Genomic DNA, 57671 nt, shown 5'->3' on the forward strand with positions numbered 1-57671 from the left:
GGCCAGGGGACAGCCGTACGATGTCTCCATCTGCGGCGGCATCAAGGACACGTTGAACGGTTGCTGCATCCGCCGCCGCAAGCTGGAATTCTGCGGCGCGAACATGGGCCGGAATGGCGGTCGTTGCGACCGCCATTCCGAGGAGTGCTATTTTGCCAAGCGGCGGCATCATGCTGCCTTTGGTTCAACGAGCATGCGACCCTGCATCTCCATATGCATTGCATGGCAGAACCACGAGCAATAGTACCAATAGACGCCTGGCTTATCGGCGGTGAATGTCACCGACGCGGTCGCCTGCGGCGCGACCTCCATCTGGATACCGTAGTTTACGATCGAGAAGCCGTGAGTAAGATCCTCCACGTCATCGATATTGGTAACGTAGACGGTCACCTCGTCGCCCTGCCTGACATTGAATGATTCAAGGCCAAACGCCGGGGCCGCCGACGTCATATAGACCCGCACCTTGTTTCCATCCCGGATAACTTGGGAGTCCGACAGGAGGTCGATGTTGTCCTTCTTGGCCTGAGCGACTGCATCGGCGAAGAAGACGTCGTCCCTTTTCCAGACACTTACGGGATTGATCTTCGACGAATGAACGATGGTCGCGTCGTGTGGTTCGGCGAAGGTGGGATTGTCGTGAACGAGAACCATCTTGTCGCCGGAAATGTCGATCAACTGATCATTCTCCGGCTTCAGGGGGCCGACGTTAAGATAGCGATCCTTCGAGAACTTGTTCAGCGAAATGAGCCACTTTCCGTCCGCGTCTTTGGTCTGGCCCATCGATGTGTGGTTGTGACCCGGCTGATATTGAACGTCGAGCTTCTGACGGATCGGGTCGACCTTCTCGCCCTTGAAGGCGCGGATAGCGTCTTCAATATTCCACTTGCAGATCTGGCTGTCGATGAACAGGGTGGTGTAGGCATTGCCGCGCCCGTCAAAGGCCGTATGGAGCGGCCCGAGGCCAAGCTGAGGCTCGGCGACGACCGTGTCGCGCGGTTGAATCTTGTCCTCGAACAGGTCATCGAACTTGCGAACGTCGAACACTGTGACGGTAGGAGACAGCTTTCCGTTGGCGACGACATGTATTCCATCCGGAGCCGTGTTCATGCCATGCGGGCTGTTCGAGACCGGGATGTAACGCGTGTAGGCGGAACCGTGGCGGCCGTCGAGAACGGGAACGCCGCCGATCTCCTTGAAGTCGCCCCGCGCGACGGCATCTTCGATCCTCTTGAGATTGAAGACAACGACCCAGTCCTGGTCCTTTGCCATCATCTCCGGAAGATTGACACCTTCTTCGGAGTTGTAGCAGGTCGCAAAGCAGTACTTCCCCTGATAGTCGGCATCGACATTGTCGAGATTGCCATCGACGATGAGCTGCCAGGCAACCTTCATTGTTTCGCCGTCGACGGCTGTGAAGACAGCATGGTACTGCTTGGTATCGTCGAGAATCTTGCCGTCGTTCGGGATCGGAACGCGATCTTCGCCGTTGCAGAACACATATCCGGTCTTGGGGTACTTCTGCACACGAAGTCCGTGGACCGTGTGCTGGTTCGGAAGTTCGATGATCTTGTCGCACTTCATGACGTCCAGACGGATTCTGCAGACGCGCGTGTTTGCCTTGTCGTTGGCAAACAGGTAGCGCCCATCGTAGGTCCCGTCGGTAAAGGAGGGATGCGGATGGTGCAGATCGCCGTTGTGGTAGACACCGCCGCGAGTGGACAAGAATTCGCGCGTTTGAGGAAGCAGACCGTCCGTGAGTACCTTGCGGCTTTCGTTGGTAAGACCCCAGCCGGTCGCGCTGCAGCGGTTGTAAACCGGGATACGCATGAGTTCTCTCATGGATGGGAGACCAACCACTCTGATTTCGCCCGATTGCCCTCCGGACACGAACACGTAGTATTCGTCGAGTTCGCCAGGCTTGACCTCATGGTTCAAGCCTTCCGCGCGCGCCGCCGTAGCCGTGGCTCCGGAAAGCGTCAGAGCGCCACCGACCCCGGCCGCGCCGGCTGCCGCCGCGAATGCAGTCGTCCCCAAAAGTTGCCGTCTGTTGAACAATGGATGCTTTTCTTGAGTTGTCATTTGCGTCTCCTTGGTGGGTGTGTTCACGCCGGCTGATCCGACGCGGAATCTGCTTTCTTGATTGGAGTACCCTTGTAGGTAACCTCGACCTTCTTCTTGGTGGTGACCTCTCCTCTGGATTCAGGTGTCGACAGCGCCATGAACTTCTCGCGCTTGAGGCGCACCTGGATCATGTGCGGGCAGCGGTGGTCGTCCTGGTACAGCTCCTGGCAGTGCATGCAGTAGATGCACTCGTTCACATTGATCTGACCTTCGGGATGAATGGCCTGAACCGGGCATTCCTTCGCGCAACGCTGGCACGGCGAGCCGCATTCAGGCCAACGCTTCAGCCACTCGAACATCCTGATCCGCCCAGGAATGGCGAGTGCTGCGCCCAGCGGGCACAGGTAACGGCAGTAAAAGCGCTCGATGAAGAGTCCGGCGACCAGAAGTGTGACCGCGAACAGCACGAACGGCCACTGGCGTGCAAACTTCAGGATGATCGCAGTCTTGAAGGGCTCCACCTCGGAGAACGTCTCGGCAAGAGCCATCGAATAGAAGGAAAGGCCGAAGAGACCGAGGAAAATGATGTACTTCAATGGCCAGAGACGCTCGTGCAGACCCCACGGCAGCTTGACCTGCGGCACCTTGAGCTTCTTGGCGACGTTACTGGTAAGCTCCTGCAGTGCACCGAACGGGCAAAGCCACCCGCAGAAGGGTCCGCGGCCCCAGAACAAGAGCGCCGCCGCAACCGCTGCCCAGAGCAAGAAAATGACCGGGGCTGCCAGGAAGAACTGCCAATTGAACCCCGTCACGAGAGCATTGGCAAAGGTGAACACATTGACGACCGAAAGCTGCGCGTTGGCGAACCACCCCAGCCAAACAAGGGTAAATAGCAGATAGCCGTTCCGGACGTAGGCGAACAGTTTCGGCCGGCGGACAAGCCAGTCCTGAAAGAAGAAGATTGCCGTCAGCGTCAAAAGCGCACCGATCGTTATCGCGATCTTGACGCGGCTTCCCTGCCATATCGATATCCAGAGCGGAGCTTCGCCCTCGTCGACGGTTGCTTCTGGCTGCGGCACGCGCGGCGCTGTGGAGACAGGGGCGGCAGCAGGCGTCTGGCTTGCTTTCTCGACCTTCACATAGGGTGTGGGGAGCGAGTAGCCGAGGTTATAGGGTAGCACGGCCTTCTGTGTGCCCTCGCCGGCGCGCTGTACCAGGAGCTGCAGCTCCCAGGGTTCGGTTACATCGAAGGTGAAATCCTTGGGAACGGCGAAGAGGGCGATTTCCCTCAGTCGGGGTGCGCCGGCTGCTGCGAGCGCCGGGATGCGGGTATGGTCGTGGTCGTGGAATCTGACACCTTGCCCGTCTTGAAGGAGTTCTATCCGATCGAAGATCCCGCCGCGCACATATCCTGACCCCTTGAAAGAGTAAGCACCATCGCCGGCAACGAGGATTGCTGCCTGATCCGGCTGCAGTTGCTTGCGAAGCCGTTCATACAGGGTGTCACCGAGCAGGCTGCGGCCAATGATTGGAACGCTGACCGGAGCAACGTAGAGATCAATGAATCGTTCGGTTTCGGGCGTCGCTTCCGGTCTTGCGGCAGCCGCGTCCTTATTCGATGTGCGGAAAGCCTCCGAGACCTCACCCACTGTCAGCCGCAGGCTGCGGATCGACCCGTCTCCAAGGAGCGTTTCCCAATCCTGCGTGCCTACCTTTGCCTCGTCGACACGCTTGACTTCCGTTGCGACCGGCGTTCCGGCGGTTTGCTGCTGACTGTCGAGCCGATGGGCACGAATAAGCTTCACGGCCGAGCGGACTACGCTATCCCCCATGACCAAGACGGTCACTGTCGCACCGCTGACGATGTCGACCTGCGGAGGACGATCGAGGCCAGCGGCGACACGTCCGAGATCTTTGCCGATGATCGAATTCAATGCCGCGACGACACGGGCCTGCGGAATGCCAATGAGGACGATCGGCTCCTTGTGATCGACGAGCTTGATACCGCGAATGACGCCATTGGCCGCAATGCCAACCACGATGTGGATTGGCTTTCCGGAATAGCCGGCGGACGCCGTGAAGTCCGAGTTCAGGTATGCGTAACCGAGAACCTCGCTCCCGCGGAACACCGGGGCGATCGGAGGCTCTCCCTGCGGCGGGCCGAAGCTGTCCGCTCCCTGGAAAAGTTCCGAGGGCTCTACCTTTTGGATGTAAGTCGCAAGCTGATCAGCGGCGCTGCAAGCAACGGCAGATAACCAGATTGCAGCAAGCACGAGTAGCGCTTGCAAGCAGGCTTGCAGCCAAGGTCTCGATTTCAAAAGCATTCTTCCCCGTACACCCACGTTGGCGGTTTACGGTGAAAGGTGTAGTCGCGACGCAGCAGCCCCTCTTTGACATGTATCAAACGGGAAAATCTTTCCTTCTGATAACCGTTTCCGCAAGACGGCGCGTCTCAGGAGCGAACCATGACAGAATTGCCAAGAGAACCGATGACCATCCGTTCGATGCCGGAGTTGCTGGCAACGGCGAAGGCTATGGAGACTGAAGCCATTGCTGGCTATGAGACGCTGGCGGACCATATGCGTCGATCGCGAAAGCCCGACCTGGTTGCCGTGTTCGAACGACTGGCTGCAGAGGAACGCGGCCATCTCGCTTCCGTAGAGGATTGGTCAGGTCAAATGGGAATGGCCAGCGTCGCTGCGGGCGCCGAACCGGAGGACGTCTTTGACGATGAAGGTATGAACCTCACGGACCCCGCGCTGCTTTCGGCCTATCGGGCCTTTTCGGTCGCTGTGCGAAACGAGGAACGGGCCTTCCTCTTCTGGACGTATGTTTCGGCCCACGCGCCAACACAGGAGATTGCCGAGGCGGCGGAACGTATGGCACGCGAAGAGCTCGGGCACGTCTCTGTTTTACGCCGCGAACGGCGTTTGGCCTTCCATCTTCAGAAGCACGCGCAGACTGAAACGATCCTCCTGCGCGAACTTGAAACCAGACTTGACGCTCACCTTCGAACACTCGTTCGAAATGATCATCCGCCCTCGCGAGAGCCGACGACACTGCGACAGAATGGCTGGGCGCAGCGCGTTGCAGCGTTCGGGGGACGCATATTGAAGTTTGAGAACTCGGTGGGGGTGGCAGATATCCCACCCACTGCGCTAGCAGAACTGCTTCTTGATTTTTATCTCGGCGAGGCGGAGCGATCCAGGGATGAGCAGACCCGTAACCTCGCTCAGCTTTACGCGGGTCAGCTCGTCGCGACCTTGGCATTGTTGCGACAATGATGCCGATATTTTCAAGGATGAACAGGCAAGGGTCGAAGAACTCCTAAGGGCTTCCAGCCTGCCTGCTCGCCGAAAGGAACGCCGAACACCTCCGCAGGATGCTCGATCGCTTCAAAAGGAAGCGCGCATCCTTCGACTATTCAGGTCGAGGAAAGAACCTCGTGTCGGCGCAGCCAACGCTCATCTCTGAAATCGAATATCGCGCCTGGACACACGACGGGAAACTCCGAGCCGTCTCGAGCAGGTCCTTTCGGTCTTCGTAGCGCGCTGCAGAAATCGTGACACGCGACGAATTTGCCAACGATATCGGTCAGCCTTGCACGTCGAGCCCGATATCCAGCGTCGGCGCGCTGTGCGTGCACCAGCCAACAGAGATGAGGTCGACGCCTGAGGCGGCGACCGCGGCAACGGTTGCAAGCGTTACACTTCCGGAGGCTTCGGTGATCGCGCGACCATCGACGATTGCGACGGCTTCGCGCAGCTGCGCCGGCGTCATATTGTCGAGCAAGACCGCATCAACACCCTCTCGCATCGCTTCACCGAGCTGCTCGAGCGTATCCACTTCGACCTCGATCTTGACCATGTGCCCAACGCCCGCGCGGGCACGACGGATCGCCTCGGCCACGCCGCCGGCAATCGCCACGTGATTGTCCTTGATCAGGACGGCATCATTAAGCGCAAACCGATGGTTCATGCCCCCGCCGGCGCGCACCGCGTATTTTTCCAGGGCCCGCAGCCCAGGTGTCGTCTTGCGGGTGCAGGCAATCGACGCCGTCGTGCCCCTGACCGCCTCAACCAAGCTTGCCGTCACCGTCGCGATGCCGGACAGATGTCCAAGAAAGTTCAGCGCCGTGCGCTCCCCCGTCAGCAACCCACGCGACGGTCCAGTGATCTCCGCGATGATGTCACCGGGCCTGACCGGGGATCCATCCTCCATAGTACGGGCCATGGTGATCGTTGGCTCGACCAGCTGGAAGGCGAGTTCAGCCGCATCCAGGCCGGCGACGACGCCGGGCTGCCGCGCCACCATAACCAGAGACGAGCGATGATCGGCGGGGATGACCGCCGCCGAGGTAATGTCGCCGGCAAGGCCGAGATCCTCAAAGAGGGCTGTGCGCACCATCGGTTCGATAATAAGGCGCGGCAACGGGGCAAGGGACATATCAGGCACTCCGGGCGAAAGAATGGGTGGCGGCATGTGCGACATCGAGCACATCGGCAAATGTCATGAAGCGGCGTTCGGCGACAGGCAGCTTCAGCGGAAAATCGGTGCGGGCATGCGCTCCGCGGCTTTCCTTGCGCAGCATTGCGAAGACGGCAATTGTCAATGCAACGATCGCCGGGTCAGCAGCGGGTCCGTCGGATTCCGCGAGCGGCAGCAGGGTGGCGATCGCACCCTGGAGAGCCCCAGCATTGCGCAGCACGCCGAGATGACGCGACACGATCGCGCGCACCGCAGACGCATCCGGTGCTGGCCCGGCTGAGACTGCCGGCGCCGACCGAACGGTGCCGGGCAATGTCGCTCCAATATCACGGGCGGCCCGAATACCAAGGGCTGCCGCCTCGAGCAGCGAATTGCTGGCCAGACGATTGGCGCCGTGCAGTCCGGTCGAGGCGGCTTCGCCGATGACCCAAAGACCGGGGACCGAACTGCGCCCCGTCAAATCGGTCGCAACACCGCCCATGTGGTAGTGGACGGCGGGGCGCACTGGAATGAGATCGATTGCCGGGTCGATTCCGGCGTCCTGACAGAGTGCATGGATCGTTGGAAAGCGGGAGGCAAAGCGATTGCCGAGCGCAGCACGGGCGTCGAGAAAGACACGCCGCCCCAGCGAGAGCTCGTCGCTGATGGCGCGCGCAACGACGTCGCGCGGAGCAAGCTCGGCGCCGTCGAAACCGGTCATGAAGCGCTCCCCCCTGTCGTTGACGAGAACAGCTCCTTCGCCGCGCACGGCCTCGCTGACAAGCGCCAAGGGCCGCCGCGCAGAGTCAAGGCCGGTCGGGTGAAACTGCACGAATTCCATATCGGCAAGCCTGGCCCCCGCCCTTGCCGCCAGCGCGATCCCCTGGCCGAAATTGCAAATGGGATTGGTCGTGGCATCGTAGAGTCCGCCGATCCCACCTGTGGCCAACACCACCCGGTTGGTCATGATGGCAGCGGTTTGCCCTCTCCGGATAATGACCACACCGGTGACAGATCCGTCATGGCTCAAAAGCGAGCGCACCTCGGTTGCATCGAGCGTGGTAATCGAGGGCGTGTTGGCGATTGCCTGCACCAGTGCGGCGATGATCGCAGCACCCGACCCGTCCCCGGATACATGCACGATGCGTCGACGCGAATGTGCCGCCTCAAGGCCAAGGACCAGGCGACCCTGACTGTCCTGATCAAAAGCAACGCCGGCGCGCTCCAGGGCGGCGATGACGGCCGGCCCCTCTTCGATGATCTCGGATGCGGCTTGCAGGTCGCACATGCCGTCGCCGGCAGCAAGTGTATCGGACAGATGCAACTCGGTGCTGTCATTCTCGCCAAGGCTTGCGGCAATCCCCCCTTGCGCCCAGGCGCTCGAGGTCTGCGCACCAATGGCGCCGCGGGTAATGAGCACAACCGGCTGCGGCGCCAGCGTCAGCGCCGTCATCATACCGGCGAGCCCGCTTCCCACGACGACGACCTGCCCGCTCAATGACCCGAGAAGCGCGGTCATATCGCAAGCATCCGCTCGACCGCACGCCTTGCAGAAACGGCAACTTTAGGGTCGACGGTGACCTCGTGGCGGTTTTCCTCGAGTGCAGCGCGGATGTTGGCGAGCGTGATCCGTTTCATGTGCGGGCAAAGGTTGCAGGGGCGGATGAACTCAACATCAGGATGGTGCACGGCGACGTTGTCGCTCATCGAGCATTCAGTGAGGAGCACGACACGGGCCGGACGCTGCTGCCCGACAAAATCCGACATGACTGCCGTCGACCCGGCAAAATCCGCCTCGGCAACGACATCCGGAGGACATTCTGGATGCGCCAGCACCGTCACCCCGGGATAATTCTCACGAAGCTGCCTGACATCATCCGCCGTGAACAGTTCATGGACCTCACAGTGACCATGCCAGGCAAGCACCTCGACCGACGTTTCGCGGGCGACGTTTCGGGCGAGATACTCGTCTGGAATCATCAGCACGCGCGGCACGCCGAGAGACTCGACAACCTGCCTGGCATTTCCCGATGTGCAGCAAATGTCCGATGCCGCCTTCACGGCCGCCGAGGTGTTCACATAGGTAATAATAGGCACGCCGGGGTGGGCTTGGCGTAGAAGCGCCACATCCTCGGGCGTGATCGAATCCGCCAGCGAGCAACCGGCCCCCATATCCGGGATGAGCACCGTCTTGTCGGGATTGAGGAGCTTGGCCGTTTCGGCCATGAAATGCACACCGGCAAGCACGATGATATCCGCCTCGACGTCAATTGCCTTGCGCGCCAGCGCCAAGCTGTCGCCGACGATATCGGCAACCCCGTGGAAGATTTCCGGCGTTTGATAGTTATGCGCAAGAATGACGGCGTTTCGCCGCCGCTTCAGCTCAAGGATCGCCTCGACGTCATCTTCGAACGACATCCACTCCGCCTTGGGGATGACGCGACGAACGCGCTCGTAGAGCGATGATGCGGAAACGCTGGGGTTCATGGCCGGCTCCTATTTATACTCAATCAGAGTATATCTGGAGCGCATAGATATTCTCGTTATGAGCATATGTCAATTGCGGGAGATTGGCAGCTTTGATCCGGCGAGCGCGCGTTCTTCCAGGACAGCATGGCGATAACGGAAAAGCTTTGCGGGGCGTCCGCCCGTTTCGCTCGTCGTCTCGCCGGTTTCCTCGACAAGTTCCTGCTGCTCGATCAGCCGGCGGAAATTCTGCTTGTGCAGCGTCAGCCCGGCAAGCGCTTCGACACTGCGCTGCAGCTGCAGCAGCGTAAAGCTCACCGGCATCAGCTCGAAAACCACCGGGCGATATTTGATCTTCGCACGCAATCTCGCAATGCCTGTCGCAAGGATACGCCGATGGTCCGCGAACATTGCCCGGCCCGGATTGGTCTCGGCCGCACAGCCCGACTCGTTCACAACGCCCGCTTCATAGAGGAGCTCGTAACGCTGCAATACAAGATCCTCGTTCCATGAGGCCTCGCCGAGCCCAAAGGCGAAATTTGCCCGTCGGATCCGATCCTCACGACGGGACGGATCACGCTCGGCCCACACCATAAGGCAGTCGACCAGGTGGTCGAGGACCGCCGGTCGCCCGGTGCGCCAGTCTTCCCACGGAAAATAGCCATACCAGCCCTGCCAGCCGGGGCGGCCGCCGCCTAGCGTCGCTTGCTCATGCACGAGGCCGAGGTAGCTGATCGAAATCGTCCGGCCGCCCAGGATTTCGTTGTTTCGGTCGCGGTCGGCGAAGGTGTAGAGCTGTTCCAGATAGCCGACCGGATGGCCCGTCTGCTCCTGAACCCATTCACGCAGACCGCTTTGCAGTGTGCGATGTCCCATTTCGAACGGACCGGACGGCAGTGCATCACCGGATCGGATCGTCATGACACGCGGTTCGCCACCCGTTACCGCAACCAGTACGGCTATCAATTCGGCATGAGCAAACCCGATCGTCACGGCAGCTACGAATCCATCTGTATCGACTGATCTATCAGTGGCATACCACATCGCGACGCGAAAGCGCTCGGGAGTTTGGAGGCGGAAAGGCTCGCCAGCACACAGGATTGCCGCTACTCGACGCGAAGGAATCCGTCAACTTAAAACGGCCGGCTGAGCACGACCTGTGGTTGCTGCTCCCCGTGACAGAAATTTGCGATTTAAACCCCTCGCAAATCGGGCCGAAAGCCGAATATCCAATATGTTGCCCATCGGCTCTCTATGCGGGATAAAAAACACATCAACGCAATTGATCCGTTCAATTATCTCCGTTAGGTTGATTGCTGGCAGAATAGTCGCGTAACAACCGGCGTTGGAAGGAGAGAGCGATGAAGGAAGGTCCCCATGCAGTTGATGTTCACGTCGGGAAGACAATCCGCATAAAGCGTCTGATGCGTAAAGTATCGCAGACCGAACTTGGTGATCGGGTCGGCGTTACCTTCCAGCAGATCCAGAAATATGAAAAGGGATCAAACCGCGTTTCCGCGAGCATGCTGGTCGAAATTGCCGGTGCCCTCGATGTCGACGTCCGATCTTTCTTCGAGGACGTCAACCCCAACTCGGCCAACGATAATCCGACGCCCAGCGAGGAATTCGTTGTTTCCCGCGACGGCGTGCTGCTCAATGCCGCTTTCCTGTCGATCAAGAACGAGCATGTTCGCAAGAAGATCGTAAAGCTCGTACAGGCAATTGCCGGCATGGAACAGCTGGACGACGGCGAGTAAAGGCGCAGTCCCAACGTCACCCCGGTCCGTCAGTGGCAGTCGAGAAGCACTAGATTCTCGCTGGCGTCCTTCATTGCGACCTGCGTCTTGGTGCCGATCAGCTTTTCGAGGTTGACGTCGAGCTCCCGTTCGGGGTCAATCCCGTCCCAGTCGATGACCACCTGAAGAAGAGCCATGTTGGTCAAGTGCATCAGATTGTTCAGCTTGAGCTTCTGGGCCTCATCCTTTGCCGCCGAGAGCAACCGGAAGATTCTCGCGTACTCGCTACCCGTTCCCTCGTCCCGCGTCAGAATGTTCATTGTCACTGCCTTCTCCAATGATGAGCCTTCCGGGCTTCAGCGATATCCATCATTCAGGTCCGGCGTTACTTGGGCGTTACAGGCGTGACAGCACCTGTGACTTCCGCCCGCAAAAGCTCCCAATGCGAGGTGGCGGCGAAGCCCCAGTCACGCGGCTGGGGAGCAAACCTCACCTCCAGCAGATATTGCAGGACGAGTTCGGCGTCCTGACGCTTGCGCTCGACCTTTCCGGCGCGAATCAGCCGCAGGATCTCCTTGGCACGGCCGTCACCGGAAAGGGTGCAGCCTTCGACGACCTTGGGATAAGTACGCTCTGAGAAATGGATCGAACGGCCTGCGAGCAACAGCATCTTGTGCTCGGCAGGCGAAAGTACGCCCTGCCGATACAGACCGTCGATCGTCGGCTGAAAATCCACCCACGGAACCGAAAGCGGCAACCAACCGAGCTCTTCTGGCGCATGCACGAGCGCGACGGCCTCGTCATCGATCAGGCGACCCTCAGCATAGTCCTCGTAGATCGTGCCGACCCCAACCATCCCGAACGCGTCGCATTCGGCTGCGCGAAGCGCGCCCATGCTGGCACCCCCGACAATGATGACATTGTGCTGCAGCCCATAGAGGATTTCCTTGTGCCACACAGAAGGCACTTCCCCGAAGTAGCCGTCAACAATCCCGATCGCATGCGCTCCATCTCGCACCGCCTGAAATATGTCGCCGCGTGCAGCGGGCCCACGAAAGAGGACCGACGGATTCTCTACCCGAAGCCTATCGATGTCGGCGCCAAAACTCGGACCGCCAAAAATGACCTTCATTGCATCGCTCCCTGCATGGCGCTCACGGCCCGCAATCCGAGTTGAATGAATTCGCCGCTGACATCCACCTCAAGGCCAGGAACGATCATACGAACGACCGAGACCGGCAGACCCGGATGGGAAAGCGGCACGGCCACCACCTGATCGATACCCCTCGACCTGAGGCGATCGAGAATGCGGCCGATGTTTTCCTGCATGGTGCGCTGCGGAGCTTCGAGCGAGAATTTCGGAGCAACCGGGGCTTCGTCGCAGAGATTGATGAGCTCTTGCATCGGGCCACCATCATCGAGCCTCTGATAGACACGCGGGGAAAAGTCGTCACGACTGCCGGCAATCGCCGTCAGTCGGCTCTGTGCGGCCTCGGTGATTGCTCGCAGTGCTGCGCGAACAGGATCAGGATGGCATCCGCATCCCCCGCAAACATGGGTCCAGCGGGCATCCACGCGCTCGCCGAGATTGCCGGGAATGATAACTGCCAGAAAGCTCGGAACGCCAATATCGGTCGTCATGTCGAGCAGCAATAGACGCATTCCAGCGCGCCGGATGCGATCGACAATGATATCGAGCACAGGGTCGCCGAACGCGATCGGATCAATTCGCGCGCCGCGCAGCTGTTCATAGGGACGCAACTGCGTCAGCGCCCACGCGTCGCGTTCAACCAGTTCACAAAGACCGTGAAGCACGGCTTCCGCCGGCCGGTTTCCGGAAGCGAGACCGTCGCTCGACTGCTCAAAACCGGACGGCCGGGTGCCCCGATGGTCGAGGCCGACGAGCGGCCAGGGAACGAAGACGGGACGGTTGGACATGATATCGAGGCCCTCGCCCCAGGCGATCGGCTCGGAACCAATCTCAGAAGGGACACAACGGGCCACCGAATCAAGGTCGATCATCGGCGCATGCTCAGCCCTCATGCCGGCGACGGTCGCAATGACAAGGTCGCTGGGCTGGCTTTCGGCAACACGCGTCTCCACCGCCTCCATCGCAGCCGAGGTCATTGCCGCCTCCTCGTCGATACCCTTTCCCTGGAAGACGGAAAGCGTATAGCTGTTCGGTCGCGTGGCAAAGGCAACGGGGATCTCAAGGAGATCCAGCGCGGTGAGCAGACCCACCCTTGTAATACCGAGTTCCTTGAAATGCGGCTTGATCGCCGCGAATGTCTGCCCAGGCGTCAACGAGCGGTCGTGATAGCTGTTGATGCCGGCCGATGAAAGGCTGAGATCTTGCGCCAGGCGCTCGAGTGCGGTCTGAACAGACATTCGCATCAATCCTCAACGGAACTTCAGGGCGTGAACGATATTTGCCGTCGCGTTCGTGTCGAGCTGCACTGCTTCCTGTTTAAGGACGGCCTGAGCGGCTGCCGAAAGACGGACTGCAACGGGCTTGATCTGTGTCGTCGTCATTGTTTCATCTCCTGTTTGAAAACAGCATCGCGCTGCGGACACAGAGAAGATGCACCAACGGGCGTTATTTCGGCGTGACCGAGATTTTCATCAGAAAAGAGGGAAAACGCCGAAGTTGTAGCGCTTCAGGACAGTCCGGCGATGCGAAGACCGTCGATCAGCTGACGCGTGTCCTCCGGATTGCGATCCGGCACGAATTGCCAGACGTCATCCGTACGGAAATCCGGGAAATTTTCGAGGACAATGGCGGCATAACGCGACGCGGTCCGGAGGTCGCCGTTCTTCGCATGTGCTGCGGCCAAGAGGCGCGAGGTCGCCGGACGATCCTTGACGCGATCGAGAACCTCGATCGCCTTTGCGTAATTTTCCTGGACGAAGTGAATCCCACCGAGGTTCCAGTAGTAGTAATCCGGTGGCAGCGGATTGAGCTTGATCGCCGCCAGGCTCAACTCCAGTGCCCTGTCACTCTGTCCATCATGCAAAAGCGCATCCGCGTGGTCGGCGAGGATATCGGCGTCATTCGGGTTGAGCATCTGCGCTTCCGCGAAGAAATCGAGGCTGTCGCTGAAGCGGCGACGGTAAAGAGCGACAAAGCCCAACTCACGCATCGCCCGGCCGCTATTGGGGTCGGTGTCGCGCGCAAGCCAGGCGGACCGGTCGGCGTCCTCCAGTAATTGCGTGTCCTTCATCCCGCGCACCAGCCACTCCATGCCGAGTACGCGCGCCATTCCGGCGTGCGCGGATGAGAATCTGTCGTGGCGGGCCAGCGCCGATTTGAACCATTTGCGCGCCTGCCGCAGATGCTGCAGATCCGTCTTCGAAACGAGACGCTTTCCTTCAAGGTACAACCGATATGCCGACGGGTTGACGTCGTGCGTCATGTCCAGGAGCTCGCGGCGCTCGATCGTGTCGGCAAGCGTCATCACGATACGCCGCGCAAGCTGCCCGAACGAGTGATTGACCTTCTGCATGGCGAGCGGCAGGTCGATTGCCCACAGCACCTCGGCCGTTGAAGTCTTCGTCAATCGGCAGGTCGCATAAATGTCGTCATCACGGCCATGGATGGTGACATAGACCGTATAGTCAAAGCGCAGTTCAGGCGGCGGCGGAGCAGCCATGCCCGCAAGATTGCGATTGACGATTTCCAGACTGGTATGAGCGGCAATAACCTTGAAGCCACGTTGCTGGCTCAGCCCGATCGTTACCTCCTCCAGCAAGGCTCGCCCCACACGCTGCAGCATCGGGTCGGACAAAATCGAATCCGGCGGCAAAATGAGGACACGGGGCTGCCCGACCGGATCGGTGGACGCGATCGCTGGCACAGTCATGGGCGAACTGGCAAGCATTGCTGGAGCGATGATGCCGAGTTCCTGCGCGAGGGCCTGCGTCACGCCATCCGGCTCCGCACCATATTCGGTTTTCAGCTCGCTACGGCAGCGAAAATATGCCTGGCGCGCGGCTGCAAGATCTTCCGCGTCAACGTGCCTTTTCATCAGCGCCCGGCAAGCGACCTCGTTCGCAGGGTCGGCCTCGACGAGCAGACCCGCGAGGAAGAGGACATCGTCAGAGGTTCGCTTTTCCGGCGTTTCAAGCAGTGAAATGATATGGGCTTCGCGACGGCCGGCGATGCGCTGTCGCTCCAGACCGATGCGCTCTTCCGCTTCAATCGTCGGCGCCTTGAACCCCTCGAGGAGCTCGCCGCCAAGCAAATCCCACGCAGGACGTGGCAACGGCGCGGCCGTATTGGTCAAGACCAGGACGTCAGCAATCCATCCCTCGTCGTTGAACGAGACATGGGTGTTGGTCGTCTTGACAAGGCGTGGCATGTCATCAGGAATGCTGCGATCGATACGCGCAAGTAGCTGGCGCAAGCTGCCGGCACGCTGTTTGGATTGATCCGATTGCCAGAGTATGCCGCGCAGGATCTCGCGGTCCATGGAATATTGCGGCGCGCTCAACAGGAGGGCAAGCAACGCGTAGGCCTTCTCCGGCAAGGCAATCTCGTGCCCCTCTGCAAAAAGCGCAGGCGTTCCGAGCAAGCGAAGGAAGTGGCTGTGTTTCCTTGTCACGGCAACTCGCGATTGGAGGATCCGCCAGGAGTATAGGACCAAACACCGACAACGCAAAAGGATTATGCTTGTCCGGCTGGACTTTTCAACCACCGGGTGATTTTGGTGGATGGATCGCAGCGGCGCCTGCGAGGACGCTTCCGCTGCAAATTCGGTGTCAGCGGGCCGCCAGTCACGGAAATGGCGCCGATCAGTCGACCGGCGCCACCAAATCTAACGCAAGATTGCTGGCTTAGGCCGCGGCCGAAGCAAAACCGGCAGTCGGAACTTCCGAGATCGTCTTCAGAACCTGCGAAGCGATCTGGTAGGGGCAACCCTGAGAGTTCGGACGACGATCTTCCAGATAACCGCGATAGCCATTCTTGACGAAGGAATGCGGGACGCGGATCGAGGCACCACGGTCAGCAACACCGTAGGAGAACTTGTTCCACGGAGCCGTCTCATGCTTGCCGGTCAGGCGCTTGTCGTTATCAGGGCCATAGACGTTGATGTGGTCCATCAGGTTCGCTTCGAATTGCGCCATCAGCGCTTCGAAATAAGCCTTGCCGCCGACTTCGCGCATGAACTTGGTCGAGAAGTTGCAGTGCATGCCCGAGCCGTTCCAGTCTGTGTCGCCGAGCGGCTTGCAGTGATACTCGATGTCGATGCCGTACTTTTCCGTCAGGCGCTGCAGCAGATAGCGTGCCATCCAGATCTGGTCGGCAGCCTTCTTTGAGCCCTTGCCGAATACCTGGAACTCCCACTGACCCTTCGCCACTTCGGCGTTGATGCCTTCGTGGTTGATGCCAGCTGCGAGGCACAGATCAAGGTGCTCCTCGACGATTTCGCGAGCGATCGAACCCACGTTCGAGTAGCCAACGCCGGTGTAGTACGGACCCTGCGGAGCCGGATAGCCGGCTTCCGGGAAGCCGAGCGGACGACCGTTCTCGTAGAAGAAATACTCCTGTTCGAAACCGAACCATGCGTCTTCGTCGTCGAGGATGGTGGCGCGGCTGTTGGACGGATGCGGGGTGACGCCATCGGGCATCATGACTTCGCACATGACGAGAACGCCGTTGGTGCGCGCCGGGTCCGGATAGATCGCGACCGGCTTCAGCACGCAGTCAGAGCTGCGGCCTTCGGCCTGCATCGTGGACGAACCATCGAAGCCCCAGAGCGGTAGCTGCTCGAGCGTCGGGAAAGCGTCGAATTCCTTGATCTGCGTCTTGCCGCGGAGATTTGGTACCGGGGTGTACCCATCGAGCCAGATGTACTCGAGCTTATACTTGGTCATTTGCGAGTCTCTCAAACATAAATCGTGAGCAAAACCTCACGCGAACCGACCGTTGAAGCGACCAGGCCGCGAAGGGCTGCCAAATGATATGCACGTCGCGTGCCAGTTTGGTTTGAACGGCATCGCGAACTGTTCAAAGCTCGCCGGTCGATCGGCGGGCTACAGGCTAGTTGGCCGTGATCGTGGGCGTGGAACTGATAGCGGACTCAATCATTTAGTCGCCAGGGAAATGGTTGGCGCATCGGTCGAGAAGCTCCGATGGCAGGGCGCCTTCAAGTGCAACATTTTTTTCGCACCCAGCCTACAATGATTACTTTTTATGCGTTTGCTTATATTTTGTACCTTAAAAGATTCTGATACAAAGCGCAGCAAATTTGGATGCTCATTATTCCAACAAATATTGCACTTTTTTCCATCATATCGCGCAAATCCTGTGCACATGTGCTATCGTCGCGTCGACGTCTTCGGAGGCAGGTGAACAAGGAGGCACAAAATGGCCGTTGGTGTGCATCACGAGACTGCAACGATCTACGCATTTCCACAGAAGCGCTTTGGCGCAGGCGAAACACGTCAAGCGGTTGATATTGAACAGGGGATGGCTCCATCCGTTTACGAAAGTTGCTGGTATCACGAAGAGGCAATGAAGAAAGCCGAGACGCCTGCAAAGCCGAAATTCACGCCCCGCATCGTGGATTGATCTTCGCCCAAACGATGCCAGCCATGTTACAACGGCGCTTAAGGCGGCGTGCCTAACTGTCCGCAGGCGCGCATTCTGCAGAACATAGCCCCATCTAAATGCACAGGATGTGTTGCAGCGTCCCATACCCATCGCGGCGCTCTTGCACACGGCGCTCGCGCGGGCCATGAGAGAGTTTGCAGATCGAGCCCGGGCAACATTTCATGGTCAAGAAGCAAATCGCGATCCTCGGCGGCGGGCCGGCAGGCCTGATGGCCGCTGAGAGCCTGTCGTCGGCCGGGCACACCGTCACAGTCTATGAAGCGATGCCGACCGTTGCGCGGAAGTTTCTCCTTGCCGGCAAGTCCGGGCTAAACATCACCCACTCCGAGGACTACGACCGCTTTGCGTCACGCTTCGGCACGTCGAATGCCCGCCTCCGCCAAGCACTGGACGGCTTCAAGCCGTCGGATGTGAGAGCCTGGGCCGCCGGGCTCGGCACCGAAACATTCGTCGGATCTTCGGGTCGGGTATTTCCAACGGCCATGAAAGCCTCGCCGCTCCTGCGCGCCTGGCTGCGAAGGCTTGAGGCGCAAGGGGTTCAGATCCTCACCCGGCACCGCTGGACAGGTTTTTCGGATGGAGGCTATGTGATCGAGGCAAGGGGGGCTGCATATGTGGTCAAACCAGATGCAGCCCTGCTCGCACTTGGCGGAAAGAGCTGGCCACGGCTTGGTTCCGATGGATGCTGGCTGCCCTGGCTGAGAGAGAAGACCATCGCCATCGATGAGTTTCAGCCTGCCAACTGCGGCTTCGATGTCGATTGGAGCGGGCACCTGCGGCAGCGTTTTTCCGGTGAGCCGGTCAAATCGGTCACGGCAACCTCGAGGGTCGGCACCATTCCGGGAGAATTCGTGATAACCCGGCATGGCATCGAGGGCAGCCTCGTCTACGCCCACGCGGCCGTGCTGAGAGAGAGCTTGGCGGCTGGCCAAACCACAACGCTTGACGTCGATTTGCTGCCGGCACGCACACAGGATCGCATCGCCAACGCGCTTGGAAAGCAAGATCCGAAAGCAAGCCTGTCAAACCGGCTCCGCAAGGCAGTTGGCCTTGATGGCGTGAAGGCGGCGCTTCTGCGAGAGCTCGCAAGTGCCACAGACCTCAATGATCCCGATCGACTGGCGCGTCTGATCAAGGCCCTGCCGATCCCCGTTCAAAGAACGCGCCCGATCGCCGAGGCGATTTCCTCGGCAGGTGGCGTCGAGTGGGGGGAGATTGACCGGAACTATATGCTGAAGGCACTCCCCGGCCTTTTCGTCGCCGGTGAGATGATCGATTGGGAAGCCCCGACAGGCGGCTATCTTCTAACGGCATGCTTCGCCACCGGCCGGGCCGCCGCGCGAGGGATCGACACCTGGCTCCGCGAACGCTAAACGCCCCCAATCCGTGTTCCAGCGCCTATGGCGGAGGCCTTGCCAGTCACCCGTGACGTACGGGATCACAGGTGGCGGCTAGACACTATGACTTGCGTTGGAACGTATGTTCCTTGGTGGGGAACTGCCCGGTGCGGACCTCCTCGGCGTAAGCTTCGACGGCTTGAGTCACCAGAGGGCTCAAATCAGCGTAGCGTTTCACGAAGCGCGGTTTGAAGTCGTTGAAAAGCCCCAACATGTCGTCTGACACGAGTACCTGCCCGTCACAGGCAGGGGATGCGCCGATGCCGATCGTCGGCACGGGAATGGAAGCCGTGATGTCACGAGCAACGGGCTCGACGGTTCCCTCGACCACGACCGCGAAGGCACCGGCTTCTGCGACTGCCAGTGCATCGCGCCTGATCTTTGCGGCCTCCTCATCGGAATGGCCCAGCGACCGGAAGCCACCGGCCGTGTTGACGAGCTGGGGCATCAGCCCCACGTGACCGAAGACCGGAACGCCTCTTGCTGTCAGGAACGCAATCGTCTGCGCCATTTCTTCGCCGCCTTCCAGCTTGATGCCGTCGCATCCGGTCTCTTGCATCAGCCGGACGGCGCTTCGAAAGGCCTGTTCCTTTGATTCCTGGTAACTACCGAAGGGCAGATCGACGATGACGCAGGCACGCGATACGCCGCGCATAACGGCGCGGCCATGGGCAGCCATCATGTCGAGCGTCACGCCAACTGTTGTTTCCATGCCGTAAAGGACCATCCCAAGCGAATCGCCCACCAGGAGAAGGTCGCAGTGTGGATCGAGCAGGCGGGCGATCGGCGTCGTATAGGCCGTCAGGCAGACGACACGGTCCTTGCCCTTCATCGCCCGAATCGAGGCTGTCGTCAGCCGCTTCTGCTTGCTATGGGTGCTCACTACGCTGCCCTCGAATTCTTGACCGATTTGAGCCCGATGATCTTGTTGTCGAGAAGCCGCGTCGTGCCGACTCGCACGAAAAGCGCGACAAGGGCAGGCGCCGATTGCAGCGAGGATAATCGTTCCAGGGTTTCCGGGTGCCGCACCGCGACCACTTCGGGCGTGGCGAGCGGCTCCATCGCGATGAATTGCCTCAACGCAGCCTCCAGCTCCTCGGGACTATCGCAGCCCTTCGCATAGAGCCGCTCGGCTTGCGCCAGCGCATTCGGCACGACAATGGCGGCCGCCCGCTCACGCTCGCTGAGATAGACGTTGCGCGACGAGCAAGCCAGGCCGTCGGTCTCCCGTACGGTCGGCACGGCAACGACACGAACCGGCTGGGCGAGATCCCTGACCATCCGCTTGATGAGCGCCACCTGCTGGTAATCCTTCTCGCCGAAATAGGCACGATCCGGCTGCACGAGGTTGAAGAGCTTCGTCACAACGGTCGCGACACCCGCGAAATGTCCGGGGCGGACCTCCCCTTCCAGTTGGTTTCCGAGTGCCGGCACATCGACGACCGTCAGCATCGGCTCCGGATACATTTCGCTGACATCAGGTGCAAACAGGATATCGACGCCGGCGGCCTCGAGCATCGCGCTGTCGCGCGTCAGGTCACGCGGATATTTGGCGAGATCCTCATTGGCCCCGAACTGCAGCGGATTGACGAAGATGGATACAACGCTCGCCTCGTTTTCGGCGCGCGCGCGCCTGACCAACTCCATGTGTCCGACGTGCAGAAAACCCATCGTCGGCACAAAGCCGATCGTCTTGCCGTCGCGCCGATAGGCACCAAGCTGATCGCGCAATTCTGCGATCTTGCGGATAGTGCGCATGAAACCTCCTCCGAATTCTCCGGGACCTCCAGGAGGGGCCGGACAAATGGTGGCGGATAGAACTCGATTTGACGAAATGCGTCAACGCGGGCCGCGGGATTATATCGATTAAGCAGCAGACTGGGCATGGGTTATTTTCAGCGGGAGCGCGATGACGCGCCTGGCATGCTCAAAGGGCCAGGGTGTTGAACGGGTGGATCTCCATCAACCGCGATCGCGCGTCCGATAACCGTGTCATGCCTGCATTGAATCAGGGGATTTTGTTTATTCTTTTTGTCCAAACTCCGCCCCAGTGATGGTAGAAGAAGGCCTCGATGGACGAATGCCCTTCATGGGTGTCACGGCAATGTCCGAACAGCGACGGAGGGATGGTGACCAATCCTTATGAGATTCTTGGGGTCCGGCGAGACGCGACCGACGAACAGGTGAAGGCTGCTTATCGGCGTCGCGCAAAGGCGACGCATCCGGACTCTGGTGGCGACCCGGAGGCTTTCAGCCGCGTCCAGAAGGCCTACGAGCTTCTATTGGATCCAGTTCGCAGAAAGGTCTTCGACGACACCGGCTACGATGTCGAACTGGCCGATCCCATCGATCTGCAGGCACTTATCGTCATCGAAAAGCTCGTCAATCAACTGACCTTGGACGAGCGCGAGCCAGGCACGTTCGATCCCCTCGCCCGCATGCGGTCCGACCTTTCTGAGGAAATGCGCAAGGCGCGTTTCAGCAAAAGAGAACTCGAGCGCCACGCCTCACGCATCGAGCATCACCTGGAACGGCTGGAGAAGCGACCGGCGACCGACATCCTCGGTTCCATGTTGCGCGCACGGATCAAGGCGATTTCGACTGCAATCGGCGAGACCGAGGCGAAGATCAAGGCCAATGAGCGCGCCTGTGAAATGCTCTACGACTATACCTATGAAGTAGACGTTCAGGAAGGCGAAGAGGGACTTGCCGTGGAGGACCAGTCGGCGCCGGCCCTGCGCGGCAAGCGCGACGATCGCCCGCTTTGGGTCGTCCCGACTGCCCAGGAAGGTTGATGCGCCGCGAGGTTACGCGGCGCGCTGCTCCGTGCCCTGGATCGCGGCAAGCTTCCACTCGTCCGCCCCTTTGCGGACGAAGGTCCAGACTTCCGTTGTTTCCGTAGGCCGACTGTTGTCCCCACTGACGAGCTTGCCATTTGCCCGCTCGACAAGCGCATCGATAGACGAATAGCGCATCGCGAGCGTCGCGTAGTCCGCGCCATCCTCCCGCCAGGCTTCGGCGATATCGCCCTGCAGCAGCTTGACGTTGGAGACTTCGTTGCGCACGCCGTTCGTCGCATTCTCCCCCAGCTCCTCGGCCAGGTAGGACATGGCCTCCGGTGTCGTCAGACGACGCAATGTGCCGTAGTCTTCGGCACCATAAGCGGTCTGCACCTCCGTCAGCAGTTGTTCGAAGCGATCAAGATCGCGTGGACTCAACCCGAGCTCGTCATTTGGTTTCGCGCTTGCCTGTGGCTGTTGATAACCTAGCCCCGATCCAATCGACGGGATCTGAAACGACCCGTTGCCGGCTGGAGTCATATTGCTAGCCGTTGCGCGACCAGGACCGCCGTAGGCCGGTTGGCGGCGATTGGCGAAGAAGCGCATGGCAAAGGAAATCGCAATCGCAATCAGAGCGATTTGCAGCAACATGCCGAGGAAGCCGAAGCCGCCACCAAAACCGTGGCCGAGCAACATGCCAAGAAGACCGCCAGCGATGAGGCCGCCGATCATCGACCGTCCGAAGCCGTTGAAGAAGCCGGGCCTCTGCGCGCCGAGCGGTTGCTGGCCGGCATACGGCGCGTTGGTCTGCGGGCGAGGCGTCATCGAACGCTCAATCGGCGCGGCAGGCGAAGGCGCGGTGCGGGTAACGGGCGGCGCCTGGAAGGTCCGTGTACCACGGCTGCCGAATCCGAAGCCGCCAGCCCGGCGCGCATCAGCCTCGCCGATCGAGGCAAACACGGTAGCGCCTGTCAGAGCGGCAATCGCCGCAATCTTGGCAAAACGCGAAACGGCACTCGGCATCCAATCTCTCCTGTCATGACAAATGATGCATGTCGGGAGCTTATATAGGGATTGCCCCGCGGGTTTGAAGCCGTAGGGGACGATCTTCATTGGCAGACATCGACCCAGGTTGCCTTGGTGAGTTCGGCCAAGCGTTCGGTCGATATGCGTACAGCTGAATTGGTGGAGCCGGCTGCCGGTACCACCTCGTCAAATTGCCTCAGCGAGACGTCGCAATAAATCGGCATAATCGTTTGTAAACCGAAGGGGCAGACACCCCCCACGGGATGGCCGGTAACCTCCACGACCTCGTCTGGCCCAAGCATCCGGCCCTTGCCCCCGAAGGTATCCTTGAACTTCCTGTTGTCGAGCCGCGCAAGCCCGCCGGCAACGACAAGCATCGTTTTCTCACCGACACGCATGCAGATCGTCTTGGCTATCTGGGCGGGATCGACCCCATGCGCCTCCGCAGCCAGCGCCACCGTCGAGGAACTTTCGGCGGTTTCGATGATCTCGACGTCGGGAGCATATGCGCGGAAGAACGCGCGAACGGTTTCTAGACTCATGGGCAAACGCTAGCGTAGGACCTGGATGAAATGAACCCCAAATTGCCGGTGTCTATGTATCCGCTGATCCGGTCTCGATCAACTTCACGCTGTTTTCCTGACAGAGGCGGCGGATCGACGGCGCAATGCACCGATCGGTGATGAACGTATGCACCTGGGGAAGTTGCGCGATGCGGACGGGCGCAGTCCGCTCGAATTTTGTTGAATCGGCCACGAGGATGACATGCCGCGCATTTGCAATGATTGCCTGCGCGACTTTCACTTCGCGAAAGTCATAGTCAAGCAGTGCGCCATCCTCGTCGATCGCAGACGCGCCGATAACCGCATAGTCCACCTTGAACTGCCTGATGAAATCGACGGCTGCCTCCCCCACAATACCGCCATCGGAGCCACGCACCACGCCGCCAGCGATGACGACCTCTATCGTCGGGAACAGTCGCAGTCTGTTGGCAACGTTGATGTTGTTGGTGATGACCATCAGTTCGTGATGGTTCGTCAACGCATCCCCGACCGCCTCGGTTGTCGTGCCGATATTGATGAAAAGCGAGGCGTTATTGGGAATGAGACCGGCTGCTGCAACGCCGATCGCCTGTTTCTCCGTGGCCGCAATCTGGCGCCTCGCCTCGTATTTCACGTTCTCGGTACCACTCGGGAAGGTCGCTCCACCATGAACACGCGTCAAGATCTGTGCATCGCAGAGGTCGTTCAGATCCTTGCGGATCGTCTGTGGCGTGACGGAGAAATGGGCAGCCAGATCCTCGACGAAAACGCGGCCGTTCGATTTGGCCATTCCGACTATTTCCGTTTGGCGATCGCTCAGGAACATGAGCCCTGTCTCTTTCACTTGCGTTTCGTTTTGCAGCCTGAGAAGGCTTAGCAGAGGCACAAGCGCACGCAAGGGGCGATCTGGCAGCAACAGGATGTCTGTGCAGGGAGTTTCGATTTCGATCGCGACTTTTCGCGGCTACCGCCTCTGCCGACAGCCAGCCAACCAACGCATTGGGGTTAAGGCAAAGCTCGGGAGCGGGACAGCTATCGTCGAAAACTGATGCACTGGTCGAACATTTGGCTTGCAAAGACCGGCCATGTTGAAGATAGGAGGCCCCAGCGCTGGATTTTGCGTGGTTCACCACGGCAGGACGTGATTTGTCGCGTTGGCCTCGGTCACGCGGCATGATCACCGTCGCAATTGTGGATGCACACGTAGAAGGTGTTGTAGATAAGGATCGACGGAAATACTATCCATTAAAGCCGGCCAAGGCGGCCGATTGCTTGTGGCATCCGCAGCCTCTTCGAGGCAGGAGCGACGCAGAGCCAGGGAAGTGCCACAAATGACGCGGATCAGATGCTGAAACTGAACACATTGACGGGAATGGGGCGTTTGCAAGGTTTGACCGGCGCGTATGTGATCAATCTGGACAGTTCGTCAAGGCGATGGGCGGACGTTTCGTCGCAAGCAACTCTTGCTGGCATGGAGATCAACAGAGTCCCCGGCGTCGATGGAAGGGTGATCCCGTCGACGCAAAGATCCGGGTTCAACGAGAAGGCGTTCCTGCGCCGGAATGGCCGGGCGATGCTGCCTGGCGAATATGGCTGCTATCGCGCTCATATCAGAGCCCTGGAAGCCTTTCTTTCCAGCGACTACGAAAACGCCATCATCATGGAAGATGACGTCGAATTGCGTCATGATTTTACCAATAGAGCAGAGGCAATCTTGCGAGCAGTGCCTTCCGCCGAGGTAGTAAAGTTGCTTAATCACAGATCAAGGTGGTGCCGGACAGTGGCTGTTTCTGAGTATGGAGACGCGGTCGGGCGCTGTCTGCACGGTCCGCAGGGGTCTGCGGCTTGCTACCTGGTCACGCGTGAAGGGGCCCGCAAGCTGCTTAAAAGCGCCGACAATATCGAATTCCCCTATGATATGACACTCGAGCGCGGGTGGAAGACCGGCGTCAGCATTTACACGGTTCGACAAAATATCGTCGAGTTGTCCGAGCGCTCGGCTATGAGCCAGATTGCCGATCGGGCTCAATACCGCGCCGTAAAACTGCGAGGCGCCCGCAAGCTCGCGACGCATTTTCTTCGCGTGATCGAGTATGCACGCCGAATTCGGTACGCACTATCATGACGGCACCTGTATTTCGCAAATTGGTGAAGTCGTCAGCCCTCGATATCACCACCGGTATCTTATGGCTGGCCATGATGTCCGTGACGTTGATAGAAAGCGATGCCTATCGATATGCTGCCATCCTCATCATGGGTTTGACCTTCACGCTTCGCAAGGCCCCTTTCCGCCCGGTATTGAGTGACTGGCTTTCGATCGTCTGCATTGCCTGGGGTGTCTTCGCCCTGTCGAGATTCCTCTTCGGCCTGATTTCAGCCGGTGAGAAAGGCGCGTCGGAATGGCTCTACGCTTTCGCAATCTTCTTTCCCGCGATGGGCGTGGCACTGCAGACGAGTTGGCATCTCATAAAGCCAATCTTGCTGGCTTTCTTCTGCGGTGCGCTCGTCCTTCTTGCTGTCTCGACGCCGTTTTCAGCGATCATGGCGGGCGAGTACATATCTCCCGCTTTCCATCATAATTCCATTCACGGCGCGGTCGGGTGCGGCTTCATCTTCATCGGAGCCTTCTACTGGGCGGTGCATCAGTGGGAGATCGGCAGTTCCGCACGGGCAAAGGCAATTGTGCTGGCGATCGCCGTGGCTGTCATCGGCTTGGCGATTTTCAATATTTATGGCGCCAAGTCCAAGGGTGTGTGGCTGGCGCTGCTGCCTGCAGTTGGTCTGATGACTATCACGACCCTCCTTTACCTCAGGAAAAAGACCGTGCTGGTCGCCGCGATCGGTGGGCTCCTGCTTCTGTCGTGGGGCATCTACGAGGTTCGTGACAACGTCGCGCATTACGGGGCCGCGACGCTCAATGCCACTGTGATGATCGCGGAACGATTGGATGGCGGCGCGCCGCTTGAGCGGGTGATGAAGGAGGCAATCGAATCACCACAGACCCCGATGTCGATGGATGAGCGGTTGCAGCTTTGGACCAACGCGCTGCATGTCATATCCGTCTCGCCGATTTTTGGCAGCGGAAACGGCTGGCTTACGATCTGGCGGACAACACCCTATGCCAGCGTTCCATACACGTTGTTGCATGATGGCTATCTGGAGATTCTGGTTCGATATGGGATCGCCGGCCTCGCGATATTGGCGCTGATCGTTGTCTCAGGCATCTATCGTGTCTATCGTGCTTCATCGGCAGGCGTGATCAGCAGGAGTGCCTTTGCCTGCTACCTGACGTTCGCGGTTTACTTTGGCTTCACGATCCTGACCAATTCGAACAACCGGCTTGCGATGGGCGAATCCTATTCCTTGCTGTTTGCCGCCACATGTTTTGCCTGTTCGATGAGGCTGCGTTCGCGCTTGGGTCAGCGAAGTGGCGTTGCTCCTGATATCAGCGGCCCGTCCGACGCAATCCCGGCGGGCGTGCACGGATAGGATAAGATGCGGGCGCTTTCCGACAGGTACGTTCAAAACATTCTCGATCTGCCGAGGCCCGCCAAGCGGGTATTGGCGCTGCTGGTCGATTCCTGCCTCTGCATCCTGACCATCTGGCTCGCCTTCTGCTTTCGATTGAACGAATGGGTGGCGCTGACCGGAATTCAGCTCCTGACCATTCCCGTTTCACTCATAATTGCCCTGCCGATCTTCATCACGATGGGTCTATATCGGGCCATCTTCCGCTTCCTTGGCTGGTCGGCCTTCGTTACCGTTCTGAAGGCCGTGACCATTTATGGCCTTGTCTTCATGGCCGTGTTTACGGCGATCAGCTTCCCCGGAGTGCCTCGCACGGTGGGGATCATGCAACCCCTGCTGCTGCTGCTCGCGATCGGCCTTTCTCGCTTTACGGCGCGGTACTTCCTGCATGAAGCCTACAAGCGGATCCTCCGTCAGAGCACGCAGACAAACATGCTCGTCTACGGTGCCGGCTTCCGAGGCCGGCAGGTTGCCGGCGCCTTGAGCAGCAGTGCCGACTTGAAGGTTGTCGGCTATCTCGACGACGACAGGAACCTCCATGGCAGCCTCATTGGCGGCGTGGCGGTCTACGATCCGGAAAAGATCGTCGAATTGAGCGCACGTCTGAACGTGCGCACGATCCTTCTGGCACTTCCCAAGATCGACCGATCGCGTCGCAACGAGATCCTGGAGAAGCTCAGGGGCGCGCGCGTTGCCGTTCGCACGATCCCCGATCTGAACGCCCTGGCCGGCGGCCAGGCAGAATTCACCGATCTGCAGGAACTGGATATCGAGGACCTTTTGGGCCGCACGCCGGTAGCGCCCGACCAGACACTGCTGGAACGGAACATCCGCGGGCGGGTGGTGCTCGTCACAGGCGCGGCCGGCTCGATCGGCAGCGAGCTTTGTCGCGGACTGGCTCGATTGAAGCCCGCTCTGTTGTTGATTCTCGACCAGAATGAATACGGGCTCTACGCCCTGGAGAACGAACTTCTCGGCAGCAACCCGGATAGCGGGATTCAGATCGTTCCCCTGCTTGCCAGCGTTTGCGACGAACATCGTATCCAGAAGATCATGGAGACCTGGCGGCCGAACATGGTCTATCACGCTGCCGCCTACAAGCATGTCCCGCTGGTCGAGAAAAATCCGGTCGAAGGCGTCAAAACGAACGTTTTTGGCACGGTGACGGTTGCACGGGCAGCGATCGATGCCGGCGCCGAAAGGTTTATACTGATCAGCACGGACAAGGCTGTCAGGCCGACCAATATCATGGGCGCCACCAAGCGGCTCGCGGAAATGGCGCTTCAAGGGTTGGCGGCCGAAGGCGCCTCGACGGTTCTCACCATGGTGCGGTTCGGCAATGTCCTCGGATCCTCCGGTTCGGTCGTTCCGCTGTTTCGCCAGCAAATTCGCCAGGGCGGCCCGATCACGTTGACGCATCCCGAGATCACGCGCTTCTTCATGACGGTGCCCGAGGCGACCGAACTCGTGATCCAGGCCGGCTCCATGGCCAAGGGAGGCGATGTCTTCGTCCTCGACATGGGCGAGCCGGTCAAGATCATCGATCTCGCTCGGCGCATGGTCGAACTTTCCGGCCTGGTCGTCCAAGACGAACGAAATCCGTCCGGCGACATCAGCATCGTTACGACCGGCCTGCGGCCGGGAGAGAAGCTTTACGAAGAGTTGTTGATTGGTGACAATCCCGAGCTGACGGAACATGCCAAGATCATGCGCGCACGGGAGCGGTTCATTGCATTGGAGATGCTGATGCCGAAACTCCAGCAATTGAGTTCCGCCGCAGACGAAGGAGATGTCGAGGCACTGCGTCGCATTCTGAGCGAGCTTGTGCAGGACTTTCACCCGTTCGACGGAGTGGTCGATCTGGTGTCTGTTCGCCAGGGTGCTTCCAGTTGATCGGGATATCGCTTGCCATTCTGCAATCGGCTCGGAGCTGAGAATGCTACTCGTTACCGGCGCGACAGGTTTTGTCGGTCAGGATCTCCAGCAGGCACTCCGTGTCCGCAACCTCGCCTACAGGACGGCCAGCCGCTCTCCCCGAGCAGGGTCTGTTGCCGTCGGGAAGATCGATGCTGAGACGGATTGGAAAGCCGCCCTGAGCGGCGTCGATGTCGTCATCCATCTGGCGGCGGCAAACCAGAATGTCATGGATGGGTCGGACGCGGGGCCAGGTTCCTTCCGTAGAGTGAACGCCGAGGGAACCATCAACCTTGCTAAACAGGCTGTCGCCGCAGGGGTCAAACGGTTCGTGTTCATCAGCACGATCAAGGTGAACGGGGAACGATCGGCCGCCGGGCGTGCATTCACGTCGAATGATCCAGCTGCTCCGACGACAGAATATGCCGTCTCAAAGCTCGAAGCGGAACAAGCCCTGATCGCGCTTTCGAAGACAACCGGGATGGAGATCGTCATTATCCGCCCGCCGCTGGTCTATGGACGTGGCGCTGAAGGAAGCTTCCGAGCGCTCAAACGGCTCGTTCGGAGCGGCATTCCTTTGCCCCTGGCTTCGATCGACAATCGAAGATCCATGATATACGTCGAAAATCTCACCGATCTGATCGTGGCGGCCGTATTTCATCCCGCTGCCGCTGGCCAAATATTCCTTGCGGGAGACGGCGAAGCAGTCTCGACACCAGAATTGTTGAGGCGGCTGGCGACCGCGATGGGGTGTTCGGCGCGATTGCTTCCGTGCCCTCCCGGCGTTCTCAACTTCCTCGGCCGGGCAACCGGCAAGGCAGAGCTGGTGAACCGTCTCACCGACTGGTTGGAAGTGGACATTTCGCATACGCGCGCGCTATTGGACTGGACGCCGCCTTTTGATATGCGAACCGCACTGAAGCGCTCGTGCTGAAACGTTTGGCATGATTTTTTTAGACAGGAACACGAATATCCCGATGGTCAACAGCTTTAACAGGTCTTTGAAGCGACTGTTTGATATCTGCGCTGCGTGCCTCGGACTTATCGTTCTCTCTCCGGTTCTGCTCCTCCTTGTGGTCCTCGTACGCAGATCGTCGCCTGGCGGCGCGTTGTTTCTTCAGGAGCGCGTTGGTCGGAGTGAGGTACCGTTCGTTTGCATCAAGTTCCGGACGATGGCAGCGGGCTCTCCGAACGTCGGCTCTCATGATGCGGCTTCCTCCTGGATCACACCGCTCGGCAGAAAGCTGCGCGCTTACAAGCTCGACGAACTGCCTCAACTGATCAACGTCGTGCGCGGTGAAATGAGCTTCGTCGGTCCTCGCCCATGCCTCCCATCGCAGCACGACGTCATCGCCGCACGACGTAAACTCAAGGTGTTTTCCGTGAGGCCCGGCATAACCGGACTGGCCCAGCTTCAAGGAATTGACATGTCGACGCCTGAGGCTCTCGCGCAAGCCGATGCCCGTTACATTCAAAAAGCTGGTTTCTGGCAGGACATCGTGCTCGTGCTCAGCACGTTGGCAGGACGAGGAACAGGGGACGCGGCCGCAAAATAGGCCGGGGCGATCCTGAATCCACGGCTCCATTAGACAGCCTCGACGCGCCCGGCAACGATCGCTGCCGGCCAACCGGCGACGTGGCACCTGTCGTACCCGCCCCATCTGCGTTAGAAGATATGAGGCAATCGTCGGGGAGAGTTTTCATGACCACGGGGGAAGCGCAGCAGACCGCCGTCAAAATAACCCGCGGCTCCTGTCATTGCGGAGCGGTTCACTGGGAGTTTCGCGGCACCATTCCCGATGCGACGATCTGCAACTGCACGGTTTGCCGGCGCTACGGCGTCCTCTGGGCCTATGAATATGATGGCCAAGGAATTCGTGTCGAAGACACGACCGACGCACTCACCGCTTATATCCGCGGCTCACAAAGCCTTTCCTTCAACTTCTGTCGCCGCTGCGGCAATCTCGTCAGTTGGCGTGGATTGCGGCCAGGCGGCAACGGGCAGACAAGAATCGCCGTCAACCTTCGTCTCGCCGAGCGCGCTGACGTGGCCGACATACCCCTGCTGCGGTTTGATGGCCTCCACAGTTTCAAGGATCTGCCGTCGGACGGGCGCACAGTCGCCGATGTCTGGTTCTAGTGATCGCTCTCCGTGACCTCAGTCGCCGGGAAGCGTGAAGACGGCACAGGGCTCGGCAATGCCACGCAGCGAATGGTAACCCATGGGAACCAGGGTGGTGGTCGTCTCTGCCGCGACCTCGCCGGAAAGCAGTACGGTACGCCCCAGCGGCTTGCAGAGGCCTTCAAGCCGGCTGACCAAATTCACTGCGGGGCCGATTGCGGTGAAATCCAGCCGGTCGGCAGCACCTATATTACCCCAGAGGATTTCCCCGAAATGCAGTGCCACACCGAAGGGAAGTGTTGGCAAACCCTGGCCCTGGCGCACGGTATCGAGATGGGCCATGCCAGCGCGGGCCGAAGCAACGGCGCGAAGTGCCGCCTCGCAGGCACTGGCAGGCGTAGTGGTGACGGGGAAGATTGCCAATACCCCATCCCCCATGAACTTCAGCACCTCGCCCCCGAAGGCATGAACCGCACCGGCAATACGATCAAACCAGGCATCGAGCGTGGCGATCATCACCGCTGGCTCGGTTGCTTCGGAGAGCGCAGTGAAATCTCGCAGATCCGCGCAGAGCAGAACGGCCGGTATCGTCTCACCGGTACCGCGAGACAGAGCGCCAGCCTGAACGCGGGCAGCGCTTCGTTTGCCAAGATAGGCTTCGAGAAGCGCGGTCAATCCAACCCTAGCTGCTAACGCGGCCAAGGATGGCGCTGCAAAACGTGCCACCTCATGCAGGTCGCCGGCCTCCGCCGGCGTGAACGGACGCGTCCCGGCCCATCCCAGAACCGGGCTGTCTGGCGCAAGGCCCACGACGTCCTCCGCCACCGGCCCAAGACCAGACAACCATTCACGCCCAGCTTGATTGCGTGAAATATCAGTGAAGCTCAAAGCTTCGATTACGGCTCCGGTCTCGGCTCGCCATAACCAGGTGCGGCGGGCGATGATTGGGTGCGGTGCCGCAAGCGTCAGGGCGCCGCCCGCCAGCGGCAGACCATCTATCAGCAGCCGCCGGCCCAATTCGGCCAGGAACCAGTCGGGATCCGGCGATGTGCCGGCTTCATCGATCAACCATGCAAGCGAGTTGGGTAGATCCATGCTTAAATCATGCCATGCCGGCTGGGAGCTGTCACCCGCGGTCCGAGCCGCTCAGGCAGCTCCGACCGAGGCGGCGGACCGTCATCCAGTTCGACCGGCCCAGGGATCCGGACCAGGATCGCGTCCGGCCGCGCACTGCGCCATTCGGCCGAGATAATGCTCCCAGCCTTCGGCATGTCCGGCGCACTGCTCGGCATTCGGCAATCCGGTATGTGTCAGCTTCAACAGGGTTCCGTCGGGTTTCTCGATCAGGTCTATCTCCACCAGGCTCGACCCTGGCGGGACTATCTCGCTGCCATCCCAGCCAAAGCTGTAGGCGAGCCGATGGACAGGCACGACCTCTCGGAACGAGCCACGCGCGAAGCGAGCGCCGGTAACGTTGACCAGATAGAGCCCGCCGGGCTGAGGTTCGACCTGTGCTTCAGTCCCCATCCAGCGAAGGATCTTTTCGGGATCGGTGAGCAAGGCAAAAACCGCCGAAGGTGGCGCCGCGACGTGGGTCTCGCGATGAACGACAAAAGGCTCCGGCATCAACTCCTCCTTTGATTGGCACAATCCAGGCCGCCGACGGTCTGCAAGGCGCCTGTCATGATCCCTCGTGAGGGGAGATAGGCAGGAGAGTTTCCCCAGCAAGTAGACCAGCGCGCCATGTTCGGGCCGCGCTGCATCAAACTAAGTCTGGAGTTGCGTAGCCTTATCTGCGTGCCAATGGCCTGCCAAAACCGAGGAACGTTGGAGACGCGACATTCTGGGTTGAGGTTGGCCAGCGGCGTCGGCAAGGATTTATTCCAGCGGAACAGTGGCCGCGCAGCCCGCCAGACGCCACTTGTGCGATGGGAGTGGACGGACGGGCCGGGTTGTGGCGTATTCATCGAAACGACTTCGAGGGGCCCGCAGGAATGAACCCGGAAGTGGCCGTGCAGCAACGTCACTGGTCGGCGCCGATGCGCCGGGAATGGCTTCTCGCCGTCAGCATTGCGACGAGCGTCATATTCCTGTTCTTTGGTGAGTCTCTCTTCGGGTTGCTCGTCAATCCGATATTGCTTGCAGTCATCTTTGTGTGGTTGTTTTCAGTCGTGCTCGGTTCTGCACTTGCGGTCGTGCGTCATGCCGATCATCTCGCCGAGCGACTGGGCGAGCCGTATGGGACGCTTATTCTGACGCTAGCCATCACGTCGATCGAGGTAATGGCCATTACTGCTGTCATGCGTCACGGCGAAAACAATCCGACGCTGGTGCGCGACACGCTCTTTGCCGTGGTGATGATCATCCTCAACGGAATGGTCGGACTATGCCTTCTGATCGGAGGCTGGCGGCGGCATGAACAGCACCACAACCTCCAGGGAGCCAATGCCTATCTCGGTGTTATCGTGCCCCTGGCAACGCTTAGCATGATCATGCCGAACTTCACGCACCCAACAAACGGTCTGCCCTATTCGACTGTGCAGCAAGCGGTTCTCGTCTTCATCTCCGTCGGGCTCTACAGCGTCTTCCTGATCCTGCAAACCGGACGGCACCGAGGCTTCTTCATCGAAGACACCGGTGAGGTTTCAGTCGAGCATGTCAGGACCAGGGAAGGACCTTTATGGCTTCCCGTCATCCTGCTGGTTGCCTACATGGCCCTCGTTGTTTTCCTCGTCGAACAATTGGCAGCGCCAATCGATTTCGTTATCGAGACAATTCGTGCTCCGGCGGCACTCGGGGGCGTTGTCATGGCCATCCTCGTCGCGACACCTGAGGCGATTGGCGCCGTGCGGGCCTCCGTCGCCAATCATCTGCAACGGTCGGTCAACATCTTCCTGGGATCCGTTCTGTCCACAATCGGCTTGACCGTCCCTGCGATGCTGATCGTCAGCCACCTCATTGGCCATCCTGTCGTGCTTGGCCTCGAGCGCACCGAGACCGTGATGCTCGTTCTCACTCTGGCTCTCAGCACCATTACGTTTGCGAGCGGCTACACGCACCTCATGCAGGGCGCCGTGCATCTCGTTCTCTTCGTTGCCTATTTCCTGCTGATATTCGAAGTTTGATCCGGTTCCCGGCGACACGATCGCCATCGCCATATGTTCGCGATCAATGCTGATCGCGAATTAAGACCACACCATCATTTGAGCGGTGGACACGGCTCACCTAGCCCACCGCAGCGACCGGACCGGGCCGCGGTCTATGCGTGGGCGTGCGGATGATGAACATCCCAGACGGCCCACAGCGATACGGCCGCAACGAGCAAGCCAAGCACGACAACCGTCCACATCGCGTTCGCATTGGCCGTGAAACCGAGCAGCCAGGGCGACGCAATCAGCCAGAGGCCGAGTACGAGATTTGCCCATTCCTCCCATTCGGAAAATACCGACAGCGCTGCCGTTGCCATAGCGGCGAGCATGACGGCAACGATCCAGGCATTCCAGCTCGGCATTGCTTCGGCCGCGAATCCCATGACCCACGGCGAAACAAACAAGCAAACCGCCAGAACCAGGTTAGCCCAATCCTGCCTTTTCCTTCCATCCATCAGAGAGATTGCCATGATGACCTCCCAATATGAAGCTTATCAGGCGTCGCGTGAACTCCACGCTTAAGTATATGAATTTATGAGCAGCAGGAGCCAAATCAAGATAGGGCCAAACAATAGTTGAAACCCCGCGCTTGCAATCACCATGCACGGCGTTCTGGCAGTATTCAGCTTGTCATCCACGAGCCTAAAACAGTCGGTCGGACGGCGCCAACTCCGCCAATCCGGTGCCGGACGAGGGAGGCGACCTGACTGCACTACGCAACCGCGCTTGCAATGTGCCGTTCGCTGCGGTTGCCAAGTGAAAGAGCTTGCTGCTTTGCCAGCGCAATCATCTTCTCACGTGCCGGCAGCGGCGTCAGATTGTGGTCGGCGTCGGGGAACAGATGCAGTTGAACGTTCGGATAGGCAGAGAGCTTTTCTCCCGCATCGCCAAAATTGATCCGAAACATCTCCTGCCCCTCGTCACCTTCCGTATAGATGATCGAAAGCGGGATGCCGCGGCTGGCCAGGGCCTGAAAATCGCGATGCACCTGCTTTGTAAGCTGCGTGATCGGCTTGGCGGGCGCGAAGATGGGAGACAGCCTGTTCGCCATCCGGTCCACCAGACGCATGGAGATATTCTTTGTCACCGCGCCGAGGTCCACATCGCCGCTCCAGAGGCGGCGAACCGTTTCGAGATCGAGGGCATTCCTCACATAGGCCTTCAATGTCTTTGGCAGGCCCTTGAAGCGCCAGCGGAAAGCAACCGGATTGACAATCACGCAGGAGTCCCAGCGTCGATCGGCCACCACACTTCGAAAGGCGACGTAGGCGCCACTGCAGCGTCCAATCAGTAAGGTCCGGTCGCCCAGACCAAGACTGTGGACATAATCCCGGGCCATTCCGACATCGGCAATCTGGGCCTCGTCATAAAGGACCTGCTTGCGACGGGCTGCGACCGGCGGGCTGTCCCCGACACCGGCGCTGTCAAAGCGCAAGGACGACACGCCGACTTTTGCGAGCTCGCGCGCAAGCGCGACCGAGGAGCGCGCCCACCCGGCCGCATGATCGTAGGCCGTCGTGAGAATAACGGCGGTCACGCCGATCGAACCTTCAGCGGGTTCGCACAAGACCCCGTAGAGCCGTTCATCCTGACCGAAGCGGACGGACGTTTCGCGAATTCTCTCCGAACGGACCGATGCGGTCAGCGAAGGCTTTTTCGCCGGAAGCGGGCGGTGATCCTGATGTTCCGGCAGCGATTTCAGCCACCCGATCAGCTCATCGACAAGCGCTTCGGGGAGTTCCTGGTCCAGCGGGTTGGAAACCAGCATATCATATCCGGAAAATGGTATCGCCCGCAGCTGGCAGCCAGCCGACGCCAGCCGATCACGAAACGTCGTATCGGCTTCAAAGCCCGGGCGCTCGGCGAGGAAGACATTTGGTACGGCCGTGATTTCGATGCCGTTGAGATCGACCGCCTTGATGTCCTCTGCGACAGCACGGGGCATGCGCAATCCGGCGATCGATCCAGGCGCGCTGTCACGCAGTTCAGGCTTTATACCAAGACCATCATCAATGAGCCGCGAAAACAACGAGAGCTCGCGTAGATAGGCCCTTCCTTTCAGTACCGGCGCCAGAAGGGCAATCGCTGCAAGTGATGACGCGGAACGCGCCTGCATGAGCGCGAGACTCGCGCCGATACCTTGACCAATGAAGACCAGCTTGCGGGTGCCGGACAGCATCTTGAGTTCTTCAGCCGCCTTGCCGATCACCTCGGACCACCCCGACAGGCCGCGTTCCGCCGACCTGTCGTCCAGCGAATTCACCGTTCCGGGATAGTCGAAGCGGAGGCTCGAGACACCAATCTCTGCGAAGCGCTCCGCCAGGATGCGATAGAACCTGCGTGTACACATCTCCTCGAGCCCCCAAGGGCTGAGGAAAAGCACTGCGAGATCGCTCTTTGGCGCATCGTCATCAGCTACCGTGAACAAACCGGTATGCGACCCGAAGACCGTCGGCTGAGAGGCGGAACGCCCCTTCTCTTCTTGCGAGTTCACATCCGTCCGCGTCACTATTGCCCTCCCGCCCAAGGCGTTCCGATTGAGAGACCGCCGTGCGTATTCCTCACCGATATACTTGAGACGTTAAGAATTGGCGGAAGTCGGAATGGCATTGTCTTGCCTTCTATTCGGCGCCAGATCAAAAGAAAGTGATCCCGATCAGGCTGGCCGCGGTCGCCTCGTCAATGCCATGCGGACGCCGGCCAGGTTGAGCGCAAACGCAGCCGCCGCATAGACGACGACACCGGTGACGATCGGCACAGTCAGGTCGAAGACAGCGTTGCCGGTCTGAAGCCTGCCCACGATGAAGGTCGGCACCGCCATCGTTGCGGTTGCGAGACTGACCTTGACGATCGGGCGGAGTTCGAGCGGCAGGCGATGGGCGCGATAGGACAGGAAGTAACCGGCAATCACGCCACCGATCTCGGCGATCAGCAGCGCCCAGGCCGCACCGACAAGCTGGAAGCGCGGTACGAGGACAACCATGCCAATGATGTTGATCGCCAGAATGATCATGCCCTGCGCCCCCATCAGGCTCGGCTTCTTCGCCAGCTGGAAACTGACATGCACGAACTGATAGGAGATGGAGCGAAACAGCCAGGCAAAGACGAGGATCGGGATGAGGATGGCAGCCGCGTCGCGAAACTCGGGGCCGAGGATCAGGCTTGCAAAACCGGGCGCCACCAAAGCCAGTCCGACGACCATCGGCATCAGGACCGTCAGGAGCACCTCGGCGGTTTCCATCAGATGCCGGTTGGCAGCCGTATGGCCGTCCTGCGCCAGCAAACGGATCGCCACCGGAATTGTTGCGGATCCGATTGCAACGCCCGGAAACAGGATGATCTGTCGGACGAGATCGGCAGCGGCACCATAGACGCCCGCGGCCGTCTCACCGATATAGGTTATGATGATCATTCGGTCGAGAACCGTGTGCAACACGAAGATGAAGGACGAGGCGGTCATCGGCAGGCCGAAGCGCATCATTTCCTTCATCAGCCCGGTATCGAACGGGTGGCGCGGTCGGCGCCAGACGCCCGGCGCGTAGACCAACAACGTCACGAGATAGGAGCAGGCGACGCTCACAAGGAGACCCTGCCCGCCCATGCCGAATACCATTACGAGGACGGCAGAGAAGACGACCGTCAGCACCGCCCGCAGGATGACCGACCACATGTAGGCCCCCGTCTGCTGGCGAGACCGGAACACTTCCTGCACGAACTCGAACAACCCGACCATGAAGGCGACGAACACGGCCGGCACGACATAGGTCGACGAATCCTCCGCAAAGAGCCACGTCGCGAGGATGACCAGCGGACTGAGCAGCATCAGTCCCGCATAAGCGAAAAGGGCAGTGGTGCGCACATCCTTCGATCCACCTTCGGAATCGAAGCGCAGCACGGAGAATTTGATCCAGCCGAAAAGCAGGGTCGATATGACACCAGCAACACCCGTACCCACGACATAGATGCCGTATTCGTGCGGGCTAAGCATGCGCGTGAAAAGCACGACCGAAACGAACCCGAAAAGGGCCGAAACGGCGTTCGCAATCATGTATGCCGAGATCTGACGAAACATCATTCGGCCGCACGCGTGAATTCGTCGATGACCTTCATCAGCGCCTTCGGCCGGCACCCGGCATCGAGGGGCAACGGACGGTTGGGCTTGCCGTCGTCTCGCTTGAACCACATCGGCACCCATGTATAGCGATCAGTGATGCCCCAGGTCAGAATGGCGCTCGGGCGCGCCGCCTCGGAAATCGCACCGAGGAATTCGCGTGCGCGTGCTGCGACGACCTGGTCCCGGTCATATTCACGTGCGGGCAGCTTGTTGTCGATCACATCGAGTTCGGTCACGAGAACGTCAAGCTGCATTCCCTTCACCGTTTCGACAAATCTCGATAGGCCCTCCTTGTCGATGTCCATGTCGCCAGGGAGGTGTCCCTGGATACCGACGGCGTGGAGCGGCACATCGCGGTCCTTCAGATCACGTAGCAGGTCGAGCAAGGCCTGGCGCCGGTCGCGGCACTGCTGTGTCGGATTTTCAATGTTGTAATCGTTGATGACGAGCTGAGCCGAAGGATCGGCGGCGGCAGCCGTGCGCAGCGCAAGCTCGATGTAGCGCTTGCCGAGCCGCTCCTGCCATATCGAGCCGCGGATCGTCGCACCACTCTCCGGCTGTTCGGCGATTGCCTCGTTGACGACATCCCAGCTCGGAATCCGCCCCCGATAGCGTCCGACGACGGTGGTGATGTGATGGACGAGTTCGCGTTCGGCTTCCGACGCGCTCCCGATGCTGTTTGTCCAATCCGGCATCGCGCCATACCAGGCAAGTGTGTGGCCGCGCATCTGCATGCCGTTTTGATCGGCAAAATCGATCAGGCGGTCAGGCTGGTCGAAGACGAACTGATCCTGGCTCGGACGCAGGTCGAACCACTTCAATCCGCCCTCTCCGACGACAAGCTGGCAGTGATCGACGATGGCCTGCTTGTAGTCGAATTCGGTGTCGAGAAGATCGGTGCGTACGGCCGCACCGTAGGGAATGGGGCCTCTGGCAGGCACCGCCTTGGCAGTCAGATCACCCCGGACAAAAGGGTCGAGCGCGCCTGTGGATGCCAGTCCGGCACCCATTGCGCCGAGAACGAAGTCCCGCCTGCGCATAAATGGATATCCTTGGATTGCGTATAAATGAACCAGAATTCGACCGCGCAAGCGTGCAAGGCCTTGAACTTCTGCTTTTTTATTGGAGAGCTGCTTCACGCGCACGCGAAAATTGAAATCGCCATTAATGGATACTTAAGGAAAATCAGGTCTCTTAACCATAGGTTTGCGCTCCCGCGCCCACGTAAATCAGAACCCGCTGCCATGTATGAAGCCGCATCCCGACATCAGACTCCGGTCATCAGTACGCGTGGCTGGACGACGAGCCGGGAAAAGGATGACGGTGCCGCATCGCCGCGGCCGGTGCTGAAAGTTGCGCCTCCCCCTGCTTCCACCCCTTCCTCAGAAAACTGGCCTTCGGTCTTTCAAGAACTCTTTCAGTTCGACCTGACCCGTATCCTCAACTGGCTGCGCGTGGGTCTCGTCTGGATCTTTGCCTTCGCCATCCTCGGCGCTGTCGCTGGCTATGCGGTCGTTCTTGTGGTGAAGCCGCGCTTTACGGCCGGAATCGACCTTCTCGTCGACCCGTCGAATCTCCGGGTTGTCGCTGACGACATCTTCTCCGAGAGCATGCAGCGGGATACGCAGCTGCTTGATGTCGAAAGCAAGCTGCGGGTCCTGACATCGGGTAACGTGCTGAGCCGCGTGATTGGCGAGCTGAAGCTCACCGATGACCCGGAGTTTGTTGCGCCTGAAGCCAAGGACCCGGCCGGTGACGCGCTGCGCGCGCTGGCAAAGCGCGTTACGGCCCGTCGTGACGAACGCTCTTTCATCGTCAATATCGCGGTGTGGACGCAGGACGCGGCCAAGTCAGTCACCATCACCAATGCCATCGCGACCGCCTTCCAGGAAGAGCTGGCCAAGGCGGAATCGGAAGGGGCCGGCCGGGCTGCGAGCTCGCTGTTTGCTCGCCTCGGTGACCTGAAGGTGGAGGTTGCCAAGGCAGAGGCTGCGGTTGAGACGTTCAAGCGCGAACAGGGATTGCAATCGAGTTCGGGAGAACTCGTCAGCACCCTCATGTCAAATCAGACGAACACGCAGCTGATCGACGCCAAGGCGCGCGTCATTCAGGCGCAGTCGCGCTACAACGAACTCGTGTCCACCAACCCGAAGAACCGCCTGAACGCGTCTGCGCTGCAATCGGAAACGATGACGATGCTGCGCACGCAATATTCGACGCTGCGACAACGCGTGACCTCTCAATCGGCCGTCCTCGGGCCGCGTCATCCCATGATCCTGGCGCTCGAACCACAGCTCAAGGCGCTGGAGGGCCAGATCGACGCGGAGACGGCACGAATCGTGCAAGCCGCGAAAGCCGAACTCGACCAGGCAAGATCGGCACTCGACGCGCTGAACTCCGAGGCAAACCAGATGAAATCCTCGGTCTTCCAGGACACCGCCGCGCAGATTCACTTGCGCGAACTGGAGCGTGAGGCGCGCGCCAAGGCGACTGTCTACGAAGCCTTCATGGCAAGAGCAGGAGAAGCCGCCGAACGCCAGCAGATCGACACGACCAACGTGCGGATCGTTTCACCGGCGGTCGTACCGACAGCGCGGAGCTTTCCGCCGCGGGGCTATGTGCTGGCTGGCGCCGGCGGCGTTGTCGGCCTCGGACTTGGCCTTGCCATCGCGGTCTTGTCGGGGCTTTGGCGAGACTATCGCCGCTTGAGCGCGATCCGGGCCAAGGCCTATGGCTGACAGCGGCAAGAGTGTCGTTGCGGGCAAAGGCAGTCCCTTTGCAGGCTTTCTCTTCCTGGCTGTCTTCGGCTACTTCTGGATCGGATTGAGCCCGTTTCCCGATCCAAACGCCACAAGCCTTTCCACACCTTATGGCAGCACGTCCAACGTTTTCAATCAGTTGATCGTCATCGCCATGTCGGCCGTGGTCCTTGGCACGGTCCTGCAGAATCCCGCGCGCCACTTGCTGCTGCGCCCATATGGCCTGCTGATTGGCCTGCTCGTCTGGCTGCTCTTCACGGGTCTTTTTGCCGGCGACCCCAGCGCAGCCTTCAGGCGCCTCGTTTTCGCAATCCTTGTTTGCCTGTGCGCGAACGCAATGCTCTTCATTCCAAGAAACGGCGAGCAATTTGCAAGGCTCATGTGCCTTGGCCTGACCTTTACGATCGGCCTCTCCTATTTTGGCGTACTTCTCCTGCCGCGCCTCGCCATCCATCAAGCGACAGACGCGCTAGAGCAGTCGCTTGCCGGCGACTGGCGCGGTCATTTTGGCCATAAGAACGTGGCTGCAGCCGCGATGGTCTATGCCGTATTCTTCGGCCTCTATGCAAGAAGGTCAGGACACGCCCGGCTTGGCTTCTTGATTGCATTGTCAGCAGGGTTCTTCGTGCTTCACGCGGGAGGGAAAACCTCCGCCGCGATGCTTCCGGCAATCCTGCTGCTTGCCTGGATTTTTGAACGCTGGACGAAACTCGGCGTGGTGATGCTTCTTGGCGGCCTTGTCGGCTTGAACCTGATCTTGCTGACTGCGGCGGTCTCGCCTTCCTTCAGCAGCCTGCTTGCTTCCGCGGGCATCGATCCGACCTTTACCGACCGTGGCTCGATCTGGCGGCTTGCACTCTCCGCGATCGCCGAGCGGCCCATCATTGGCTACGGCTTTCAGTCCTTCTGGCAGACCGACGCCTTGTTCAACAGCGGCCAAGCCATGACCACCTGGGCCGTCACTGCCGCCAATTCACACAACGGCTACGTGGAACAGTTGATCAATGGCGGCATCCCGGCGCTCGTGATGACGTTCATCTGGCTGGTGGTCCTTCCTGTCGGCTATGCCCGCCGCGCGCTTGCCGGTAGCAACGACATGGCATTGACGCGCCTGTTCTTGCGGATCTGGCTCTTTTCCCTGTTTCTCGCCTGCCTCGAAAGCCCGTTCTTCGGCAATAGCGGACCGATCTGGTTCACGATGCTGATTGCGGTCTTCGGTTTGAGATTGCAGGCCAATGCCGGGCTTGTCGTCAAGGAGGCTGACGCACCAGGATCGCGCGTTACTCCCGTCCCCGCGCCTCGGATCGACGCAACGGTTCTGAGAAGGCCCGTTAACCTCATACTCAGCCGTCGATTGTAGAGTGGGCGCCAGCCAATTACAGCTTCACCGCCAATAGCCGGGCGAAGTCGGCTAACGCCGCAAGGCGAACAATCTCCGCGCGATCGAGGTTTGGATGATGCAGGAAAGCAAGGGGTCCGTTGAGGCAGTCGTTTGCATCCCGACGTTTCGTCGACCGGAATGGCTGGCGCGCACCCTGACATCGCTCGCCGAGCAGGTGACCGATTTCCCCTTCGCCATCGTCGTTGTCGACAACGACGCAGCCAACCCGGCCGGCGCCCACTTTGCCCGCAAGTTTCTCACCACGGTCGGCCTGCCATTCCTGGTCACCACGGAAGAGCGGCAGGGCAATTGCCATGCCATCAACCGTGCATTCGGCGAGGCAATGGCTGGCTTTCCGGAGGCCGAGTTTCTGCTGATGATCGATGACGATGAAATGGCCATGCCCGGTTGGCTTGCCGCAATCGTTGGCACGGCTCGGCGGGAGGGCGCCGACATCGTCGGCGGGCCTGTTGTCCGGCAGTTCGAAGTACCAGTGTCCGACGCAGTCACACAGCATCTGCTCTTCGGCTCGATAGAAGGCTCGACCCGGGCAATTGATCAGATCCACGGTTCCGGCAACTGCCTGATCCACCGCCGGGTATTTGCGGGCCTTGCTTCGCCGCTTTTCGATGTCCGCTTCAATTTTCTGGGCGGTGGCGACATGGAGTTCTTTACGAGATGCCGCAAGGCCGGCTTCAAGACCTGGTGGTGCGCCGAGGCGGTTATCCGCGAATTCGTACCCGAGGAACGCGTCTCGGCCCGTTTCCTGATGACGCGCTCGCTGCGCACCGGAAGCATCAATTATGTTATCGATCGGATCCACAGCACGTCGGCCATCAGGGTGATTGCAAAAAACGCGCTCAGTCTCGGCGCCGGCTGCCTTCGATCGATGGCGCTGTTCCTCAGGACCCGGCGGTTGCTGCCGGCAAGCCATCCGCTGCTCGTGTCGCTCGGTCGTACACTGGCAAGCCTCGGCTTCCTGCCAACCCCATATCGGGCCAGCAACTAGGCTCTTTCAGCCAAGAGCTGCCTTTCGGATCACTTCGATCGGTGTGTGCGTATGCGACTGGATCGCGATCGTCGTCTGACCCGGTTTCAAGCCTTCGATGAATGCCGCCAATCCCTCCCGGTCTAGAGCCGGCCCCTCCCAATAGGTCAGGCACGGGCTTTGCGAAACGCGTTCATGTCGTTGCGCAAGCTCGGGGTCATTGGCGACCGCGACACCGTAAATGAGATATTCGGAAAAATGCCGGATGCGGGCCAGCGCCTGCCACCACGGAAGGCGGCCAGCGCCCTCGATACGCTTCACCATGGTCGCCACCGTTCGCCGCTCCCACAGAACCATCTGGCTGATGGAATCGTCGCCTGGCAGTGCCGGTACGCTCAGGCCAAGCAGCCGATGCGCATTTTGCCACCAGCGGACGTGGCTAGGTCGCGTGGGATTGATATCTCCAGACGCGACGTGGTGGGCGAGCTTCGGCGTCGATGCCATTGCGCTCAGATCCAGTGGGCGGCAGAAGCAATTGTCGGAGTCGATGCACATGACCCGCTCGCTCGGTTGCGCCAGCGTCATTGCGATCTTGCGCATCTGCTGCAGGTGCCAGCCGTAGATTGGCAGGCGCAAATGGGGTGCCCACCAGTAGCGACGCCCCCGCCATTTCGGCAGCGCCCAAAGGGATGGAAGCAGGCTGGACGAGACGATCACGCGGCGTTTTTCCCCTTCGAAGCTCACGAAGGCGTCCGCATCCTCGTCGCCGATCACGATGTAATGCACGTCGTAGCCCGTCACATACCGGTCGATCGAGTCGCAGAGAAGACGGCAACTGTCGAGGTCGCCACGATAACTCGGTGTGATGAGCGAAATCGAGGAACTCAAGATCGTTGGTCCGATCACCGGCCTGCAGAAAGGGCTCGCAGCGAATGCCGGAGCATCGCGTAGATGGCAACCGGATTGGTGGTCAGATAGCGTGTTGCCAGCCGGCGCGGCTCGAGGAGCATGCGGTAGAACCACTCAAGGCCAACCTTCTGCATCCAGCGGGGGGCGCGGCTCTTGCCTCCGGCGAGGAAATCAAACAGGCCGCCGGAAGTTTTGATCAAGCCGACATTGTGCAATCTGTTGATGTTGCGAACGACGAACTGCTGCTCCAGCGGCACGCCGAAGCCGATCCAGAGGATATCCGGAGCCGCCGCATTGATCGCCTCGACAACCGCTTCTTCCTCGGCGCGATCAAAATAACCGTTGCGTCGGCCGGCAAAGCGAAGTCCCGGATATGCCTTCGACATGTTCTCGACCGCCCGGGCATTCACCTCTTCGCTGGCACCAAGAAAGTAGAAACTGACCCCGGCTTCCGCCGCGCGTTCCGCCACGGCATGAACGAGATCGGTCGTGGCGACGCGTTCTGGCAAAGGCTCGGCCGAGGATAGCTTGGAGAAGAGCACGACCGACATTCCATCGGCATGGATCTGGTCGGCCTGACGCGTCAACGAGCGGAAATTGGCATCATGCTCGCAAAGCGCAATGACTTGACCGTTTGCGGAGGTGGAGTAGAAGGGACGCCCGCCGGCCCCCCTGCGCTCGAGCGCCAACTGAATGAAGGCGTCTGCGGATTCTTCCATGCCGGCCCGCACGATCGGCAGGCTTCCGAGCCGGTTCGTCGGCCATTCGTTCATCGAATAACTCAGACGCGCTGATGCACTGCTATGCCTAGTCATTCACGCACCTTCGAAACGAGCATCGGTCAAGAACGGATCCGACAATTAGCTGTTTCGAAGACCCATCGCTGTAAAACCTCGAGCTATAGTTAACCCTCGCTATACACGTGATGGTGGCAGGCCTTCTTGCCGACGGCATGTCAAACATTGAACCTGAAATTGTAAGCCGGCTTTTACCAAAAGACGGTATCAACGCAGCGCGGTCACCCGCCGTCCGCCTGTTCAAAAGGTCTGATATGCCGAAACGTCGCTACCTCGCATTCGTCTCCGACGCCGCCCAAACCTGTGGTGTCGAAGAGTTTGCCCGACAGGCGGCTTTGCGACTCGACGGGCGCGCCACTCGGCACGTGCTTGACGGCGATATCGGCCGGCTTAAATCCGCGCTCGACGATGCGGACGCCGCCATCCTCAATTTTCCTGTCGTTGCCTGGAAGAAAAAGCTGGCAGAGCCGGTCGTCGCGGCATTCGTTTCCCGGCTGCAGCGCAAAAAGCTTGTCGTGGTACTGCACGAATGGCACGCTCTCGACTGGAAGCGTCGCCTGGTGCTGGTTCCGGTGGTGATGCTCGCAACTCAGATCTTGTTTTCAGCGCCGGAAGTCGCCGCCGAATTTGCCAAGAGCCCTCTGTCCGCCCTGTCGACCAGTCGGCGAGCAGTCATCCCGATCCCGCCAAATCTTGCCTTGCCTACCACACTCCACGACGGCCCGATCGCCCGGAGACTTGACGCACAGCGCAAGGCCCGGCGGCTGATCCTTGGGCAGTTCGGTTCGATCTATCCCAAGAAGCAGTCAACGGCAGTTCTGGAGACTGCTGCCCGGCTGCTGGCGCTTGGCCACGACGTCGGCGTGGTCTTCGCCGGATCGTTCATCCGCGGCACCGACAATGTGGAGCAGGAATTTTATGCGCTCGCAGACAAGCTCGGCATTTCAGACCGGGTCGTCGTAACAGGTTATGTTGCCGACGCCGAGGAGCTCTTCGGGATCTTCAGACATGTCGACGTGTTCTGCTATCTTTTCGCTGAAGGGCTGACGGCGCGCCGGGCAAGCGTGCTTGCGGCAAGCTTCTCGGGAAAGCCCGTCGTCGTCAACGCGCCGCGACAGCGAGATGCCCTCGCCCACCATGGCCTGTTTTGCAAGCTGATAGAGGGCGGTGCGATCCGCATGATCGACACAAAGGCCGACATAAACGCCATGGCCGACGCGGTGCTGGAAGCAAGCCAAAGCCATCTGGCATCGATTGACGCGAAGGCAGAAGTCGATGCCTTGTGGGGCGCCGTCATCGACGCGGTTGACGGCGGGAAGGCCACGCATTTCTGACATTGCACCGTCGCAATCGATGCCGAGACTGCGGAACAATGGCCCACGACAAACGTTCCTTGAGTTAGCGACGGATGTGTCGCGAGGCTCATCGAAAGGACGTGATTCAAGATGGAAATGACGGAGGGCCGTCAGCTTGCGGAGGAATATCTCCGGCTAGGCGGAAAGAGGCGCGTCAAGATCGACGACAATCAGCAAACTGTCCGCGCATGGGAGGCAGACCCGCCCGCCGCCGAGCAGTTTTGGCATGATCGTGTCGAAGCTCTGGAAATGCGTCGCCGAAGGGAAGTCGAATTCTTCCTGCCATCTATCAACTCCCCGTAATTGCAGGGGATGAGGAAGGGTTCTTCATTTTCTGACCCGGACATCAGTCCTGGCCAGTCGTTGGGCTTTTGCGCCGCTCATCTACAGTTCCCCGGCCCTCGCATCACCCGGCCAATGACTTGCCTGGCTGGTTCAGCGCGCAAGCCATCCGCCATCGACAGGCAAGACGATGCCGTGGACATAGTCGGAGGCCTGTGATGCCAGGAACACGGCTGCGCCACCGAGTTGCGCGGGATCGCCCCAATGGCCGGCCGGGATGCGGGCAAGGATGCCGGCACTGCGCTCACGATCCTCGCGAAGCGCGGTCGTGTTGTTGGTCACGAAATAGCCCGGAGCAATGGCATTGACGTTGATACCCTTGCCCGCCCATTCGCAGGCCAAGAGACGCGTCAGTCCGGCAAGCCCGCTCTTCGAGGCCGTGTAGGAGGGAATGCGGATGCCGCCCTGGAATGACAATAGCGAGGCGATATTGATGATCTTGCCGCTGCGTCGTTCGAACATATGCCGGGCGGCAGCCTGCGACAGAAAGAAGACGCTCTTCAGGTTGATGTCCATGACCGCATCCCAATCGGCCTCCGTGAAGTCGATGGCGTCGGCGCGGCGGATGATGCCGGCATTGTTAACGAGGATGTCAAGCTTGCCAAAGGTCGCTACCGTTTCGTCGACGATCGCTTTGACCGGCTCGATCGATCCAAGATCGGCCTTGATGGCGTGAAAGCCGGCACCGATCTCGCGAACCGCAGCCTCGGTTTCGTCCATCGATGAGCGGCCAACGGCAACGATCGAGGCGCCGGCCGCCGCCAGCGCCACGGCGATTGCCTGACCAAGGCCGGTATTGGCACCGGTGACGACAGCCACCTGCCCGGAAAGATCGAACATGGTCATAGCAGGCTCACTTCAGAAACTCGGCGCGATGTGGCGTAAACGTATCGATCAGGCGGCCCTTCTCGAGAGCCTTGACCCCATGTACCAGATCGGGGGGAACGATGAAGCTGCCTCCCTGGTGCAGGGTTTCCGTCCTGCCGTCGATCGTCACCTCGAAACTGCCCTCAGCCACATAGCTTGCCTGGATGTGGGGATGGGAATGAAGCGCACCAACGGCGTCCTTCTCAAAAACGACCTCGACCATCATCATCTCAGGCAGGTAGGCCATGATGCGACGGGTCACGCCCGGTTCCGGACTGGTCCACTCGGCATCCTTGGCCGGCACGAAAAGATCACTCGCTGCCATATTCCCCCTCCTCACCTAAGATCTTCGATGGCGACAAGGTCGACGTCGGTATAGTCGACATTGTCACCGGCCATGGCCCAGATGAATGTGTAGCTTGATGTACCGACACCGGAATGGATCGACCAACCCGGCGACAGGATCGCCTCCTCGTTCTTCACGATCAGGTGGCGCGTTTCGTTCGGCTCTCCCATCAGATGCACGACGCGGGCCTTTTCCGGCAGATCGAAATAGAGATAGGCCTCCATCCGCCGGTCATGGACGTGGCAGGGCATGGTGTTCCACACCGAGCCTTCGGCAAGCGTCGTCATGCCCACGACGAGTTGGCAGGTCCTGACACCGTCCGGATGGATGAACTGGAAGATCGAACGCTCGTTGCTCGTTGCTCGTTGCCTGAGAGCCGAGATCGACGCGCTTGGCATCTGAAATGCCGATATGCTTCGCAGGGTGACGAACATGCGCGGGGGCGCTGAGCAGGTAGAATTTTGCCGGTTGTTCGGCCGATACGGACCGGAATGTCACCGAAGCCCCCATGCCGGCATAGACCATGTCGCGGGTACCGGCCTGAAACTCTTCGCCATCGACGCTGACGATGCCGGCACCACCAATATTGACAGCGATCAGCTCGCGCCGGGCCAGAAGCGCGTCGGTCCCGGCAGGCTTGATCGTTTCCAGTGAAAGCGCTTCCGAAGTAGGCATGGCACCGCCGACGATCATGCGGTCGTAATTGGTGTAGTGAAGCTGGATGCGGCCGGCCAGAAACAGCGGTGGCAGCAAGAAGTTTTCGCGAAGCTCGGCGGTCCCAAATCCCGCTGCGGCCCGAGGATCAATCGCGAAGCGATTGGTGTAGTCAGTGTGAGTCACGTTGCCTCCCATGTCCTTCCAAGTCATCATACATATTGATCATACTTGAGCAACCGCAATCGCTTCATTCGGATCAACTATCGATAGCCTTTGATATGTCAAAGCTCTGAATTATAAGAAATTATCATCGATCGCATCGGATTCTGCAATTTTGTATGACAACATCTACAATTGTTGTCTTAATGGAGCACTGGCGGTATGCTCGGACATCATTTGCAGAGGCGAAAACACCCTTGAACGCAATTCCTCCTCCGGTCGATGGTGGCCCATCACGACGACAGAAGCTCTCTGAACGGATCGCCAACTCCCTCCGCCAGGACTTCCTTTCAGGCCAGATCTCCGTCGGACAGAAGTTGCCGACGGAGGCCCAACTCGCTGAATCCTTCGACGTCAGCAGGACCGTCATTCGCGAGGCGATCGCGGCTCTCTCGGCCGATGGGTTGCTGGAAACGCGACAAGGGGCAGGCATCTTCGTGATTGGTCACCAGTCGTCCGCTCCGATCATAAGACAGGACCGATCAAGCAACATATCGCACGCCCTGAACGTGCTTGAAGTTCGCATCGCGCTTGAAGCTGAAGGTGCGGCGCTGGCCGCCACCCGCAGAAACGCCTCGCAGGAGGCGCAGATTCAGGAGAGCTTTTTCGAGTTCGATCGGCTCCTGCAGCTTGGCAAGCCCACCGGCCAGGCCGACTTTGCATTCCACCGATCGATCGCCGAGGCAACCAACAACCCTTTTTATGTTGAAGTCCTCGACGCCCTCGGGGCGCGAACCATCCCTTGTGACGTCACCTCTCCTTACGCCACCGAAGAGGTTCTCTCGGCAAGCTACCAGGCCGGATTGCAGCGGGAACATCTTGCCATCCTCAATGCAATTTCTGCAGGCGACGCTACCGGTGCGCGCGACGCCATGCGCGCTCATCTGTCTGCAAGCCAGGAGCGATATCGCGAACGCCTGAGGGATCGGCGCACGCGATATCAAAGCATCGTCGAAGCAAGCTAACGGATAACGATGCTCAAGGGGCCCGGGATGACTGGCGCCATCATGAGCCTCCGACCTCATCCCGCTTGGCTTTCACCTCGTCAGATGTGCCAATCGTTGCTCGCAGTGGCTTCCGTCGCAGCGTGCAATGGGCTGTCCGCGAGGGTGTAGGCCCTGATATAGTCGATGTGCATTTCCGATCCGTTCGCCAGACCGTTGGACGGCGCTCCAGCCGTACCGCCGACAGCGAGGTTGACCAGCATGTACATGGGGTCGTGCATGTCTTCGGGTGTATCCGTCTGCGCGACTGCGACGTCATCGAAGTACCAGGTGATGTGATCCTCGTCCCACAGAACGCCGTAGTTGTGGAAGCCTTCAGTACTTGCCACCTTGACCGGAAAGGACGTCATCGTATGTGCGCCGCCATGGTCGCTGTGGACTGTGGCATTGACAACGTTCGGCTCCTGACCGCGCATCTCGACGACGTCGAGTTCTGGTGGCCACGAGCCGTCCTCCGGGAGCAGCCAGAAGGCCGGCCAGACGCCCTGTTCCGTCGGCATATCGGCACGAATTTCGAAATAGCCATAGGTCTGGGCAAAGGATGAATGGGTGTTCAGGAGACCAGATGTGTAGTCGTAGCCGTTGATCTGCGCCTGAATCGCCTGCGAGGCGGGTTCTGCAGAAATCGTCAATACGCCGTTGCTCACAGAGAATGGATTTGCCGCTGCAGTCGGTGCGTAGGACGGGTTGATGTACCACTGCAGCTCGCCGTTACCGGTCAACGGGCTGCCGCGGTCCGGCGCCCACCAGAACTTGGCATCCCACGTGCCCTGGTCGCCACTGCGCAGGGACAGGCTGTTGAACTCGTCATCGAAGCTCAGCGCGAGCTGTGAGCGGTCGAGCGTCAGCTGGAATTGGCTGGCGTGCAGATCCGACACCTCGGTATTGGCAAAGACGAGGCTCTCACCGCCACCGAGATCCAGCCGCAGGTTGGCGCCCTCCTGCGTCGTATGAGCCAGCACCTGCTCGAAAGAAGAAAGCCCGTAGCTGTTCAGACGCACCGTATCGTCGCTGCTGAAATCGACGATCAGATCACTCCCGTGGCCCTTGGTGACGAGGAATGTATCGGCTCCGCCTCCGCCGATCAGCACGTCGTTGCCGGCACCGCCGTCGATCGTCTGGCTTCCCGAGGCTCCAGAGATGATGTTGTCCTGAGCGTTGCCGAAAGCATAGCGCCCGGCGCCTGTTACGGTCAGGTTCTCGAAATTCTCAGGGAGCGTATAGCTCATCCAGGTGTTGATGGTGTCGGTTCCTCCGCCAGGCTCCTCCGCAGCACGGTTGATGGCGGAATAGAGATAGTAGATGTCATCGCCGGTTCCGCCGTGCATGGTCACGTTGACGGAACTATCGCCCCATATGGAGTCGTTGCCGGATGTGCCATTCAGCACAGGGCCGGAACCGGTTGCGGAGAACCATGCGGTCGAGGCGCCACTGTAGAACAGCGGTTGGCCGACAGCATTTTGTATTGATTTTGCCATTATCAACTCCTTCGGGTTTTCGTGCTTCTCATGGTCTCCCTCCTCCGATGGCTGTCGTCATTCCTCCCGAAATGCACGGACCAGCTGGTCCGTAAACGGCTTTGCAAGATAACCGAGCGCCGTGCGCTCGCCCGTCTCGATGAAGGCTTCGACGGGCATTCCGGCAACCGGTGCCAGCTTGCCAAGCCTTTGCCATTCGCCCTCGGGCACCGCGACCCGAAGCGTGTAGTAGGATTGGCCGGAATGCGTGTCCGTTGTCAGGTCAGCGGAGACAGATGCAACGCGTCCCTTCAATTCCGGTGTTGTCCTGTAGCTGAACGCGGAGAACCGCAGGCTGACCTCCTTGCCGACTGCGACCTGGTCGACGTCCTGTGGCGATAATTTCAGCTCGGGCGTGAGCATGTCGTGATCGGGCACGATCTGCATGACGGCCTCGCCTGGCGTGATCACGGCACCCTTCGCATGGACAGCAAGTTGATGGACGATGCCGTCTTGCGGCGCCCTTATGTCGACGTGTCGTAGCTCGTCCTCTATCGCAACACGCCGCTCGGCGTATTCGCCGCTGTCGCCCTCCGCCTGCCTCAGCTGTTCGGAGACCTCGCTTCTGTGATCGTCACCCACCTGGATAATCTGCAGCTCCGTTTCGGCGATCTTTCCTTTGATTTCCGCAGTCGAGGCAACGAGGCTGCCGAGTTCTCCCGTCAAATCGGCCGCATCACGTTGCAGGGTGTAGACGCGGGTTGCGGGAATAACTCCCTGCCGAAGCAGCGGCTCCAGGCTTGCAAGCTCCTTGCCAATGATGCCGATGGCGCGACGCTTGCCCTCCTGTTGGGCCGACAGTCCTTCGGCCTGCTGGTCGAGCTGGCGGACGCGCTCACGCAGTTGCGCCGTCCTTCCACTGAGCGATGCGCGACGGTCATCAAACAGCCGCAGCTCGGAGCTCATGAGGGCGCTAGCCTGAGTGGCATCGGCATCTCTGACGACCGCTGGAAAAAGAATGGCGTTCCCGCCGTCGCGTTCTGCAGAAAGCCTGGCTGATCGCGCTGCAAGCTCTCGCAGCCGCCGCGATACGATCGCAAGATTCGCTTTCGTCTGGGTGTCGTCGAGATGAACGAGGATTTGGCCAGCCGCGACGCGATCGCCGTTGCGGACGAAGACCTGTCCCACAGTGCCGCCCTTCTGGTGCTGCACCGGCTTCACATAGCTGTCGACGACCAGTGTCCCCTGGGCAATCACCGCGCCGTTTATACGGATCGCCGAGGCAAGCCCGCCAAGAACCCCGACGAGCAGGGTAGCTGTTGCAAGGGCAAGCAACGTAAGTCGGCGGATTGCTCGTTCCGTCGATGTCACGGCCCCGGTCATGACGACAACTCCCCGCCGGCGCGAAGCGGTCGGACGAAGGAACCGGTGGCAGCGACTGACTTTGGTCCCGTCTTGAGAACATCGTTCTTCGGGCCGAACGCTTTGCCCCGACCGCCCTCGAGAACCAGCACCTTGTCGACCGCGGAAAGCGCGCTCGCCCGGTGAGCGATGATCAACACCACCCCTTGCCGCGACCGAACGGACTCGATCGCCTGCGAGAGTGCCAGCTCGCCCTGAACATCGAGATTGGAATTCGGCTCGTCGAGCACAACGAGGAACGGATCCGCGTAGAGGGCCCTTGCCAACCCGATGCGTTGCCGCTGGCCCGCCGACAGGGTTCTGCCCTGCTCGCCGATCCGCGTATCGAAGCCATCGGCAAAGCTCACGATCATATCGTAGACACCCGCGGCCCTGGCGGCCGCGATGATCAACTCCGAAGAGGCCTCCGGATCGAACCGGGCAATGTTGTCGGCGATGGTTCCGTCGAACAGCGACACGTCCTGCGGCAGGTAACCGATGTTGCGACCGAGTGCTTCCGCCGTCCATTGTGAAAGCGACCCTCCGTCCAGCCTGATATCCCCGGCAAGAGCCGGCCATAGGCCGACGATGCCCCGCGCCAGCGAAGACTTGCCCGAGGCGCTCGGACCGACGATGCCAACTGCCTCACCCGCGCTAACCTCGAAGGACAGCCCGCGAATGATCGGCATCTTCGAGCCCGGAGCTCCCAGATGAAGGTTCTCCACGGCCAGTGATTGCCGCGCCGCCGGTAGTGCGACGTCGCGCTGCCGCCCGTCGGAGAGCTCGACCTCGCGGTCGAGGCGCGACCATGCCTGGCGGGCAGCCGCAAATCCTCGCCAGTGCGCGATGGCAAGCTCGATCGGGGCGAGCGCGCGGCTCACGAGAATGGAGCTCGCAATCATGATGCCGCCAGTTGCTTCCTGTCGAATGACGAGTATGGCGCCCACGGCCAGCACGGCGGACTGCAGCAACATGCGCGCGGAGCGCGACAGGGTTGAAAGCGAGTTTACGAAAGTGGCCGTGCGCAAGTGACTGTCGAGGTGGCGCCGGTTGACTTCGGCCCAGCGCGCCGAGAGCGTCCCACCAAAGCCCATTGCGACGACCGCTTCTGAATTGCGCCTCGCGGTTTCGGCGAAAGCCATTCGCTCAGAAAGGATGGTGGCCGTCTCCCTCGTCGGACCGCGTGACTTCAGCTCCGCAAGCAGCGCCAGCCCCGTCAAGAGAAGCGCGCCAGCCACGGCCGTGAGGCCAATCCAGTGATGAAACAGGAAGCAGAGGGCGAGGTAGAAGGGCATCCAGGGCAGGTCGAACAACGCTCCCGGGCCAGGGCCGGACAGAAATCCACGCACTGTATCGATATCGCGGATCGTCTGCAGACCGTCTCCCGGTGCCGGCTTGCGCGATGCCGACAGCGCGACTGAGAGGAAGGCCCGCCCTGAGAACCGCTCATCCACCGCCCGTCCGATCTGCCCGAGAAGCAGGGATCGCGTGAGATCCAGAAGCCATTGGAACGCAAAGAGGGACACAACGATGATGACCAGACCGACGAGGGTCGGCAGGCTGCGGCTGGGAATGACGCGGTCATAGACCTGGAGCATGAAGAACGAGCCACTGAGCGCCAGGATGTTGACGAGGCAACTGGTTACACCAAGCCCCAGAGCGCCAACACGCAACGACGAGAAGAGCCCAAAGAAGGGTCGCGGCTGCGAGAGGGATCCGGTTTCAGACAAATGGACTCCTTGTGGTCGTAGCGCAGACACACCATGGCCGAGGCTTCGGTGGTCGAGAAATCGAGATCGCTTGCCTAGACTGAGGCAAAAGAGACCGAATGACGACCGCAAACAGCGGCGTCTCTTCATTCCGCGCTAAATCGCCAAATCAGGCGTTAAGCGCGAAGTCGTGTTCCAGTCACGTCGTCGAATGACTGTCTTCTTTCGAACCGCGACAGCGCGCTTGCTGAGCGATTCGGCAGTACTTGTGAGGGCATTTTATGACTTATATAAGATCCCGGTTGCAATTTGTGTCCGGATTTGCGTTTCCAGCCACGTGCTCGAAGGCTCCGCAAGTCTCACCGGTACGATCCACGTTCAAATGATCTGCGCTGTGCATCTAATTGGTGGTAGCAAGTGCGGGCACCAATCGATTGGACAAATCCAGCGACACTGGAGCGGCCGAACTCTGTCATAACCAAACCGGATCAGGTTTTTTGGGGGGAACAATTCGCTTGTGCGCAATCCCGGTCAGATCTGGGGCGGTGATCAAACCGAAGCCAGTTTGAAAAAAGCAGAAAATACTTAGTCTGACTTAGGAAAAACAAAGAGCCGCAAACCAAAAAGGCGAGGACTCCAGCGGCAGAGGGTCATAATGCGGAATTAGGTTTCTAGTTCTTCCTTCTGTGGCCATCAATCAGCAGGCTGCTGTGAGCTCTCAGTGGGGCAAAGTCGGCTGGGAATAAGACTGGGACATGATAAGAAGCCTAAATTCCGCATCGACGTCGCGTGTAGCGTCGGAACATCGGCCGCCACAATGGCGCCACAGATTTTCGCGGTTATCTTGCATCAAAACAAGCGGATAGCGGACAATGAAGTTCCTGGTTCTATTTGCAACAGTGCTTTTGTTTGCGGCCTTTCAGGCCGAGGCGCAGATTTACGGTCCGTATGACGACTACGGTGACTATGGCGACTACGGCTACTATGATCCGTATGGTCCATATGGACCGCCACCCGACTATGGCGAGCCGGTGCCGCAGCGCCAACCCCGGACGGGAAGGGGCGGGACAATCGTCATCGCCACACGCGAGCACACGCTTGTCTATACGACGCCTCAAGGTGAACAGCTCGCCTATCCGATTGCGGTCGGGCGCCAGGGAAAACGATGGTACGGCACGACGCATGTCACGTCGAAGCGCAAATATCCCGAGTGGCGACCGACGGCCAGCATGCGCCAGAAGAATCCGAGACTGCCAATGGTCGTGCGTCCCGGCCCTTCCAATCCGCTCGGTACACGGGCCATTTATCTTGCGGACGGCCTGCTGCGCATCCATGGCACCAATGATCCGTCCTCGATCGGCACGAATGCGTCAAGCGGTTGCTTTCGCATGTACCGCGAGGACGTCGAGGAGCTCTACGAGATGGTCCGTCCGGGAACACGCGTGATCGTCCGGCGGTGATATAATCATCGCCCAGTTCGGGTGTCGGCCACACAAAACCTTTTCAAGGGTCCACGTCTGGCGTTTGGACACGCCTTGATACGACCGCCAACGCTGGCCTCGACGTCCCGTCATCAAAGCTTCATGCGGCTCTGCCATCACCTCATGACGATGTCGAATCCAAATCTCGCCGAATTCCGTCCCGTGTCATCCCGCATCTCACCGACTGCCTCGCCGCGCCTTGCGGCATTGGCGCAAGCCGTTCTCCTTGGAGGCGCCAAAGCGCGAACATCGCTGCGTCGCCGCCTTGATGGCGAATTGGTCGCAAAAGCGCCGAGGGACTATCAGACCGAGATCGACGTTGCCGTCGAGCGCATCATCGTCGAGGAGTTAAACCGATCCTTTCCCACCTACGCGATCAAAGGCGAAGAAGCAGTCGGCAACCGGAACGCAAAGGACGGCGTGCCTGTCATCTATATCGATCCCATCGACGGGACGACAAATTTCGCCTGGGGCATTCCGCATTTCGGCATGACAATCTCGATCGTAGAGGACGGCGAACTTGTCGCCGGCGTCGTTTACGACGCGATGCTGGATGAGCTTTTCAGCACGGAGCTCGGCGGCGGAGCCTATTTGAATGGCGAGCGGATCCGGTGTGTGAGCTCGAAGGGAGTTGAAGACGTGCTCGTAGGGGCCGGCCTGCCGATTCCCGGACAACTGAAGGCCGTGCCGGAAGACGTGTACTTCAACGCGCTCAAGCGGTTGATGGCCACAACCGCGGGCGTGCGGCGGCTGGGTTCGGCGGCCTTGTCGATCGCCTATGTCGCCTGTGGTCGCCTGGACGGTTTTTTTGAGGATGGCTTGTCACTGCACGACTACGGCGCCTCCGCCCTGTTGGTGCGCGAGGCAGGCGGCAAGATCTCGGCGTTTGATGGTGGACCCGTCACCGCGAACGGAGACATCGTTGCCGGCAATCCCGCCCTCCATCCCTGGCTTGTCAAAGGCTTTCAGGCCTGATCTTCGATCAGAAGCCGTTCCAGCCCGACCGGATCATCCGTCGTGATCTGGTCAGCCTTCAGTTCCAGGAGCCGTTTGACGCCGGGCAATGCGGAAGGAACGGCGGAGTTGATCGTATAGGCGTCGACGAGCCGCCCTGCCCCCTGAAATGCGCCGATCACGTCGTAGCCCGCCTGATCCGCAAATAGCACCAGGCGGCGATCGAGATAGATCATTCGCGCGCGCGGCACGGCTCGTAGCGCACCGGCAACGAAGCCCACGAAATCGCGTGTTTCCATCAGCCGCTCGATGGCGCCATCGTGGCAGGGGTCGTAGCCAATTGCCATGTCAGGCACCGCATGCGAAAGCCGCTCGACGGCAAGCGAGTCACCGCCTGAAAGAATGACTGCGTCGGCAACAGGAGAAATAGCCGCCGCGAATGCGGCGATGTCGGCGTCACGGATGACGTCGGAATTTTCTTTCAGGTCAAGCTGCAATCCCGCCCTCGGATCCCGGCCGACCTGAGCCAACAGGTGCCCGAGATCCGCAAGCATCATGACCTTGTGTTCGCTCGGCGCCCCGAAAGGATCGCGAAGATGCAAGCCACGCAGGTAAGCCTCGGATGCGGATCGAACCATCCCGGTGCCGGTTGTCGCGGCATCAAGCGTCTCGTCGTGCAGCACCGCAAAACCATCACCGGCAAAGCGCATCAGATCGACCTCGACGCTGGCGCCGAGTTCCATGCCTTCCACGATGCGCGCGCGGGTAAAGGAGATGTCGCCGGCAAATCGATGTCCCCGGTGCCACTTCAGCCAGGTGCGATGCCCTGCTCTGTCGATCGCAATTCCACGGCCCTCAAGCATGACCAAACACCCGATTGTTCTCCTGTGTCGCGACCGCGACGGACTGGTGAACGAGCCGGTTGTCTCGGAACGCCCTGAAGGCGGCCGCCACCGGTTCCACCGCCGTGCCCATCGTCCAGTCACTGTTGCTTGATGTCATCGCTTTCATTCTTGTTCCGTCGCTGAGATCGACGTCGACGATCTTATGGGTGCCAAAATCGATGCTGCGGTGAACGATGCCGGTACCCATCTCCTTCGCGGCAAAAAGCGACAATGCTTCCGGTCGAA

General features: G+C 59.9%; 53 protein-coding genes and 1 pseudogene (2 of these 54 running past the window's edge). 20 read left to right on the forward strand and 34 right to left on the reverse strand.

The window, feature by feature from the left end:
* The 3 genes in view from IB244_RS06900 to IB244_RS06910 are tightly spaced (at most 32 nt apart) and all read right to left on the reverse strand, a layout consistent with a single transcriptional unit that may run on beyond the window.
* Positions 1-136 carry the 5' end (the start) of a nitrous oxide reductase family maturation protein NosD gene (locus IB244_RS06900; RefSeq protein ID WP_246734362.1) on the reverse strand. It extends 1205 nt beyond the left edge of the window, so the window shows 136 of its 1341 coding nt (coding positions 1-136); its start codon is at positions 134-136; its stop codon lies beyond the left edge, outside the window.
* 32 nt (positions 137-168) lie between these two features.
* A complete protein-coding gene (gene nosZ / locus IB244_RS06905; protein ID WP_169680572.1) occupies positions 169-2079 on the reverse strand; it encodes a TAT-dependent nitrous-oxide reductase in 1911 nt (636 codons plus the stop codon).
* A 23-nt stretch (positions 2080-2102) separates the two neighbouring features.
* Positions 2103-4385 (reverse strand): NosR/NirI family protein, encoded by a 2283-nt coding sequence (locus IB244_RS06910; protein WP_192303554.1) that lies wholly within the window; start codon positions 4383-4385, stop codon positions 2103-2105.
* Positions 4386-4526: 141 nt separating this feature from the next.
* Here IB244_RS06910 and IB244_RS06915 point away from each other — a divergent pair, with 141 nt between their 5' ends.
* Positions 4527-5345, forward strand: coding sequence for a ferritin-like domain-containing protein (locus IB244_RS06915; RefSeq protein WP_192303556.1), 819 nt, complete (start codon positions 4527-4529; stop codon positions 5343-5345).
* A gap of 310 nt (positions 5346-5655) precedes the next feature.
* Here the strand turns inward: IB244_RS06915 and nadC are convergent, their stop codons facing one another.
* From nadC to IB244_RS06935, 4 genes are all read right to left on the reverse strand, one after another.
* Positions 5656-6507, reverse strand: coding sequence for a carboxylating nicotinate-nucleotide diphosphorylase (gene nadC, locus IB244_RS06920; protein ID WP_192303558.1), 852 nt, complete (start codon positions 6505-6507; stop codon positions 5656-5658).
* A 1-nt stretch (position 6508) separates the two neighbouring features.
* The gene (locus IB244_RS06925; protein ID WP_192303560.1) at positions 6509-8047 is read right to left on the reverse strand and encodes an L-aspartate oxidase; all 1539 of its coding nucleotides are present in this window, start codon (positions 8045-8047) and stop codon (positions 6509-6511) included.
* Positions 8044-9015: a quinolinate synthase NadA gene (gene nadA, locus IB244_RS06930; protein ID WP_018858112.1), complete on the reverse strand. Its 972-nt coding sequence runs from the start codon at positions 9013-9015 to the stop codon at positions 8044-8046. The genes IB244_RS06925 and nadA overlap by 4 nt, the downstream gene beginning before the upstream one ends.
* A 69-nt stretch (positions 9016-9084) precedes the next feature.
* Positions 9085-9987 carry an NrtR DNA-binding winged helix domain-containing protein gene (locus IB244_RS06935; protein WP_169680580.1) on the reverse strand — a complete coding sequence of 301 codons (903 nt, stop codon included), beginning with the start codon at positions 9985-9987 and terminating at the stop codon, positions 9085-9087.
* Between the two features lie 368 nt (positions 9988-10355).
* Between IB244_RS06935 and IB244_RS06940 the strand changes: the two genes are divergently transcribed.
* Positions 10356-10751, forward strand: a complete 396-nt coding sequence (locus IB244_RS06940) for a helix-turn-helix domain-containing protein (protein WP_018858114.1) — start codon at positions 10356-10358, stop codon at positions 10749-10751.
* A 29-nt stretch (positions 10752-10780) separates the two neighbouring features.
* Here IB244_RS06940 and IB244_RS06945 read toward each other — a convergent pair whose 3' ends face one another.
* The 6 genes from IB244_RS06945 to IB244_RS06965 form a co-directional block, all read right to left on the reverse strand.
* Positions 10781-11050, reverse strand: coding sequence for a hypothetical protein (locus IB244_RS06945; protein ID WP_018858115.1), 270 nt, complete (start codon positions 11048-11050; stop codon positions 10781-10783).
* A 65-nt stretch (positions 11051-11115) separates the two neighbouring features.
* On the reverse strand, positions 11116-11862 hold the full coding sequence (locus IB244_RS06950) for a TfuA-like protein (RefSeq protein WP_192303563.1): 747 nt from the start codon (positions 11860-11862) through the stop codon (positions 11116-11118).
* Positions 11859-13118 carry a YcaO-like family protein gene (locus IB244_RS06955; RefSeq protein WP_169680583.1) on the reverse strand — a complete coding sequence of 420 codons (1260 nt, stop codon included), beginning with the start codon at positions 13116-13118 and terminating at the stop codon, positions 11859-11861. Before IB244_RS06955 ends, IB244_RS06950 begins: the two co-directional genes overlap by 4 nt.
* A 12-nt stretch (positions 13119-13130) precedes the next feature.
* Positions 13131-13262, reverse strand: a complete 132-nt coding sequence (locus tag IB244_RS32740) for a hypothetical protein (protein ID WP_007795609.1) — start codon at positions 13260-13262, stop codon at positions 13131-13133.
* Positions 13263-13387: 125 nt separating this feature from the next.
* The gene (locus tag IB244_RS06960; RefSeq protein ID WP_192303565.1) at positions 13388-15331 is read right to left on the reverse strand and encodes a BTAD domain-containing putative transcriptional regulator; all 1944 of its coding nucleotides are present in this window, start codon (positions 15329-15331) and stop codon (positions 13388-13390) included.
* 232 nt (positions 15332-15563) lie between these two features.
* Positions 15564-16604 (reverse strand): glutamine synthetase beta-grasp domain-containing protein, encoded by a 1041-nt coding sequence (locus tag IB244_RS06965; RefSeq protein ID WP_192303567.1) that lies wholly within the window; start codon positions 16602-16604, stop codon positions 15564-15566.
* Between the two features lie 493 nt (positions 16605-17097).
* Between IB244_RS06965 and IB244_RS06970 the strand changes: the two genes are divergently transcribed.
* Positions 17098-17301, forward strand: coding sequence for a DUF2735 domain-containing protein (locus tag IB244_RS06970; protein WP_192241026.1), 204 nt, complete (start codon positions 17098-17100; stop codon positions 17299-17301).
* 203 nt (positions 17302-17504) lie between these two features.
* Entirely contained in the window at positions 17505-18716 is a 1212-nt protein-coding gene (locus IB244_RS06975; RefSeq protein WP_192303569.1) for a TIGR03862 family flavoprotein, read from the forward strand.
* 85 nt (positions 18717-18801) lie between these two features.
* Here IB244_RS06975 and panB read toward each other — a convergent pair whose 3' ends face one another.
* The gene (gene panB / locus IB244_RS06980; RefSeq protein ID WP_169680590.1) at positions 18802-19623 is read right to left on the reverse strand and encodes a 3-methyl-2-oxobutanoate hydroxymethyltransferase; all 822 of its coding nucleotides are present in this window, start codon (positions 19621-19623) and stop codon (positions 18802-18804) included.
* Complete coding sequence (gene panC, locus IB244_RS06985; protein WP_192303572.1) at positions 19623-20498, reverse strand: pantoate--beta-alanine ligase; 876 nt, start codon at positions 20496-20498, stop codon at positions 19623-19625. Before panC ends, panB begins: the two co-directional genes overlap by 1 nt.
* Positions 20499-20869: 371 nt before the next feature.
* Between panC and IB244_RS06990 the strand changes: the two genes are divergently transcribed.
* Positions 20870-21535, forward strand: a complete 666-nt coding sequence (locus tag IB244_RS06990) for a J domain-containing protein (protein WP_169680594.1) — start codon at positions 20870-20872, stop codon at positions 21533-21535.
* Between the two features lie 12 nt (positions 21536-21547).
* Here the strand turns inward: IB244_RS06990 and IB244_RS06995 are convergent, their stop codons facing one another.
* From IB244_RS06995 to IB244_RS07005, 3 genes are all read right to left on the reverse strand, one after another.
* Complete coding sequence (locus IB244_RS06995) at positions 21548-22543, reverse strand: Tim44 domain-containing protein (RefSeq protein WP_169680596.1); 996 nt, start codon at positions 22541-22543, stop codon at positions 21548-21550.
* Between the two features lie 86 nt (positions 22544-22629).
* A complete protein-coding gene (locus IB244_RS07000; RefSeq protein WP_192303574.1) occupies positions 22630-23088 on the reverse strand; it encodes a YbaK/EbsC family protein in 459 nt (152 codons plus the stop codon).
* Positions 23089-23140: 52 nt separating this feature from the next.
* Positions 23141-23914, reverse strand: a complete 774-nt coding sequence (locus IB244_RS07005) for a DeoR/GlpR family DNA-binding transcription regulator (RefSeq protein WP_192303576.1) — start codon at positions 23912-23914, stop codon at positions 23141-23143.
* Between the two features lie 519 nt (positions 23915-24433).
* Here IB244_RS07005 and IB244_RS07010 point away from each other — a divergent pair.
* The 6 genes from IB244_RS07010 (at position 24434) to IB244_RS07035 (ending at position 30670) form a co-directional block, all read left to right on the forward strand.
* A complete protein-coding gene (locus tag IB244_RS07010) occupies positions 24434-25213 on the forward strand; it encodes a glycosyltransferase family 25 protein (protein ID WP_051420069.1) in 780 nt (259 codons plus the stop codon).
* On the forward strand, positions 25210-26577 hold the full coding sequence (locus IB244_RS07015) for an O-antigen ligase family protein (protein ID WP_192303578.1): 1368 nt from the start codon (positions 25210-25212) through the stop codon (positions 26575-26577). The genes IB244_RS07010 and IB244_RS07015 overlap by 4 nt, the downstream gene beginning before the upstream one ends.
* A 6-nt stretch (positions 26578-26583) precedes the next feature.
* Complete coding sequence (locus IB244_RS07020; protein WP_192303580.1) at positions 26584-28509, forward strand: polysaccharide biosynthesis protein; 1926 nt, start codon at positions 26584-26586, stop codon at positions 28507-28509.
* Between the two features lie 43 nt (positions 28510-28552).
* A complete protein-coding gene (locus IB244_RS07025) occupies positions 28553-29464 on the forward strand; it encodes an NAD-dependent epimerase/dehydratase family protein (RefSeq protein WP_192303582.1) in 912 nt (303 codons plus the stop codon).
* A gap of 43 nt (positions 29465-29507) precedes the next feature.
* Entirely contained in the window at positions 29508-30086 is a 579-nt protein-coding gene (locus IB244_RS07030; RefSeq protein WP_192303584.1) for a sugar transferase, read from the forward strand.
* A gap of 146 nt (positions 30087-30232) precedes the next feature.
* Positions 30233-30670, forward strand: coding sequence for a GFA family protein (locus IB244_RS07035; protein ID WP_192303586.1), 438 nt, complete (start codon positions 30233-30235; stop codon positions 30668-30670).
* Positions 30671-30688: 18 nt separating this feature from the next.
* On the opposite strand, the gene IB244_RS07040 is transcribed toward IB244_RS07035, so the two are convergent.
* On the reverse strand, positions 30689-31747 hold the full coding sequence (locus IB244_RS07040; RefSeq protein ID WP_192303588.1) for an adenylate/guanylate cyclase domain-containing protein: 1059 nt from the start codon (positions 31745-31747) through the stop codon (positions 30689-30691).
* Between the two features lie 81 nt (positions 31748-31828).
* Positions 31829-32278, reverse strand: a complete 450-nt coding sequence (locus IB244_RS07045; RefSeq protein ID WP_062368954.1) for an SRPBCC domain-containing protein — start codon at positions 32276-32278, stop codon at positions 31829-31831.
* Positions 32279-32646: 368 nt separating this feature from the next.
* Here IB244_RS07045 and IB244_RS07050 point away from each other — a divergent pair, with 368 nt between their 5' ends.
* A complete protein-coding gene (locus IB244_RS07050; protein WP_192303590.1) occupies positions 32647-33777 on the forward strand; it encodes a calcium:proton antiporter in 1131 nt (376 codons plus the stop codon).
* 134 nt (positions 33778-33911) lie between these two features.
* Here the strand turns inward: IB244_RS07050 and IB244_RS07055 are convergent, their stop codons facing one another.
* The 4 genes from IB244_RS07055 to IB244_RS07070 all read right to left on the reverse strand — a co-directional run bounded on the left by IB244_RS07055 (position 33912) and on the right by IB244_RS07070 (position 38955).
* The gene (locus tag IB244_RS07055) at positions 33912-34271 is read right to left on the reverse strand and encodes an SPW repeat protein (RefSeq protein WP_018858137.1); all 360 of its coding nucleotides are present in this window, start codon (positions 34269-34271) and stop codon (positions 33912-33914) included.
* A 242-nt stretch (positions 34272-34513) separates the two neighbouring features.
* Complete coding sequence (locus IB244_RS07060) at positions 34514-36310, reverse strand: alpha/beta fold hydrolase (protein WP_192303592.1); 1797 nt, start codon at positions 36308-36310, stop codon at positions 34514-34516.
* A gap of 147 nt (positions 36311-36457) precedes the next feature.
* The gene (locus tag IB244_RS07065; RefSeq protein ID WP_112666053.1) at positions 36458-37876 is read right to left on the reverse strand and encodes a lipopolysaccharide biosynthesis protein; all 1419 of its coding nucleotides are present in this window, start codon (positions 37874-37876) and stop codon (positions 36458-36460) included.
* The gene (locus tag IB244_RS07070) at positions 37873-38955 is read right to left on the reverse strand and encodes an endo-1,4-beta-xylanase (RefSeq protein WP_113162639.1); all 1083 of its coding nucleotides are present in this window, start codon (positions 38953-38955) and stop codon (positions 37873-37875) included. Before IB244_RS07070 ends, IB244_RS07065 begins: the two co-directional genes overlap by 4 nt.
* Positions 38956-39159: 204 nt before the next feature.
* Between IB244_RS07070 and IB244_RS07075 the strand changes: the two genes are divergently transcribed.
* The 3 genes from IB244_RS07075 to IB244_RS07085 all read left to right on the forward strand — a co-directional run bounded on the left by IB244_RS07075 (position 39160) and on the right by IB244_RS07085 (position 43064).
* Positions 39160-40653, forward strand: a complete 1494-nt coding sequence (locus tag IB244_RS07075) for a GumC family protein (protein WP_192303594.1) — start codon at positions 39160-39162, stop codon at positions 40651-40653.
* Positions 40646-42034, forward strand: a complete 1389-nt coding sequence (locus tag IB244_RS07080; protein WP_192303596.1) for an O-antigen ligase family protein — start codon at positions 40646-40648, stop codon at positions 42032-42034. Before IB244_RS07075 ends, IB244_RS07080 begins: the two co-directional genes overlap by 8 nt.
* A 97-nt stretch (positions 42035-42131) precedes the next feature.
* Positions 42132-43064, forward strand: coding sequence for a glycosyltransferase family 2 protein (locus IB244_RS07085; RefSeq protein WP_192303819.1), 933 nt, complete (start codon positions 42132-42134; stop codon positions 43062-43064).
* A gap of 6 nt (positions 43065-43070) precedes the next feature.
* Here IB244_RS07085 and IB244_RS07090 read toward each other — a convergent pair whose 3' ends face one another.
* Positions 43071-43931, reverse strand: a complete 861-nt coding sequence (locus IB244_RS07090; RefSeq protein ID WP_192303598.1) for a DUF6492 family protein — start codon at positions 43929-43931, stop codon at positions 43071-43073.
* A gap of 14 nt (positions 43932-43945) precedes the next feature.
* Positions 43946-44725: a WecB/TagA/CpsF family glycosyltransferase gene (locus IB244_RS07095; protein ID WP_169680624.1), complete on the reverse strand. Its 780-nt coding sequence runs from the start codon at positions 44723-44725 to the stop codon at positions 43946-43948.
* 278 nt (positions 44726-45003) lie between these two features.
* Here IB244_RS07095 and IB244_RS07100 point away from each other — a divergent pair, with 278 nt between their 5' ends.
* Together IB244_RS07100 and IB244_RS07105 are read left to right on the forward strand one after the other, a co-directional pair.
* A complete protein-coding gene (locus IB244_RS07100) occupies positions 45004-46083 on the forward strand; it encodes a glycosyltransferase (RefSeq protein ID WP_192303600.1) in 1080 nt (359 codons plus the stop codon).
* A gap of 111 nt (positions 46084-46194) precedes the next feature.
* The gene (locus tag IB244_RS07105; protein WP_018858147.1) at positions 46195-46407 is read left to right on the forward strand and encodes a hypothetical protein; all 213 of its coding nucleotides are present in this window, start codon (positions 46195-46197) and stop codon (positions 46405-46407) included.
* Positions 46408-46539: 132 nt separating this feature from the next.
* Here IB244_RS07105 and kduD read toward each other — a convergent pair whose 3' ends face one another.
* The 3 genes and pseudogenes from kduD to kduI form a co-directional block, all read right to left on the reverse strand.
* On the reverse strand, positions 46540-47292 hold the full coding sequence (kduD, locus tag IB244_RS07110; RefSeq protein WP_192303602.1) for a 2-dehydro-3-deoxy-D-gluconate 5-dehydrogenase KduD: 753 nt from the start codon (positions 47290-47292) through the stop codon (positions 46540-46542).
* Positions 47293-47299: 7 nt separating this feature from the next.
* On the reverse strand, positions 47300-47638 hold the full coding sequence (locus tag IB244_RS07115; RefSeq protein ID WP_018858149.1) for a cupin domain-containing protein: 339 nt from the start codon (positions 47636-47638) through the stop codon (positions 47300-47302).
* An 11-nt stretch (positions 47639-47649) separates the two neighbouring features.
* A pseudogene (gene kduI / locus IB244_RS07120) lies at positions 47650-48511 on the reverse strand (5-dehydro-4-deoxy-D-glucuronate isomerase).
* 221 nt (positions 48512-48732) lie between these two features.
* Between kduI and IB244_RS07125 the strand changes: the two are divergent.
* On the forward strand, positions 48733-49500 hold the full coding sequence (locus IB244_RS07125) for a FadR/GntR family transcriptional regulator (protein ID WP_192303604.1): 768 nt from the start codon (positions 48733-48735) through the stop codon (positions 49498-49500).
* An 80-nt stretch (positions 49501-49580) separates the two neighbouring features.
* Here IB244_RS07125 and IB244_RS07130 read toward each other — a convergent pair whose 3' ends face one another.
* From IB244_RS07130 to IB244_RS07140, 3 genes are read right to left on the reverse strand one after another with little or no spacing between them, the layout of a single operon-like run.
* On the reverse strand, positions 49581-51017 hold the full coding sequence (locus IB244_RS07130) for a family 16 glycosylhydrolase (RefSeq protein ID WP_192303606.1): 1437 nt from the start codon (positions 51015-51017) through the stop codon (positions 49581-49583).
* A 57-nt stretch (positions 51018-51074) separates the two neighbouring features.
* On the reverse strand, positions 51075-52379 hold the full coding sequence (locus tag IB244_RS07135; RefSeq protein ID WP_192303608.1) for an HlyD family type I secretion periplasmic adaptor subunit: 1305 nt from the start codon (positions 52377-52379) through the stop codon (positions 51075-51077).
* Positions 52376-54127, reverse strand: coding sequence for a type I secretion system permease/ATPase (locus IB244_RS07140; protein ID WP_192303610.1), 1752 nt, complete (start codon positions 54125-54127; stop codon positions 52376-52378). Before IB244_RS07140 ends, IB244_RS07135 begins: the two co-directional genes overlap by 4 nt.
* Before the next feature lie 851 nt (positions 54128-54978).
* Between IB244_RS07140 and IB244_RS07145 the strand changes: the two genes are divergently transcribed.
* Together IB244_RS07145 and IB244_RS07150 are read left to right on the forward strand one after the other, a co-directional pair.
* Positions 54979-55566 carry a L,D-transpeptidase gene (locus IB244_RS07145; RefSeq protein ID WP_112824936.1) on the forward strand — a complete coding sequence of 196 codons (588 nt, stop codon included), beginning with the start codon at positions 54979-54981 and terminating at the stop codon, positions 55564-55566.
* A gap of 150 nt (positions 55567-55716) precedes the next feature.
* A complete protein-coding gene (locus IB244_RS07150) occupies positions 55717-56562 on the forward strand; it encodes an inositol monophosphatase family protein (protein ID WP_192303821.1) in 846 nt (281 codons plus the stop codon).
* Here the strand turns inward: IB244_RS07150 and IB244_RS07155 are convergent.
* Positions 56553-57404, reverse strand: coding sequence for a glycerophosphodiester phosphodiesterase (locus IB244_RS07155; protein ID WP_192303612.1), 852 nt, complete (start codon positions 57402-57404; stop codon positions 56553-56555). The genes IB244_RS07150 and IB244_RS07155 overlap by 10 nt on opposite strands.
* Positions 57397-57671, reverse strand: the 3' portion of a protein-coding gene (locus tag IB244_RS07160) for an ABC transporter ATP-binding protein (RefSeq protein WP_192303614.1). The gene runs 805 nt beyond the window's last position; only the last 275 of its 1080 coding nucleotides appear in the window; the start codon falls outside the window, past its right edge; the stop codon is at positions 57397-57399. The genes IB244_RS07155 and IB244_RS07160 overlap by 8 nt, the downstream gene beginning before the upstream one ends.

This window comes from Rhizobium sp. RHZ02, from assembly GCF_014851575.1.
GTDB classification, from domain to species: Bacteria; Pseudomonadota; Alphaproteobacteria; order Rhizobiales; family Rhizobiaceae; genus Rhizobium; species Rhizobium altiplani.

Bases quoted from the DNA above. Each gene is read 5' to 3' on its own strand.
- IB244_RS06975 (WP_192303569.1), top strand. From the start codon at position 17,505: ATGGTCAAGAAGCAAATCGCGATCCTCGGCGGCGGGCCGGCAGGCCTG.
- IB244_RS07000 (WP_192303574.1), bottom strand. From the start codon at position 23,088: ATGAGTCTAGAAACCGTTCGCGCGTTCTTCCGCGCATATGCTCCCGAC.
- IB244_RS07045 (WP_062368954.1), bottom strand. From the start codon at position 32,278: ATGCCGGAGCCTTTTGTCGTTCATCGCGAGACCCACGTCGCGGCGCCA.
- kduD (WP_192303602.1), bottom strand. From the start codon at position 47,292: ATGACCATGTTCGATCTTTCCGGGCAGGTGGCTGTCGTCACCGGTGCC.
- nadC (WP_192303558.1), bottom strand. From the start codon at position 6,507: ATGTCCCTTGCCCCGTTGCCGCGCCTTATTATCGAACCGATGGTGCGC.
- nosZ (WP_169680572.1), bottom strand. From the start codon at position 2,079: ATGACAACTCAAGAAAAGCATCCATTGTTCAACAGACGGCAACTTTTG.
- IB244_RS07050 (WP_192303590.1), top strand. From the start codon at position 32,647: ATGAACCCGGAAGTGGCCGTGCAGCAACGTCACTGGTCGGCGCCGATG.
- IB244_RS06945 (WP_018858115.1), bottom strand. From the start codon at position 11,050: ATGAACATTCTGACGCGGGACGAGGGAACGGGTAGCGAGTACGCGAGA.
- IB244_RS07085 (WP_192303819.1), top strand. From the start codon at position 42,132: ATGCAGGAAAGCAAGGGGTCCGTTGAGGCAGTCGTTTGCATCCCGACG.
- IB244_RS07025 (WP_192303582.1), top strand. From the start codon at position 28,553: ATGCTACTCGTTACCGGCGCGACAGGTTTTGTCGGTCAGGATCTCCAG.
- IB244_RS07150 (WP_192303821.1), top strand. From the start codon at position 55,717: ATGTCGAATCCAAATCTCGCCGAATTCCGTCCCGTGTCATCCCGCATC.
- IB244_RS07005 (WP_192303576.1), bottom strand. From the start codon at position 23,914: ATGTTCCTGAGCGATCGCCAAACGGAAATAGTCGGAATGGCCAAATCG.
- IB244_RS07040 (WP_192303588.1), bottom strand. From the start codon at position 31,747: ATGGATCTACCCAACTCGCTTGCATGGTTGATCGATGAAGCCGGCACA.
- IB244_RS07130 (WP_192303606.1), bottom strand. From the start codon at position 51,017: ATGGCAAAATCAATACAAAATGCTGTCGGCCAACCGCTGTTCTACAGT.
- nadA (WP_018858112.1), bottom strand. From the start codon at position 9,015: ATGAACCCCAGCGTTTCCGCATCATCGCTCTACGAGCGCGTTCGTCGC.
- IB244_RS07035 (WP_192303586.1), top strand. From the start codon at position 30,233: ATGACCACGGGGGAAGCGCAGCAGACCGCCGTCAAAATAACCCGCGGC.
- IB244_RS06925 (WP_192303560.1), bottom strand. From the start codon at position 8,047: ATGACCGCGCTTCTCGGGTCATTGAGCGGGCAGGTCGTCGTCGTGGGA.
- IB244_RS06955 (WP_169680583.1), bottom strand. From the start codon at position 13,118: ATGTCTGTTCAGACCGCACTCGAGCGCCTGGCGCAAGATCTCAGCCTT.
- panC (WP_192303572.1), bottom strand. From the start codon at position 20,498: ATGCGCACTATCCGCAAGATCGCAGAATTGCGCGATCAGCTTGGTGCC.
- IB244_RS06965 (WP_192303567.1), bottom strand. From the start codon at position 16,604: ATGACCAAGTATAAGCTCGAGTACATCTGGCTCGATGGGTACACCCCG.
- IB244_RS07055 (WP_018858137.1), bottom strand. From the start codon at position 34,271: ATGGCAATCTCTCTGATGGATGGAAGGAAAAGGCAGGATTGGGCTAAC.
- IB244_RS07080 (WP_192303596.1), top strand. From the start codon at position 40,646: ATGGCTGACAGCGGCAAGAGTGTCGTTGCGGGCAAAGGCAGTCCCTTT.
- IB244_RS07020 (WP_192303580.1), top strand. From the start codon at position 26,584: ATGCGGGCGCTTTCCGACAGGTACGTTCAAAACATTCTCGATCTGCCG.
- IB244_RS07070 (WP_113162639.1), bottom strand. From the start codon at position 38,955: ATGCGCAGGCGGGACTTCGTTCTCGGCGCAATGGGTGCCGGACTGGCA.
- IB244_RS06950 (WP_192303563.1), bottom strand. From the start codon at position 11,862: ATGAAGGTCATTTTTGGCGGTCCGAGTTTTGGCGCCGACATCGATAGG.
- IB244_RS07135 (WP_192303608.1), bottom strand. From the start codon at position 52,379: ATGACCGGGGCCGTGACATCGACGGAACGAGCAATCCGCCGACTTACG.
- IB244_RS06940 (WP_018858114.1), top strand. From the start codon at position 10,356: ATGAAGGAAGGTCCCCATGCAGTTGATGTTCACGTCGGGAAGACAATC.
- IB244_RS07015 (WP_192303578.1), top strand. From the start codon at position 25,210: ATGACGGCACCTGTATTTCGCAAATTGGTGAAGTCGTCAGCCCTCGAT.
- IB244_RS07145 (WP_112824936.1), top strand. From the start codon at position 54,979: ATGAAGTTCCTGGTTCTATTTGCAACAGTGCTTTTGTTTGCGGCCTTT.
- IB244_RS06915 (WP_192303556.1), top strand. From the start codon at position 4,527: ATGACAGAATTGCCAAGAGAACCGATGACCATCCGTTCGATGCCGGAG.
- IB244_RS06970 (WP_192241026.1), top strand. From the start codon at position 17,098: ATGGCCGTTGGTGTGCATCACGAGACTGCAACGATCTACGCATTTCCA.
- IB244_RS07105 (WP_018858147.1), top strand. From the start codon at position 46,195: ATGGAAATGACGGAGGGCCGTCAGCTTGCGGAGGAATATCTCCGGCTA.
- IB244_RS07065 (WP_112666053.1), bottom strand. From the start codon at position 37,876: ATGATGTTTCGTCAGATCTCGGCATACATGATTGCGAACGCCGTTTCG.
- IB244_RS07010 (WP_051420069.1), top strand. From the start codon at position 24,434: ATGCTGAAACTGAACACATTGACGGGAATGGGGCGTTTGCAAGGTTTG.
- IB244_RS07030 (WP_192303584.1), top strand. From the start codon at position 29,508: ATGGTCAACAGCTTTAACAGGTCTTTGAAGCGACTGTTTGATATCTGC.
- IB244_RS07100 (WP_192303600.1), top strand. From the start codon at position 45,004: ATGCCGAAACGTCGCTACCTCGCATTCGTCTCCGACGCCGCCCAAACC.
- IB244_RS07155 (WP_192303612.1), bottom strand. From the start codon at position 57,404: ATGCTTGAGGGCCGTGGAATTGCGATCGACAGAGCAGGGCATCGCACC.
- IB244_RS06910 (WP_192303554.1), bottom strand. From the start codon at position 4,385: ATGCTTTTGAAATCGAGACCTTGGCTGCAAGCCTGCTTGCAAGCGCTA.
- IB244_RS06995 (WP_169680596.1), bottom strand. From the start codon at position 22,543: ATGCCGAGTGCCGTTTCGCGTTTTGCCAAGATTGCGGCGATTGCCGCT.
- IB244_RS07115 (WP_018858149.1), bottom strand. From the start codon at position 47,638: ATGGCAGCGAGTGATCTTTTCGTGCCGGCCAAGGATGCCGAGTGGACC.
- IB244_RS32740 (WP_007795609.1), bottom strand. From the start codon at position 13,262: ATGACGACGACACAGATCAAGCCCGTTGCAGTCCGTCTTTCGGCAGCC.
- IB244_RS07075 (WP_192303594.1), top strand. From the start codon at position 39,160: ATGTATGAAGCCGCATCCCGACATCAGACTCCGGTCATCAGTACGCGT.
- IB244_RS07095 (WP_169680624.1), bottom strand. From the start codon at position 44,725: ATGAACGAATGGCCGACGAACCGGCTCGGAAGCCTGCCGATCGTGCGG.